This is a genomic window from Rhodanobacter sp. OR87, assembly GCF_000473345.1.
Lineage (GTDB): Bacteria > Pseudomonadota > Gammaproteobacteria > Xanthomonadales > Rhodanobacteraceae > Rhodanobacter > Rhodanobacter denitrificans.
In genome coordinates this window covers 57672-112128 of sequence record NZ_AXBJ01000010.1, presented here as the reverse complement: position 1 = coordinate 112128, position 54457 = coordinate 57672, and the positions used below count along the sequence as shown (strand labels likewise).

General features: G+C 69.4%; 59 protein-coding genes (2 of these 59 only partly in view). 32 read left to right on the top strand and 27 right to left on the bottom strand.

Annotated elements, in window-relative coordinates:
- From RHOOR87_RS0110930 to RHOOR87_RS0110915, 4 genes are all read left to right on the top strand, one after another.
- On the top strand, positions 1–984 hold the 3' portion of the coding sequence (locus tag RHOOR87_RS0110930) for a hypothetical protein (protein ID WP_027485021.1). Its footprint begins 705 nt before the window's first position; the window shows 984 of its 1689 coding nt (coding positions 706–1689); the start codon falls outside the window, past its left edge; its stop codon occupies positions 982–984.
- Between the two features lie 7 nt (positions 985–991).
- Entirely contained in the window at positions 992–1831 is an 840-nt protein-coding gene (locus RHOOR87_RS0110925; RefSeq protein ID WP_027485020.1) for an NAD-dependent epimerase/dehydratase family protein, read from the top strand.
- 211 nt (positions 1832–2042) lie between these two features.
- Positions 2043–4376 (top strand): penicillin-binding protein 1B, encoded by a 2334-nt coding sequence (mrcB, locus tag RHOOR87_RS0110920; RefSeq protein ID WP_007511637.1) that lies wholly within the window; start codon positions 2043–2045, stop codon positions 4374–4376.
- Positions 4377–4378: 2 nt separating this feature from the next.
- Positions 4379–4912, top strand: coding sequence for a tetratricopeptide repeat protein (locus RHOOR87_RS0110915; protein WP_015448633.1), 534 nt, complete (start codon positions 4379–4381; stop codon positions 4910–4912).
- A gap of 37 nt (positions 4913–4949) precedes the next feature.
- Here RHOOR87_RS0110915 and RHOOR87_RS0110910 read toward each other — a convergent pair whose 3' ends face one another.
- Positions 4950–5339, bottom strand: a complete 390-nt coding sequence (locus RHOOR87_RS0110910; RefSeq protein WP_015448632.1) for an MAPEG family protein — start codon at positions 5337–5339, stop codon at positions 4950–4952.
- Positions 5340–5411: 72 nt separating this feature from the next.
- Entirely contained in the window at positions 5412–5960 is a 549-nt protein-coding gene (locus RHOOR87_RS0110905; RefSeq protein ID WP_015448631.1) for a redoxin domain-containing protein, read from the bottom strand.
- 112 nt (positions 5961–6072) lie between these two features.
- On the opposite strand from RHOOR87_RS0110905, the gene RHOOR87_RS0110900 reads away from it, so the two are divergent.
- On the top strand, positions 6073–8007 hold the full coding sequence (locus RHOOR87_RS0110900; RefSeq protein ID WP_015448630.1) for an ATP-dependent DNA helicase: 1935 nt from the start codon (positions 6073–6075) through the stop codon (positions 8005–8007).
- Between the two features lie 105 nt (positions 8008–8112).
- Positions 8113–8481 carry a VOC family protein gene (locus RHOOR87_RS0110895; protein ID WP_015448629.1) on the top strand — a complete coding sequence of 123 codons (369 nt, stop codon included), beginning with the start codon at positions 8113–8115 and terminating at the stop codon, positions 8479–8481.
- Positions 8482–8511: 30 nt separating this feature from the next.
- Here the strand turns inward: RHOOR87_RS0110895 and dmeF are convergent, their stop codons facing one another.
- A complete protein-coding gene (dmeF, locus tag RHOOR87_RS0110890; RefSeq protein WP_015448628.1) occupies positions 8512–9465 on the bottom strand; it encodes a CDF family Co(II)/Ni(II) efflux transporter DmeF in 954 nt (317 codons plus the stop codon).
- Between the two features lie 55 nt (positions 9466–9520).
- On the opposite strand from dmeF, the gene RHOOR87_RS0110885 reads away from it, so the two are divergent.
- Positions 9521–9790: a metal/formaldehyde-sensitive transcriptional repressor gene (locus RHOOR87_RS0110885; protein ID WP_007511623.1), complete on the top strand. Its 270-nt coding sequence runs from the start codon at positions 9521–9523 to the stop codon at positions 9788–9790.
- A gap of 8 nt (positions 9791–9798) precedes the next feature.
- On the opposite strand, the gene RHOOR87_RS0110880 is transcribed toward RHOOR87_RS0110885, so the two are convergent.
- The gene (locus tag RHOOR87_RS0110880) at positions 9799–10149 is read right to left on the bottom strand and encodes a hypothetical protein (RefSeq protein WP_015448627.1); all 351 of its coding nucleotides are present in this window, start codon (positions 10147–10149) and stop codon (positions 9799–9801) included.
- Here RHOOR87_RS0110880 and RHOOR87_RS0110875 point away from each other — a divergent pair.
- Positions 10148–10933, top strand: coding sequence for a hypothetical protein (locus RHOOR87_RS0110875; RefSeq protein WP_155950943.1), 786 nt, complete (start codon positions 10148–10150; stop codon positions 10931–10933). The two genes, RHOOR87_RS0110880 and RHOOR87_RS0110875, sit on opposite strands and share 2 nt — an antisense overlap.
- A 147-nt stretch (positions 10934–11080) precedes the next feature.
- Positions 11081–11842 carry a class I SAM-dependent methyltransferase gene (locus RHOOR87_RS0110870; RefSeq protein ID WP_015448625.1) on the top strand — a complete coding sequence of 254 codons (762 nt, stop codon included), beginning with the start codon at positions 11081–11083 and terminating at the stop codon, positions 11840–11842.
- A 26-nt stretch (positions 11843–11868) separates the two neighbouring features.
- Here RHOOR87_RS0110870 and RHOOR87_RS0110865 read toward each other — a convergent pair whose 3' ends face one another.
- Positions 11869–12786: a LysR family transcriptional regulator gene (locus RHOOR87_RS0110865; RefSeq protein ID WP_015448624.1), complete on the bottom strand. Its 918-nt coding sequence runs from the start codon at positions 12784–12786 to the stop codon at positions 11869–11871.
- 124 nt (positions 12787–12910) lie between these two features.
- Here RHOOR87_RS0110865 and RHOOR87_RS0110860 point away from each other — a divergent pair, with 124 nt between their 5' ends.
- From RHOOR87_RS0110860 to RHOOR87_RS20395, 7 genes are all read left to right on the top strand, one after another.
- Complete coding sequence (locus RHOOR87_RS0110860; protein WP_015448623.1) at positions 12911–13543, top strand: NAD(P)-binding domain-containing protein; 633 nt, start codon at positions 12911–12913, stop codon at positions 13541–13543.
- Positions 13544–13588: 45 nt separating this feature from the next.
- The gene (locus RHOOR87_RS0110855; RefSeq protein ID WP_015448622.1) at positions 13589–13978 is read left to right on the top strand and encodes a DoxX family protein; all 390 of its coding nucleotides are present in this window, start codon (positions 13589–13591) and stop codon (positions 13976–13978) included.
- Positions 13979–14041: 63 nt separating this feature from the next.
- A complete protein-coding gene (locus RHOOR87_RS0110850; RefSeq protein WP_015448621.1) occupies positions 14042–14851 on the top strand; it encodes a class III extradiol ring-cleavage dioxygenase in 810 nt (269 codons plus the stop codon).
- The gene (locus RHOOR87_RS0110845) at positions 14848–15552 is read left to right on the top strand and encodes an alpha/beta fold hydrolase (protein WP_015448620.1); all 705 of its coding nucleotides are present in this window, start codon (positions 14848–14850) and stop codon (positions 15550–15552) included. Before RHOOR87_RS0110850 ends, RHOOR87_RS0110845 begins: the two co-directional genes overlap by 4 nt.
- 160 nt (positions 15553–15712) lie before the next feature.
- Positions 15713–17068, top strand: a complete 1356-nt coding sequence (creD, locus tag RHOOR87_RS0110840; RefSeq protein WP_027485019.1) for a cell envelope integrity protein CreD — start codon at positions 15713–15715, stop codon at positions 17066–17068.
- Positions 17065–17757 (top strand): tRNA (adenosine(37)-N6)-threonylcarbamoyltransferase complex dimerization subunit type 1 TsaB, encoded by a 693-nt coding sequence (tsaB, locus tag RHOOR87_RS0110835; protein WP_007511608.1) that lies wholly within the window; start codon positions 17065–17067, stop codon positions 17755–17757. Before creD ends, tsaB begins: the two co-directional genes overlap by 4 nt.
- 271 nt (positions 17758–18028) lie before the next feature.
- Positions 18029–18346, top strand: a complete 318-nt coding sequence (locus RHOOR87_RS20395; protein WP_155950942.1) for a hypothetical protein — start codon at positions 18029–18031, stop codon at positions 18344–18346.
- A gap of 100 nt (positions 18347–18446) precedes the next feature.
- Here RHOOR87_RS20395 and RHOOR87_RS0110825 read toward each other — a convergent pair whose 3' ends face one another.
- Positions 18447–19469 carry a putative sulfate exporter family transporter gene (locus RHOOR87_RS0110825; RefSeq protein ID WP_027485018.1) on the bottom strand — a complete coding sequence of 341 codons (1023 nt, stop codon included), beginning with the start codon at positions 19467–19469 and terminating at the stop codon, positions 18447–18449.
- A gap of 100 nt (positions 19470–19569) precedes the next feature.
- Here RHOOR87_RS0110825 and RHOOR87_RS0110820 point away from each other — a divergent pair, with 100 nt between their 5' ends.
- Positions 19570–20463, top strand: a complete 894-nt coding sequence (locus RHOOR87_RS0110820) for a LysR family transcriptional regulator (protein ID WP_015448616.1) — start codon at positions 19570–19572, stop codon at positions 20461–20463.
- Between the two features lie 39 nt (positions 20464–20502).
- Here the strand turns inward: RHOOR87_RS0110820 and RHOOR87_RS0110815 are convergent, their stop codons facing one another.
- From RHOOR87_RS0110815 to RHOOR87_RS0110755, 13 genes are all read right to left on the bottom strand, one after another.
- Positions 20503–21306 carry a hypothetical protein gene (locus RHOOR87_RS0110815; RefSeq protein WP_231378417.1) on the bottom strand — a complete coding sequence of 268 codons (804 nt, stop codon included), beginning with the start codon at positions 21304–21306 and terminating at the stop codon, positions 20503–20505.
- A 170-nt stretch (positions 21307–21476) separates the two neighbouring features.
- Complete coding sequence (gene ptsP, locus RHOOR87_RS0110810; RefSeq protein ID WP_027485016.1) at positions 21477–23222, bottom strand: phosphoenolpyruvate--protein phosphotransferase; 1746 nt, start codon at positions 23220–23222, stop codon at positions 21477–21479.
- A gap of 150 nt (positions 23223–23372) precedes the next feature.
- The gene (locus RHOOR87_RS0110805) at positions 23373–23642 is read right to left on the bottom strand and encodes an HPr family phosphocarrier protein (protein ID WP_007511597.1); all 270 of its coding nucleotides are present in this window, start codon (positions 23640–23642) and stop codon (positions 23373–23375) included.
- Positions 23643–23650: 8 nt separating this feature from the next.
- On the bottom strand, positions 23651–24043 hold the full coding sequence (locus RHOOR87_RS0110800; protein ID WP_007511595.1) for a PTS fructose transporter subunit IIA: 393 nt from the start codon (positions 24041–24043) through the stop codon (positions 23651–23653).
- Between the two features lie 37 nt (positions 24044–24080).
- Positions 24081–24986, bottom strand: a complete 906-nt coding sequence (gene rapZ, locus RHOOR87_RS0110795; RefSeq protein WP_007511593.1) for an RNase adapter RapZ — start codon at positions 24984–24986, stop codon at positions 24081–24083.
- 4 nt (positions 24987–24990) lie between these two features.
- Complete coding sequence (gene hprK / locus RHOOR87_RS0110790) at positions 24991–25956, bottom strand: HPr(Ser) kinase/phosphatase (RefSeq protein WP_027485015.1); 966 nt, start codon at positions 25954–25956, stop codon at positions 24991–24993.
- Positions 25957–26105: 149 nt separating this feature from the next.
- Entirely contained in the window at positions 26106–26429 is a 324-nt protein-coding gene (gene raiA, locus RHOOR87_RS0110785) for a ribosome-associated translation inhibitor RaiA (RefSeq protein WP_027485014.1), read from the bottom strand.
- 150 nt (positions 26430–26579) lie between these two features.
- Positions 26580–28043: an RNA polymerase factor sigma-54 gene (locus RHOOR87_RS0110780; protein ID WP_007511587.1), complete on the bottom strand. Its 1464-nt coding sequence runs from the start codon at positions 28041–28043 to the stop codon at positions 26580–26582.
- Positions 28044–28139: 96 nt separating this feature from the next.
- Entirely contained in the window at positions 28140–28859 is a 720-nt protein-coding gene (gene lptB, locus RHOOR87_RS0110775) for an LPS export ABC transporter ATP-binding protein (RefSeq protein WP_007511585.1), read from the bottom strand.
- Positions 28860–28862: 3 nt separating this feature from the next.
- Complete coding sequence (lptA, locus tag RHOOR87_RS0110770) at positions 28863–29441, bottom strand: lipopolysaccharide transport periplasmic protein LptA (RefSeq protein ID WP_015448611.1); 579 nt, start codon at positions 29439–29441, stop codon at positions 28863–28865.
- Positions 29404–30000 carry an LPS export ABC transporter periplasmic protein LptC gene (gene lptC / locus RHOOR87_RS0110765; RefSeq protein ID WP_027485013.1) on the bottom strand — a complete coding sequence of 199 codons (597 nt, stop codon included), beginning with the start codon at positions 29998–30000 and terminating at the stop codon, positions 29404–29406. The genes lptA and lptC overlap by 38 nt, the downstream gene beginning before the upstream one ends.
- Positions 29997–30545: an HAD hydrolase family protein gene (locus RHOOR87_RS0110760; RefSeq protein WP_007511579.1), complete on the bottom strand. Its 549-nt coding sequence runs from the start codon at positions 30543–30545 to the stop codon at positions 29997–29999. The genes lptC and RHOOR87_RS0110760 overlap by 4 nt, the downstream gene beginning before the upstream one ends.
- Positions 30546–30611: 66 nt before the next feature.
- Positions 30612–31622 (bottom strand): KpsF/GutQ family sugar-phosphate isomerase, encoded by a 1011-nt coding sequence (locus RHOOR87_RS0110755; protein WP_015448609.1) that lies wholly within the window; start codon positions 31620–31622, stop codon positions 30612–30614.
- Between the two features lie 204 nt (positions 31623–31826).
- Here RHOOR87_RS0110755 and RHOOR87_RS0110750 point away from each other — a divergent pair, with 204 nt between their 5' ends.
- Both RHOOR87_RS0110750 and murA read left to right on the top strand, forming a co-directional pair.
- The gene (locus RHOOR87_RS0110750; RefSeq protein ID WP_027485011.1) at positions 31827–32066 is read left to right on the top strand and encodes a BolA/IbaG family iron-sulfur metabolism protein; all 240 of its coding nucleotides are present in this window, start codon (positions 31827–31829) and stop codon (positions 32064–32066) included.
- An 84-nt stretch (positions 32067–32150) separates the two neighbouring features.
- Positions 32151–33410, top strand: coding sequence for a UDP-N-acetylglucosamine 1-carboxyvinyltransferase (gene murA / locus RHOOR87_RS0110745; protein ID WP_027485010.1), 1260 nt, complete (start codon positions 32151–32153; stop codon positions 33408–33410).
- A gap of 117 nt (positions 33411–33527) precedes the next feature.
- Here murA and RHOOR87_RS0110740 read toward each other — a convergent pair whose 3' ends face one another.
- Together RHOOR87_RS0110740 and RHOOR87_RS0110735 are read right to left on the bottom strand one after the other, a co-directional pair.
- On the bottom strand, positions 33528–34211 hold the full coding sequence (locus RHOOR87_RS0110740) for a hypothetical protein (RefSeq protein WP_007511571.1): 684 nt from the start codon (positions 34209–34211) through the stop codon (positions 33528–33530).
- Between the two features lie 31 nt (positions 34212–34242).
- A complete protein-coding gene (locus RHOOR87_RS0110735; protein WP_015448607.1) occupies positions 34243–35463 on the bottom strand; it encodes a hypothetical protein in 1221 nt (406 codons plus the stop codon).
- Positions 35464–35565: 102 nt separating this feature from the next.
- Between RHOOR87_RS0110735 and RHOOR87_RS0110730 the strand changes: the two genes are divergently transcribed.
- Together RHOOR87_RS0110730 and RHOOR87_RS0110725 are read left to right on the top strand one after the other, a co-directional pair.
- On the top strand, positions 35566–36474 hold the full coding sequence (locus RHOOR87_RS0110730) for a thioredoxin family protein (protein ID WP_231381767.1): 909 nt from the start codon (positions 35566–35568) through the stop codon (positions 36472–36474).
- An 80-nt stretch (positions 36475–36554) separates the two neighbouring features.
- Positions 36555–37307, top strand: a complete 753-nt coding sequence (locus tag RHOOR87_RS0110725; protein ID WP_231381766.1) for a DUF2182 domain-containing protein — start codon at positions 36555–36557, stop codon at positions 37305–37307.
- Between the two features lie 46 nt (positions 37308–37353).
- Here the strand turns inward: RHOOR87_RS0110725 and RHOOR87_RS0110720 are convergent, their stop codons facing one another.
- The 3 genes from RHOOR87_RS0110720 to purM are packed head-to-tail and all read right to left on the bottom strand — an operon-like array spanning position 37354 to position 39798.
- The gene (locus tag RHOOR87_RS0110720; protein WP_007511563.1) at positions 37354–38061 is read right to left on the bottom strand and encodes a DUF3108 domain-containing protein; all 708 of its coding nucleotides are present in this window, start codon (positions 38059–38061) and stop codon (positions 37354–37356) included.
- Between the two features lie 34 nt (positions 38062–38095).
- Positions 38096–38761: a phosphoribosylglycinamide formyltransferase gene (gene purN, locus RHOOR87_RS0110715; protein ID WP_015448604.1), complete on the bottom strand. Its 666-nt coding sequence runs from the start codon at positions 38759–38761 to the stop codon at positions 38096–38098.
- 8 nt (positions 38762–38769) lie between these two features.
- The gene (gene purM, locus RHOOR87_RS0110710) at positions 38770–39798 is read right to left on the bottom strand and encodes a phosphoribosylformylglycinamidine cyclo-ligase (RefSeq protein ID WP_015448603.1); all 1029 of its coding nucleotides are present in this window, start codon (positions 39796–39798) and stop codon (positions 38770–38772) included.
- Positions 39799–39965: 167 nt separating this feature from the next.
- Between purM and RHOOR87_RS0110705 the strand changes: the two genes are divergently transcribed.
- From RHOOR87_RS0110705 to hda, 3 genes are all read left to right on the top strand, one after another.
- Positions 39966–40946: a DUF2066 domain-containing protein gene (locus RHOOR87_RS0110705; RefSeq protein WP_007511557.1), complete on the top strand. Its 981-nt coding sequence runs from the start codon at positions 39966–39968 to the stop codon at positions 40944–40946.
- Between the two features lie 138 nt (positions 40947–41084).
- Complete coding sequence (locus RHOOR87_RS0110700) at positions 41085–42254, top strand: AI-2E family transporter (protein WP_027485007.1); 1170 nt, start codon at positions 41085–41087, stop codon at positions 42252–42254.
- Positions 42251–42949 carry a DnaA regulatory inactivator Hda gene (gene hda / locus RHOOR87_RS0110695; RefSeq protein WP_027485006.1) on the top strand — a complete coding sequence of 233 codons (699 nt, stop codon included), beginning with the start codon at positions 42251–42253 and terminating at the stop codon, positions 42947–42949. Before RHOOR87_RS0110700 ends, hda begins: the two co-directional genes overlap by 4 nt.
- A 52-nt stretch (positions 42950–43001) precedes the next feature.
- Here hda and RHOOR87_RS0110690 read toward each other — a convergent pair whose 3' ends face one another.
- The gene (locus RHOOR87_RS0110690) at positions 43002–43805 is read right to left on the bottom strand and encodes an inositol monophosphatase family protein (RefSeq protein ID WP_007511552.1); all 804 of its coding nucleotides are present in this window, start codon (positions 43803–43805) and stop codon (positions 43002–43004) included.
- Positions 43806–43918: 113 nt separating this feature from the next.
- Here RHOOR87_RS0110690 and RHOOR87_RS0110685 point away from each other — a divergent pair, with 113 nt between their 5' ends.
- A complete protein-coding gene (locus RHOOR87_RS0110685) occupies positions 43919–44677 on the top strand; it encodes an RNA methyltransferase (RefSeq protein ID WP_027485005.1) in 759 nt (252 codons plus the stop codon).
- 179 nt (positions 44678–44856) lie between these two features.
- Here the strand turns inward: RHOOR87_RS0110685 and RHOOR87_RS0110680 are convergent, their stop codons facing one another.
- The gene (locus tag RHOOR87_RS0110680; protein WP_015448599.1) at positions 44857–46179 is read right to left on the bottom strand and encodes a hemolysin family protein; all 1323 of its coding nucleotides are present in this window, start codon (positions 46177–46179) and stop codon (positions 44857–44859) included.
- Between the two features lie 145 nt (positions 46180–46324).
- On the opposite strand from RHOOR87_RS0110680, the gene RHOOR87_RS0110675 reads away from it, so the two are divergent.
- Together RHOOR87_RS0110675 and RHOOR87_RS0110670 are read left to right on the top strand one after the other, a co-directional pair.
- Complete coding sequence (locus RHOOR87_RS0110675) at positions 46325–46954, top strand: hypothetical protein (RefSeq protein ID WP_007511546.1); 630 nt, start codon at positions 46325–46327, stop codon at positions 46952–46954.
- 84 nt (positions 46955–47038) lie between these two features.
- Positions 47039–48151 carry an inorganic phosphate transporter gene (locus RHOOR87_RS0110670; RefSeq protein WP_007511544.1) on the top strand — a complete coding sequence of 371 codons (1113 nt, stop codon included), beginning with the start codon at positions 47039–47041 and terminating at the stop codon, positions 48149–48151.
- Between the two features lie 8 nt (positions 48152–48159).
- On the opposite strand, the gene RHOOR87_RS0110665 is transcribed toward RHOOR87_RS0110670, so the two are convergent.
- On the bottom strand, positions 48160–48564 hold the full coding sequence (locus tag RHOOR87_RS0110665) for a hypothetical protein (RefSeq protein ID WP_007511542.1): 405 nt from the start codon (positions 48562–48564) through the stop codon (positions 48160–48162).
- A gap of 68 nt (positions 48565–48632) precedes the next feature.
- On the opposite strand from RHOOR87_RS0110665, the gene RHOOR87_RS0110660 reads away from it, so the two are divergent.
- The 5 genes from RHOOR87_RS0110660 to RHOOR87_RS0110640 all read left to right on the top strand — a co-directional run.
- On the top strand, positions 48633–48974 hold the full coding sequence (locus RHOOR87_RS0110660) for an MGMT family protein (RefSeq protein WP_015448598.1): 342 nt from the start codon (positions 48633–48635) through the stop codon (positions 48972–48974).
- A gap of 74 nt (positions 48975–49048) precedes the next feature.
- Positions 49049–50878 carry a DNA helicase RecQ gene (gene recQ / locus RHOOR87_RS0110655; protein ID WP_027485004.1) on the top strand — a complete coding sequence of 610 codons (1830 nt, stop codon included), beginning with the start codon at positions 49049–49051 and terminating at the stop codon, positions 50876–50878.
- Between the two features lie 114 nt (positions 50879–50992).
- Entirely contained in the window at positions 50993–52417 is a 1425-nt protein-coding gene (locus RHOOR87_RS0110650; RefSeq protein WP_015448596.1) for a sugar porter family MFS transporter, read from the top strand.
- Between the two features lie 144 nt (positions 52418–52561).
- Positions 52562–53584, top strand: a complete 1023-nt coding sequence (locus RHOOR87_RS0110645) for a LacI family DNA-binding transcriptional regulator (RefSeq protein WP_015448595.1) — start codon at positions 52562–52564, stop codon at positions 53582–53584.
- A gap of 95 nt (positions 53585–53679) precedes the next feature.
- Positions 53680–54457: the 5' portion of an EAL domain-containing protein gene (locus RHOOR87_RS0110640; protein ID WP_027485002.1), read on the top strand. Its footprint extends 1721 nt past the window's final position; 778 of the gene's 2499 nt are visible here — the first part of the coding sequence; the start codon lies at positions 53680–53682; its stop codon lies beyond the right edge, outside the window.

The window sequence follows — 54457 nt, the reverse complement described above, 5'->3', positions numbered from 1 at the left end:
GCGCACGGACTGGACCAGGTCGGCTACGCGCTGGCGGTACAGGCGCGCGCGGCGCTGGACGCGAAGGACGCCGCCACGGCCGATGCGCGCATCGAGCAGCTGGCCGCGCTGCAGCCGAACAACGGCGCGCTGCCGGCGCTGCGCGCGCTGCAGGCGCAGGCGCGCCGGCAGGACAGCAGCGCACTGGAGGCGGCGCTGAAAGCCGGCCAGGACGCGCTGCGCGCCGGCCGCATCGCCGGCGATGGCGACGACACCGCGCTGGTCCACTTCCAGGCCGCGCTCAAGCTCGACCCGGACAACGCGCAGGCGCACGCCGGCCTCGGCAAGGTGGCGCAGGCGCTGACCGTGCAGGCGAGCGCCGCGCTCGATGACGGCGACGCCGCACAGGCGGCGAAGCTGCTCGACCAGGCAGCCGAGCTGGCGCCGAAATCGGCCGATCTTGCCGCCGCACGCGCGCGGCTGGAGCGGACGCCGGCGGCGCCGGCTGCACCCGCCGGCGCGGACAACGCACCGATGCCGGTCGCCCCGCCCAGTGTGACGCCGCAGCAGAGTGCGGCGGTGGCGCAGCTGGTGCTGCGCGCGCAGACGGCCACCAACAACGGCGACATCATGATGCCGCCCGGCGACAGTGCCTACGACCTCTACCGCAGCGCGCTGGCGATCGACGGCAACAGCGCGACGGCGCTGCAGGGCCTGCAGGCCTTGCCCCACCAGGTCGAGCAGCAGTTCGACCGGGCGCTCGCCGCCGGCAACCTGGGCAAGGCCGGCGACATGCTGGCCAACCTGGCCGAGCTGGCGCCGGGCGACGCCGCGCAGGGCGCGCGGGGCAACCGGCTGGCCGGCGCGTGGCTCGACCAGGCCGAGCAGCAGCTGGCACGCGGCGACCGCATCGGCGCCAGCCAGTCGCTGGAACGCGCGCGCAAGCTGTCCCCTTCCAACCCGCGCGTGCTCGACCTGGCCGCCCGCCTGCAAGGTGGCGGGTGAGCGCGGCATGACGGTACTGGTGTTCGGCGGCAGCAGCCAGATCGGCCACTTCCTGTTGCCGCGCCTGCTCGCCAGCGGCGAGGCGGTGCTCGCGCTGAGCCGGCAGCCACGGCCCGCGCAGGCCGGGGTGACCTGGCTGCAGGGCACGCTGCCCGACCGCATGCCGAGGTTGCCGGCGCTGTCGGCGATCATCAGCTTCGGCCCGCTGCAGGGGCTGGCCGACTGGCTGGCACAGGCCACTCTGGCCGACGCGCCGCGGGTGGTCGCGACCAGCTCGATGAGCGCCGAGAGCAAGCGCGATTCCGGCGTACCGGCCGAGCGCGCCCTGGCGCGCCGGCTGCGCGACGGCGAGGCGGCGCTGGCGGCCGCCTGCGAGCGCCACGGCTGCGCCTGGACCGTGCTGCGGCCCACCCTGGTCTACGGTGCCGGGCTGGACAAGAGCCTCACCCCGATCGCCCGCCGCGCGATGCGGCTGCGGCTGTTTCCGTTGCCGTCCGGGCGCGGCCTGCGCCAGCCGGTGCACGCGGACGACATCGCGCAGGCGGTGCTGGCCGCGCTGGAGTGCCCGGCGGCGGCCGGGCGCATCCTGCCGATCGGCGGCGGCGAGCGGCTGCGTTCCGGCGAGATGTTCGCGCGGGTGCGCCGCAGCCTGCCGCGGGCCACCGTGCCGTTGCCGCTGCCGGCCTGGCTGCTGCGGCTGGGCCAGCGCGCGCTGCCGCCGCTGCGCGGTCCGCTGAGCCGGCTGGACAGCGACCTGGTCGCCGACAACGGCGAGCTGCAGCGCCTGCTCGGCATGCGTCCGCGCCCGTTCCGCCCCGACGCCGCGATGTGGCAGCCGCCTGCGTAGGAGCGCACCCTGTCCACCAGGGCCTTCCTTCGGTCGCGCGCGATGTTCCGGTGTCGAACGGGGCCAAGAGCCTCGCGCACAGGGTGCGCTGCTGCGGGTTCTCCAATACCTTGATTGCCCGCGTTCGGCCACGAAACCGCCCGCTGCGTTCATATGCCCGCGGGGTAGCAGGCCCTATGATCGAACCACTCGATAGCCGGATTCCCCCGCGTTGGCCTTCTTGACCCGTACTCGCGCCTTGGCGCGCCGCAGCTGGCCGTGGTTGCGCATCCCGTTCTGGATCGGCATGGGCCTGCTGTTCGGCTTCGTGCTGCCGTACACGCTGGTGCTGAACAAGCGGGTGCAGGACCGCTTCAACGAGCTGGTGTTCGCCATCCCCACCCGGGTCTACGCGCGGCCGCTGCCGCTGGCGGCCGGCACGCCGATGACGAACGCGGCGCTGGAACTGGAACTGACCTTCGCCGGCTACAGCAACGACGGCAAGGGCCAGGTCGCCGGCAGCTGGGTGAAGCAGGGCGCGCGCTACACCATCGCCTCGCGCGGCTACGCCGGTCCGGACGGCGGCGAGCTGCCCAAGCGCATCCGCGTCACGCTGGGCCAGGGCACGGTGCGGTCGGTGCAGGACGCGACCAGCGGCAAGCCGATCGAGCTGGCCCACCTGGACCCGGCACGCATCGCCACGCTGTACGGCGCCAGCCAGGAGGAACGCCGCTTCGTGCGCCTGGCCGACGTGCCGCCGCTGCTGGTCAGCGGCCTGCAGGCGGTCGAGGATCGCGACTTCAACCACCACATCGGCATCGACCTGAGCGCGATCGCGCGCGCTGCGTTCGCCAACCTGCGTGCCGGGCACACCGTGCAGGGCGGCTCCACGCTGACCCAGCAGCTGGTGCGCAACCTGTTCCTCAGCCGCGACCAGAACCTCACGCGCAAGATCAACGAGGCGCTGATGTCGTTGCTGCTGGAGGCGCATTACAGCAAGGGGCGCATCCTCGAGGCCTACGTCAACGACGTGTTCCTCGGCCAGCAGGGCGGCCAGGCGGTGCACGGTTTCGCGGCGGCGTCGGAGTTCTACTTCGGGCGCCGGCTGGAAGACCTGCGGCCGCAGGAGATCGCGCTGCTGGTGGGCATGGTGAAGGGGCCGAGCTACTACGACCCGCGCCGCTCGCCGCAGCGCGCGCTGACCCGGCGCAACCTGGTGCTGCAGGAATTCTTCGAGACCCAGCTGATCAGCGCCACGCAGCTCAATGCCGCGCAGGCCGCGCCGCTGGACATCGTCAAGAACGGCCAGCTGCCGCACAACCGCTTCCCCGCCTTCATGGACCTGGTGCGCAAGCAGATCACCGCCGACTTCGACGAGCAGGCGCTGCGCGAGGGCAACCTGTCGATCTTCACCACGCTCGACCCGGCCGCCCAGCTGTACACCGAGCAGGCGATCACCAGCTCGCTGAAGGGTCTCGGCAAGCGCGGCGAAGGCGTGCAGGCGGCCGCGGTGGTGACCGATGCACACAGCGGCAGCGTGCTGGCCGTGGTCGGCAGCAAGACGCCGGGTGAGCAGGGCTTCAATCGCGCCCTGGACGCGCGCCGGCCGATCGGCTCGACGATCAAGCCGTTTGTCTACCTGGTGGCGCTGACCCAGCCCGGGCGCTGGAACCTGGCCAGCCTGATGGACGACAGCCCGGTCAGCCTGCGCCAGCCGGACGGCAGCTACTGGACGCCGCAGAACGACGACCATCGCAGCCACGACCCGCTGATCATGGTCGACGCGCTGGCGCACTCGTGGAACCTGGCCACCATCCATCTCGGGCTGCAGGTGGGGCTGCCGCGGATCCAGGCGTTCCTGAAATCGTTCGGCATCGGCGACATCAACCCCAGCCCGTCGCTGCTGATCGGTGCGCTCGACCTGGCGCCGTTGCAGCTGACCCAGCTGTACCAGTACCTCGCCGCCGATGGCCATGCGCTGCCGCTGGTGGCGGTGCGCGGCGTGCTCGACGGCAACGGCCGCACGATCAAGCGCTACCAGGTGCAGGGCGGGCCCGGCGAATACCAGGAGGCGGTGCGGCTGACCACCTGGGCGATGCAGCAGGTGGCCGAGTACGGCACCGCCAGCGCGCTCGGCAATTCCGCGCTGGCCTCGCTGCACGCCGCCGGCAAGACCGGCACCAGCAACGACATGCGCGACAGCTGGTTCGCCGGCTTCACCGGCGAGCACCTGGCGGTGTTCTGGATGGGCCGCGACGACAACAAGCCGACCACCCTGTTCGGCGCCAGCGGCGGCCTGCGCGCGTGGCGCGACCTGTTCGCCAAGCTGCCGAGCCGGCCGTTGTCGGCCGCGCCGGGCGACGGACTGGAGATGGCCTGGATCAACCCGTCCAGCGGCAGGCGCACCGAGCCGCAATGCGAAGGCGCGCAGCAGGTGCCGGTGATTGCCGGCACCGTGTCGGCCGACACCGAGGGCTGCTTCTGGCAAAGCCTGTTCGGTGGCGGCGATAATCCACCTTCCACCGGCGCGGCCACCGCCGTGCCCGACGTACCGAGCGGAAACTGATCATGCCGTACCCGAGCCAACGTTCCTTCCTGGCACCGCTGCTGCTGGCGACGAGCCTGCTGGCCGGCTGCGGCATGCTCGCCACCACGCCGCCGCCGGACACGCGCCCGTCGCCGCCGAGCTACGACCCGGTGGCCGCGATCCGTGCCGCCGGCGAGCGCGAAAAATCCGTCATCGACGTGAACCCGCTGCGCGACCCCGGCATCAGCGCGCTGCAGGATGCCGCCCGCCGCGACGAGCAGGTCGGCAAGTACGCCGATGCCGCGGCCACGCTGGACCAGGCGCTGAGGCTCAACCCGGATTCGCCCGACCTGCTGCAGGAACGCGCCGAGGTGGCGGTGCACCTGAAGGATTTCTCCGTCGCCGAGAAGCTGGCGCACAAATCGTGGTCGCTCGGCCCCAGACTCGGCCCGCTGTGCGCGCGCAACTGGCAGACCGTGGTGGAGATGCGCCTGCAGGCGCGCGATGCGAACGGCGCCGCCACCGCGCGCAAGTGGGTGACGCAGTGCCACAAGGCGGGCGTGCCGCGCTACTGAGCGAGCGGCGGGCAGGCCGCAGCGCGGTCCGCGGGTGTCAGAAGGTCGCCGCCAGTACCAGCACGATACCCACGATGCTCGCCGCCCAGATCAGCGTGCGCAGGTACGGGATGCCGGCGGCATAGGCCGGCACGTAGGCCACGCGCGCCCAGAAGTAGAGCTGCGCGCCCAGCACGGTGAGGTGGTCGTGGCGCTGCAGCAGATGCGCGGCGAGCACCACGGCGACGAAGAACGGGAAGGTTTCCAGGAAATTCGCGCTGGCGCGCTGCAGGCGGCCGCCGATGCCGCTGAGCGGCGGCTTGGCTTCGTCGCGGGGACTGGCGGTCCAGCCCAGTCCGCGCTGGCCGACCGTGCAGGTGGCGGCAAGCGCGACCTGCACCAGTCCCAGCACCACGCTCCACATCAGCATGCACAGTTCAGTCGTCACGGCACTTCTCCCCTGGTGGTGCCGGCATGGTGGCGCATGCACGCGGCGGCCGCCAGTGGCCGCCGGAAGCGCTTACGCTGCGTGCCTGGTGCGGGGGCGGGCGAGGAACTGCTCGACCCGTTCCAGCGGGATGCGGTCGCCAGCATCGTGGCCGTAGTACGCCTGCACGATGCAGCCGCGCTCGTCGATCAGGAAGTCGGCCGGCATCAGGTTGCCGGTGTTGAGGCCGGCCAGGCCGACCAGGCGCATGCCCTTCCACAGGGTCGGCACGCGCGTCACGACTGCCTTCAGCTTGCGCCACAGCGAGCGCTCGATGCCGTAGAGCTCGTGCGCGCTCGAGGTGGGGTCGGCGGCAATCTGGAACGGGCGCGGCCGGTGCCCGGCAAAGCGCAGCACGTCCGCCTGCGCGGCGCTGAACACGGCGACGATGTCCAGTCCGCGCGCGGCCAGTTCCGCGTACCGATTGGTCAACTCGTAGATGCGGAAATTGCAGAACGGGCAGGCGGCGTCGCGGAAGAACGACAGCAGGGTGAGGCGGCCGCGGCTGCTGGTCATGATCGGCTGGCCGTGGATGTCGACCAGGTCGAGCGCGGGTGCCGGCTCGGGTGCGAACAGTCTCACGTCGGTTCTCCTTGGTGGGCGCGGGCGCGGTGTCGACGAATGGATGTGCCGACACCGGTCGGGGTTCCCGCCGCCGCTTTGTCGCACGTGGCCGCTCCGCCATACTTGGCCGATGCATGACCTCGACGAGACCGAGTCCGACGACGCCGGCGCCCTGCTCGGTGCCGACGGCCCGTTCGCGCGCGAACTGCCGGACTTCGCGCCGCGGCTTGCCCAGCAGGTAATGGCGCGGGCGGTGCAGCAGGCGATCGTCGGGCGCGACACGCTGGTCGCCGAGGCCGGCACCGGCACCGGCAAGACCTACGCCTACCTGGTGCCGGCGCTGCGGTCAGGGGAGCGGGTGATCATCTCCACCGGCACCAAGGCGCTGCAGGACCAGCTCTACTTCCGCGACCTGCCGAAGGTGCGCTCGGTGCTCGGCGCACGCCTGAAGACGGCGCTGCTGAAAGGCCGCGCGAATTACCTGTGCCTGTACCGGCTCGAGCAGACCGTGCGCGAGGGCGCCAGCCTCGATCGCGCGCAGGCGGCGCAGCTGGCGACGATCCGTGCGTGGTCCGCACGCACCCGCCGCGGCGATCGCATGGAGCTGGCCGAGGTACCGGAAGAATCGCCGCTGTGGCCGCGCGTCACCTCCACCGCGGAAAACTGCCTCGGCGTGGAGTGCCCGTTCTACGACGACTGCCACGTGTTCAAGGCGCGCCGCGAGGCGATGGAGGCGGACGTGGTGGTGGTCAACCATCACCTGCTGTTCGCCGACCTCGCGCTGAAGCAGGAGGGCTTTGGCGAGATTCTTCCGGGCGCGGCCGCCTTCATCCTCGACGAGGCGCACCAGATTCCCGAACTGGCCGGCCAGTTCTTCTCGCAGAGCGTCAGCGCGCGCCAACTCACCGACATGGCGCAGGACACGCTGACCGAATGCAGCGGCGTCACCGGCGCGATCGGGTTGCTGCTGGAACCGGTCGAAGCGCTGCAGAACGCGCTGCGCAAGCTGCGCCTGGCAATGGATCCGTTGCCCTCGCGTGGTGCGTTCGCGCTGCTGGAGGATCGCGCCGAGGTGCGTGCCGCGCTGCACGAGCTGGGCGAACTGCTGGCGACGCTGGCCGAACTGCTTGCCTCGCAGGCCGAGCGCTCGCGCGGCCTTGCCAACCTGCACGAGCGCGCCGAACTGTTCGCCGAGCGGCTGCAGCGCGTCGTCGAAACGCACGGCGACCAGGACGTGCGCTGGTACGAAACCTTCCCGCGCGGCTTCGCGCTGTACGCCACGCCGCTGGACCTGGCCGCGCCGATGCGCGGCCTGCGCGAGCGCACCCAGGCGGCGTGGATCCACACCTCGGCCACGCTGTCGGTGGCCGGCAACTTCGATCATTTCGCGCGCCAGCTCGGCCTCGACGAGCCGCGGACGCTCTGCCTGGACAGTCCGTTCGACTACGCCCGCCAGGCGCTGTGCTACCTGCCGTCGGGATTGCCCGATCCGAACGCGCGCGACTACACCGAGCGGGTGATCGAGGCGGTGCTGCCGGTGCTGCACGCCTCCCGCGGCCGCGCCTTCCTGTTGTTCACCTCGCACCGCGCGCTGCGCCGCGCCGCCGAGTTGCTGCAGGACAAGGCGCCGTGGCCGCTGTTCGTGCAGGGCAGCGCGCCGCGGCCGCGGCTGCTGGAGGAGTTCCGCGCCAGCGGCCACGGCGTGCTGCTCGGTGCGGCCAGTTTCTGGGAAGGTGTCGATGTGGTCGGCGAGGCGCTCAGCGTGGTGGTGATCGACAAGCTGCCGTTCGCCGCGCCCGACGATCCGGTGCTGATGGCGCGCCTCGCCGCGCTGGAACAATCCGGCATCAACCCGTTCATGGGCTGGCAGGTGCCCAGCGCGGTGATCGCGCTGAAGCAGGGCGCCGGCCGCCTGATCCGCAGCGTGCACGACCGCGGCGTGCTGGTGCTGTGCGACCCGCGCCTCACCGGCAAGGGTTACGGCAAGCTGTTCCTCGCCAGCGTGCCGCCGATGCCGCGCACCCGCGAGCTGGCGGACGTGCAAGCCTTCTTCGATGATGCGTAGGAGCCCGCTCGCGGGCGATGCTGCTGATCTTGCGAATCCCGAATCCCAGCTTTCAAAGCATCGCCCGCGAGCGGGCTCCTGCCATCCAACAAGCGCGAGGCAACCATGGCCAAGGTCACCGGACTGGGCGGCATCTTCTTCAAGTCACGCGACCCCGCTGCACTGTCGGCGTGGTACGCGAAACACCTCGGCCTCGCCGCCGAGGAATGGGGCGGCGCCCGTTTCGACGAAAACGAACAACGCCCCGGCTACATGCTGTGGTCGCCGTTCGCCGCCGACACCGGCTACTTCGGCCCCAGCGCGCAGCCGTACATGATCAACTTCCGCGTCGACGATCTCGACGCGCTGCTGGCGCAGTTGCGCACCGCTGGCGCCAAAGTGGACGAACGCGTCGAGCAAAGCGAGTTCGGCTGCTTCGGCTGGGTCACCGACCCGGAAGGCACGCGCATCGAGCTGTGGCAGCCGCCGGCGTAGCGACGCGATTTCGCCGGTCGTGAGGCTGGCTCAAGCCACCGCGACCTCGACCGTCACGTGCACCAGCTCTTCGTGGATGGCCAACTCCCGGCGGACATCCTCCGCGCGGATGGCCGAGCTGGCGACCAGTCCGAGGATGCAGGCGTAGCTGTCGCGGCCGACGCGCCAGACGTGCAGGTCGCTGACCGCCGCCGTGGTGAAGCGCTGCCGCACCACGTCGCGGATTTCCTCCACCACCGGCTGGTCCATCTCGGCGTCCAGCAGGATCCGGCCGGATTCGCGCAGCAGCCCCCAGGCCCAGCGCGCCACCAGCACCGAACCCACGATGCCCATCGCCGGATCGAGCCACGCCGCGCCGTAAAGCTTGCCGCCGACCAGCGCGACGATGGCGAGCACCGAGGTGGCCGCGTCCGCGATGACGTGCAGGTAGGCCGCGCGCAGGTTCACGTCGTGGTGACGGTGGCCGGCATGCCCGTGCCCATGGGCATGCCCGTGATCGGGTCCATGCGCGTGCCCGTGCTCGTGGGGGTGTTCCCCCTTCAGCAGCCATGCGCACAGCAGGTTGACGCCCAGGCCGAGCACCGCGATCAGGATGGCGTCGTCGTACTGGATCGCCGCGGGCACGAACAGCCGTTCCAGCGACTGCACCATCATCAGTGCGGCGACCACGGCCAGCAGCAGGGCGCTGCTGTAGCCGCCGAGGATTTCGATCTTCCAGGTGCCGAAGGCGAAGCGGCCGTCCTTCGCGTAGCGCCGGGCCAGCACGTAGGCCATGACGGACAGCCCCATTGCCAGCGCATGCGAGCTCATGTGCCAGCCGTCGGCCAGCAGGGCCATCGAGTTCAGCCAGTAGCCGCCCACGATCTCCACCACCATCATCGCCGCCGTGATGAACACCACGTGCCGGGTGTTGCGCTCCGCCTTCGCGTCGGCGTGGTTGAACTGGTGGCTGTGGATGAACGGGGCGATGTCGGGAGCGGGCATGGTGCGTTCTCGGGTCGTATACTACCCCGTAGTATACGACCGACGGGCCGCCGCCATGTCCCACGTGCAGGAAAACCGCCGGAAACTGGTTGCCCGCGTGCGCCGCATCGGCGGCCAGCTGGCCTCGCTCGAACGTGCCATCGAGGGCGACGAGGAGTGCGGCGCGGTGCTGCAGCAGCTCGCCGCCGTGCGCGGCGCAGTCAACGGCCTGATCCTGCAGGTGATGGAAGGCCACCTGCGCGCCCACGTGGCCGGGAACGGCAACGCGAAACAGCAGGACGAGCTGCTGCCGGTGCTCGCCGTGCTGAGGAGCTACCTCAAGTAGCGGGTGCTCTACACTGCCGTCGGTATGCGGTGTGGCTGGAACATCATGGGGGTCTGATCAAACGCCACCCAACCGAACCGGTCGCATAGGCTCTGCACGAGCGACGAGTAGTCCGAGCGGAGAGAGCAGCGCAGGGCAAGCGAGCGCGTGGATCCCTCGCCAGGCTGGGAAAATTCAACCCAGCCGTTCTCCGTTTCGCCGGATGCCTCGGTGGGAGAAGACCAAGCCAACGAAGGCAGGGCTTGCTTCAGGCAGGTTGCAACTTCCTCGGCGCCGATAGGCGAAACCGACTCTGCGCTCAGATCGCTCGCGGAGAGCGGCAGCTCACTGGGCTTCAAGAACAGGTACGTCTTTGCCATGAAGCCTCCGCCGACGCCTGACGGGGTTGTAGAGGAACCTTCGTCGATCTTGCTTCAATGGCTGAAGGCGCACAAGGAGGTGGCACGATGCATTGCCGGCACGGCGGTCAACTCCCTCCGCCCCGGTTTTCGACAGGACACCTTGCCGGCGCACGTCGACTGCGTTCTAGTTGTTGCCCCTGTCATGCAACAGGAAGCCGACACCGTGTCCACCTACCATGGCACCAACGTTCCGCGGTATCTCTACCATGGCGTCCCGCTCGGTTGGCGCGCCGAGCAGATCGTGGCCGAGCATGCGCGGCTCGGTGGTGGCTTCGCGCTGGACATCCCGGTGCCGGTCGAGATCGAAGGCCCTTACTCGATTCCCGAACGGAAGGGTTGGCTGCACTACCGCGGGACCGTGCGTCGACTGGCCGAAGGCGTCCGGGCCGGTGATGCGGCTTGTGCGGAACTGGCCATCCGCTATATCGAGGTTCACTACATCGGTTCGTATGCCGGCTACCTGCACGCGCGGCTGGCCAGCGCTTTGAAGCACGCGACGCTTGATGCGGGGCAGCGCAGACGCCTCCACGACCACTTCGCCGCTTTGTGCCTGCGCGGCGAGCAGACCCACGAGTTCAAGGAATACTTCCGGTTGTGGCGCCGCATCGCGCACTTGTCCGAACTGGAAGGCGTCCTGGTCGCCATCCGCGCGTTGCCGGAAGGCGAGCGGCAGGCCGCATGGCTGGCCTCCAGGCTGGGCATGGAGCGGGGTAACGCGGCCACGAAGGCGGCAATGCCCTGAGCCAAACCCGAGGAACGGCAGCAAGATCCGGGTCAGGAACGGAGTCAAGTTCACTCTAGCCAGGCGAGAAGTCAGCCTGACTCCGCTATCGACCCTGTTATCGCAGATGCTCGCTGGAAACCCAGGCACGAACCCGGAAGACCAGGCATGTCCGTTGAACGAGGCGATCACGTCATCAACTGGTTCCAGGCCGGCGGGCAGCACTACGCGAGGTTCCGCCCGGAACACCCACCCGCCCTGGCCGCCTTCCTGGCGGCGGCCTCGCCCGACACCTGTTTCGCCGTCGATGTCGGCGGCGGCTCCGGCCAACTGGCGGCGCAGCTGGGCGCGCATTTCGACAGTGTGCTCGGCCTCGATCCCAGTGCCGACCAGATCGCGCATGCGCCCGTCAGCGAACCCGTGCGGTATGCCCAGGCATCCGCCGAACACCTGCCGGTGTCCGACCGCAGCACGAGCCTGGTGGCGGCCGCGCAGGCCGCGCACTGGTTCGACCTTCCCGCGTTTTACGCCGAGGTCAGGCGCATCGCGCGGGCAGGCGCCGTGCTGGCCCTCGTCAGTTACGGCGTGCCGAAGCTGGACGAGGAACTGGACGAGCGCTTCGCGCATTTTTACCGGAACGAGATCGGTCCATTCTGGCCACCGGAGCGACGGCGGGTCGACCGTGGCTACGCGGACCTCGATTTTCCCTTCGCGGAGTTCGCGCCGCCCGCGATGGCGATGCGCAAGGCGTGGTCGCTCGCCGAGCTCGTCGGCTACGTCTCGACCTGGTCGGCCGTGAAGCATGCCGTGAAGCAAGGCCACGGCCAAGTGATCGAGTGTTTCGTGATGGATCTGGCCACCCGCTGGGGCGACCCGGAAACGAGGCGGTCGGTGACCTGGCCGATCAACATGCGCACGGGCATCGTCTGAGTCCGGACGGGCCATGGGCGCCGCGCTCAACCGGGCGCGCGGCGGACAGTCCACCCCGGCTCCGCCAGCGCCTCCACCAGAAAATCCACCAGCCGCCGTGTCTTGATCGGCAGATGCTTGCGCGAGGGATACACCGCATGGATGCCGAGCGTCATCGCGCGCCAGGTCGGCATCAGTTCGACCAGGTCGCCGCGGCGCAGGTCGTCGGCGACGATGAAGTCCGGCTGCAGGATGATGCCCTGGTGCTCCAGTGCGGCGGCGCGGCAGGTGTCGCCGTTGTTGGCGTGGATGCGCGCGTGGGTGCGCACCACGGCGGGACCGCCGTCGGGTGCGATGAAGGTCCATTCGTCCCCGGCGGCGAAGTAGCTGTAGGAGATGACCTCGTGCTGCGCCAGCTCCTGCGGGTGCTGCGGCGTGCCGTGCCTGGCCAGGTAGGGCGGTGACGCGCAGGCGATCATGCGCGTCGAGGCGAGTTGCCGGCTGACCAGCTGCGAGCTGGGCAGGTTGGTGATGCGCACGGCCAGGTCGTAACCCTCCTCGACCAGGTCGACGACGCGATCGCTGAGTTCGATGTCCAGCGACACCTTCGGGTACAGCCGCGCGAAGCGCGGCCACAGCGGAGCCAGCTGCAGGATGCCGAAGCTGAGCGGTGCATTGATCCGCAGCCGCCCGCTGGGCTCGCCGCTGCGCGAGCTGATTTCCGATTCCGCCTCGTCGATCGCGGCCAGCATCTCCTTCGCGCGGGCGAAGAACAGCTGGCCGTCGTCGGTCAGCGACAGCCGCCGCGTAGTCCGCTGCAGCAGGCGCGCACCCAGGCGCTGTTCGAGCTCGGCGACGTGGCGCGACACCGCCGCCTTGGACAGGCCGCTCGCCTCCGCGGCGCCGACGAAGCTGCCGGCCTCGACCACGGCGACGAAGCTGGCCATTTCCTGGAATTTGTCCACGGCGCCTTCCTTTTGTATCGAATTACGAGACAGTCAGTCAATTAAGCGACAGTTTATCCACATCCAGTAGGTCAATAGAGTACTCCCCATGCCCGGATGCCCCGGGCACCCCACGGAGACCTCCATGAACATCACCCTGATCGGCACCGGCAACATGGGCTCGGCCCTTGCCAAGCAACTCACCCGCGCCGGCCACGCCGTGCGCATCACCGCACGCGACCCGGCCAAGGCGCAGGCGCTGGCCGCCGCCAACCCCGGCGCGGTGGCGGCGGCACCGGCCGACGCGCTGGCCGGTTCGGATGTCGTCATCGTGGCCACCGGTTACGCCGATGCGGTGCCGGCGCTGCGCTCGCTGGGTTCGCTGGCGGGCAAGGTGGTCATCGACATCACCAATCCGCTGACTGCCGACTACATGGGCCTCACCCTCGGCCACGACACCTCGGCCGCCGAGGAGATCGCCAAGGCCTTGCCCGAAGCCGAGGTGGTCAAGGCGTTGAACACGCTGTTCGCGCAGGTACTGGCCGACGGCCCGCAGTTTGCCGACGGCCAGGTGGCCCCCGCGTTCTTCGCCGGCGACAGCGAACGGGCGAAGCAGACTGCGAAGGCGCTGATCGAAAGCCTCGGCTTCGCGGCGATCGACGCCGGCCCGCTGAAGAACGCGCGCTATCTCGAACCGCTGGCCGCGCTGAACATCTACCTCGGCTACGGCGCCGGCCTGGGCACCTCGATGGCGCCGACCTGGATCCACAAGGCCTGACGCACCGCGCGTCGACCACTCATCGCCACTTTCCAAGGAATCCGCATGAACACCTCACTGACATTGTTCGGCCGCGTCGGCCTCTCGCTGATCTTCATCATCTCCGGCTGGGGCAAGATCGCCGCTTACGCTGGCACCCAGCAGTACATGGCATCCGCCGGCGTGCCGGGCAGCCTGCTGCCGCTGGTGATCGCACTGGAACTCGGCGGCGGCCTGGCCGTCCTCACCGGGGCGTTCACGCGCTGGATCGCGCTGGCGCTCGCCGCGTTCTCGCTGGCCAGTGCCGCCCTGTTCCACGCCCACCTCGGCGACGCCGCGCAGGCCATCAACTTCTGGAAGAACGTGGCGATGGCCGGCGGCTTCCTGATGCTCGCCGCCCAGGGTGCCGGTACGCTCAGCCTCGATCATCTGCGGAGCAAGCGCCGCAACGCCTGACTTTCACCGTGCCGTTCGATGCAGCGGGCGCAGCCGCGCCCGCTGCCCTTTTCAGGAATCGCCATGACCGCTCCCTCGATCTTCATCTCCCACGGCTCGCCGATGTTCGCGCTGGAACCGGGCCGGCTCGGCCCGAACCTGCGTGCCATCGGCCAGTCGCTGCATGGCATTACGGCCGTGCTGGTCGTGTCGCCGCACTGGCAGACCCGCGGCGTGCGCGTCGGCGCCAGCGCCGCACCGGAGACGATCCACGACTTCGGCGGCTTCCCGCCGCCGCTGTATCAACTGCAGTACCCCGTGCCGGGCACGCCGGCGCTGGCGCGGGACGCCGCGAACCTGCTCGCGCAGGCCGGTTTCGAGGTCGCGCTCGACGAACGCCGCGGCCTCGACCACGGTGCGTGGGTGCCGCTGCGCTACCTGTTTCCGCAGGCCGACGTGCCGGTGTTCCAGGTCTCGCTGCCGCAGCACATCGATGCGGCCGGCGCGTTGCGGCTGGGCCAGGCGCTGGCGCCGCTGCGCGAGCGCGGCGTGCTGGTGGTCGGTTCGGGCAGCCTCACCCACAACCTGTACGAGTTCCGCCAGGCCATCCGCGACCTGCAGTACGCGCAGCAATTCGTCGACTGGGTTCGCGCTGCGGTCGCCGCGCGTGATGTGGCCGCGCTGGTCGACTACCGCCGCCGCGCGCCGCATGCCGAACGCGCGCATCCGACCGAGGAACATTACCTGCCGCTGCTGGTGGCCGTGGGCGCCAGTGCCGGCACCGACACGGCGCGGCTGGTCGAAGGCGGCATGAGCTACGGCGTGCTGTCGATGGATTCGTTCGCGTTCGGCCTGCCGGACGCGGCCCATACCCCGCAGGAGCCTGCCGCATGAAGACCTTGTCACCATTGTCGGTCGATCCCGCCTTTGCGCTGGCGTTCCGCACGCTGCAACCGCTGCCGGCCAGGCCGACGTCGCTGCTGGTGCTGCTGCACGGCGTGGGCGGCAACGAGGGCAACCTCGCCGCGCTCGGCGCCGAGGCCGGCGGCGACACCCTGGTGGTGCTGCCGCGCGGCCCGATCGCGCTGGGGCCGCAGGCGTTCGGCTGGTTCCGCGTCGCCTTCAGCAGCAGCGGCCCGCAGATTGTGGCGAGTGAGGCCGACGCCAGCCGTCGCACATTGATCGACTTCATCGGGCAACTGCAGCAGGCGCACGGCATCGACGCGGCGCACACCGTCGTCGCCGGTTTCAGCCAGGGCGGCATCCTCAGCGCCAGCGTGGCATTGACCGCGCCCGAACGTGTCGCCGCATTCGCCGTGCTGGCTGGCCGGATCCTGCCGGAACTCGAAGCGCAGCTCGCCGACGCGCCACGCCTGTCCACGCTGCGCGGCTACATCGCGCATGGCACGCACGACGACAAGCTGCCGGTGGGCTGGGCGCAGCGGGCCAGCGACTGGCTCGACCGCCTCGGCGTCGAGCACCTGACGAAGCGCTATCCGGCCGGGCACGAACTTGGCGCGGCGATGCGCGCCGATTTCCTCGCCTGGCTGGCCCGCGACGACCAGCGCTGGAACCGGCCCGCCGCGGGGCAATAAGCCGGGCCGGGCAAGAACCTCCACCGTCCCGCGTGGCGGCATGCGTGGCGTGCAGACAGGCCATGGTCGCCCGGCTGCCCGCGTTTCGCCCGCACCTGCCCGCTGCCGCGCCGCGGGCGCTGCTGTGATCGGCACTCCGGATCAAGGGAGGGCTGCGAACATGGGCAAGTGGACACAGAGCGTGACCGCCAAGGTGCTGGGCATCGGCGTGCTGGCGTTGCTGATGACGATCCCGCTGCTGCAGGTGCGCGAGCTGGTGGGCGAGCGGCAGCAGTTGCGCGAGGGGGCGATCGCGCAGATCGCGCAGGGCTGGGGCGGCCAGCAGGTGCTGGGCGGCCCGGTGCTGGTGGTGCCGACGCTGCGCCAGGTGGCGCCGGATGGGCAGGCGGCGCCGCGCTGGCAGGCGGGCAGCGAGAGCGTGCTGGCCGACGCGCTGAAGCTGGACGTGGCGATGGCAGTGGAGACGCGCAGCTACAGCATCTACGCGGCGCCGGTGTTCGTCGCCACGGTGAAGCTCGGTGCGCAATTCCGCGCGCAGGACATCGCCCAGTATCGCCGCGCCAGCAATGCGACGTGGCAGGGCGGCAAGGCCGAGCTGCGGCTGCCGGTCGGCGACCTGCGCGGCCTGCAGGAGGTCACTGAGCTGCGCATCAACGGCCAGCCGGCACGCTTCGAATCGTCGGCCGACCGGCTCGGCAGCTGGCCGAACGTGGTGGTGCCGATCGACCTGGATGCGCTGGGCGAGCAGCCGATCGACGTGCAGATCGGCCTGAAGCTGGCCGGCACCGAGGCGCTGCAACTGCTGCCGCTGGCGCGCAGCACCGACGTGACGATACGCGCGCCGTGGCGTGATCCCAGCTTCGTCGGCGCGGCGCTGCCGCTGGCGCGCAGCATCGACGGCCATGGCTTCAGCGCGCACTGGCATCTGCTCGACCTCAACCGCAGCTACGGTCAGCATTGGAGCGATGATGACAACATGCAGCCGGCGCTGCAGGCGTCGACCTTCGGCGTGCAGCTGTACCAGCCGGTCGACGTGTATCAGCGCAACGTGCGCGCGGGGAAATACGGGCTGCTGTTCATCGCGATGACCTTCGTGGCGTTCTTCCTGTTCGAGGTGCTCAAGCGGCTGCGCGTGCACCCGGTGCAGTACCTGCTGGTGGGCGCGGCGTTGGCCACGTTCTACGTGGTGCTGCTGGCGCTGTCCGAGCAGATCGGTTTCGGTCCGGCCTACGCGCTGGCCGCCGCTGCGGTGGCCGTGCTGGTGGGCGGTTACGCGATGGCGGTGTTGCGTGCGCGGCGCGCCGGACTGCTTCTGGGCGGTGTGCTGGGGCTGATCTACGCGATGCTGTACGGGCTGATCGCGGCCGAGCAGTACGCGCTGCTGATCGGCGCGCTGGTGCTGCTGGCGATGGTTGCGCTGATGATGTACCTGACCCGCCGCATCGACTGGTACGCGTACGTAACGACGTCATCCGAACCGACCGAGCCGCCAGCCGCTATCATGGAGCGATCATGAACCTGCTCGCGATCGAAACCGCCACCGAAGCCTGCTCCGTCGCCCTGATCCACGGCGACGAACTGATCGCCCGCAGCGAGATCGCGCCGCGCCGGCACACCGAGCTGGTGTTGCCGATGGCCGACGCATTGCTGGCCGAAGCCGGCATCGGCCGCCATGCGCTGGACGCGATCGCAGTGGGCCGCGGCCCCGGCGCGTTCACTGGCGTGCGCCTGGCCGTCTCGCTGGCGCAGGGCATGGCGCTGGCGCTGGACCTGCCGGTGATCACTGTCTCCTCGCTGGCCGCACTGGCGCTGGAAGCGCCGGAGGAAGCGGGCACCGCCATCCTCGCCGTGATCGACGCGCGCATGGGAGAGATCTACGCCGCCTGCTACCGCCGCGACGACGGCGGCGGTCTGCTCGCGCTGGACGAGGAACGCATCGGCACCGCCGAGACGCTGGTGTTGCCCGAAGCCGGCGCCTGGCAGGTCGTCGGCAGCGGCTGGGCCAGCTACGCCACCGCGCTGTCGCAGCGCCTCACCGGCACCTTGCATTCCGCCGACGGCCTGCGCTACCCGCAGGCCGCGCACGTTGCCGAATTGGCGCTGCGCGAGTTCGAGGCGGGTCATACGCAGGCACCGGAACTGGCCTTGCCGGTCTATCTGCGCGACAAGGTGGCGTTGACACTGGTGGAGCAGGGCAAGGCTTGAGCCATCTGTCGGTTTCGATTCCGAGCTGGTAGCGAAGCCGAATACGTGTCGGGGCAGATGATCCTGGGCTGTCGGAACGGGGCGTATGCAAGTCAGGTATCAGTATCGATGTGATGTCGAATACTTCAGGGCCGTGATTGATCGGCAGTATCGGCAAGGCCCTTGGCTATTCAGGCTGCCCGTTCAGTTCGGCGTGATCGGCTTGGCATGCGCAACGGCTTTTGCCGCAAGAGCCGACACTTCCATGGCATCGCGGGCCGGGTTGTTCGTCATGATCCTCGGCCTGGTCGCCGCGGTTGGGGTCTGGGCGACCAAACAGAGCCTCATGATGAAATTTCGACGCAAGCCCGGTTTTGGGGCCGCGGTGGCAGTGTCGATTTCGGATGCCGGTGTCGAAGTGGATGGCAACCAGTCCCGGTCGAAGCTGGAATGGTCAACCTATCCTGCCGCCGTCCGCTTCAACGACGGAATCCTGCTGAAAAGACCGCACTCCATAAGGTGGTTGCCGGATTCGGCAATTGTCGATGGCAGTGCGGCAGAGGCCACGGAACTGGTTGCTTCGAAGACCTGTCTTCGCCAGGTTCGATAGTCGCGGTTGTTGTCGGGCACATCCAGCTTGGCGGCTGCCTACGGCCTGGCAGCACGTATTCCGGGGATGCTGCGCCGCGTGCAGCATCCCCGGCGAAGCATCAAAGCCTACCGATCACCAACTGCACTGCCAGGCTGCTGACCGACACCGCCGCCCACACGCCCAGCCCCAGCAGGATCGGCCGAGCGCCGCTGGACACCATTCGGCGCAGGTTCGCCGACAGGCCGATCGCGGTGAGCGCCACGATGATCAGGAATTCGGCCAGCATGTGCAGCGCGGGCTGGATCGCGACAGGGATCAGGCCGGCGGTGCGCACGGCCGAGGCGACCAGGAACCACAGGATGAACCACGGGAAGATGCGGCGAAGGCTGAAGTCGGCGGCGCCGTGCTTCTTTTCGCGCGCGGCCACCGCGAAGGCCAGCACCAGGCAGACCGGGATGATCAGCGTGGCACGGGTCAGCTTGACGATGGTGGCGTAGTCGCCGGCGGCGTGGCTGTAGCTGTAGCCGGCGGCGACCACCGACGAGGTGTCGTTGATCGCGGTACCGGCCCACAGGCCGAAACCCAGGTCGGACAGGTGCAGCAGGTGGCCGAGCAGCGGGAACAGCAGCACGGCGACCAGGTTGAACAGGAAGATGGTGGAGATCGCGAATGCGGTGTCGTGCTCGTCGGGCTTGATGATCGGCGTCACCGCGGCGATCGCCGAGCCGCCGCAGATCGCGGTGCCGACGCCGATCAGCACCATCAGCTTGTCGTGCACGCCGAGCCAGCGGCCGAGCCCCCACGCGGCGAGAAAGGCCACGCTCATCGTCACCAGGGTCACCGACAAGGATTCGAGGCCGGTCTTCGCCACCTGGTCCAGGCTGAGCCCGAAGCCCAGCGCGATGATCGACCACTGCAGCACCTTCTTGCCGGCGAACGCGATGCCGGCGCTGTAGCGCTCGCCCGGCGACAGCAGGTTGCGCACCAGGATGCCGAGCACGATGCCGATCACCGGCCCGCCGATCAGCGGCGCCAGGCGCCCCAGCCACAGCGCGAGCAGGCCGATCGCCAGCGCCAGCAGCAGGCCGGGCGTGCGTTGCCTGAGCAGCAAAGAAGGAGTGGGCAGGGTCGAGGTGTTCATGCGTGGGCTCCGGCAATCGCGCCATTGTCCGCCCGCATGGCGATCAGGAAAATTTTGAATATATGATCGAATGTATAAGGCAAGCTGATAAGATCGGTCAATGGTCAACATCAGCCCGCGCCAGCTGGACGTGTTCGTGCAGATCGCGCTGCACGGCAGCGTGCGCGCCGCCGCCGAGCGCCTGCACCTGACTCAGCCGGCGGCCAGCATGGCGCTGGCGGAGATGGAGCGGCAGCTGGATGCGCCGCTGTTCGACCGCGAACGTGGCCGCCTGCGCCTCAATGCGCGAGGCCGCGAACTGCTGCCGCTGGCGCAGGAGCTGCTGGAGCGGCACGCGGAATTCGGCCGCCGCGGGCGTGAGGAAGGCGCGGCGCTCTCCGGCGAGCTGCGCATCGGTGCCAGCAACACGGTGGGCAATTACCTGGTCGGCGAGCTGCTCGGCGGTTTCGTGCGTGCGCATCCGCAGGTGGCGATCCGCCTGCGCGTGGCGAACACCGAGACGATCGCCGCCGCCATGCTCGAGCACAGCCTGGACATCGGCTGCGTCGAAGGTCCGGTGGCGCATCCGTTGCTGGAGGTGCGCCCGTGGCGCGACGACCGACTGGTGGTGTGCGCCCCGCCGGAACACCCGTTGGCGCGCCGGCGCGGCCTGAAGCCCGCGGATTTCGCCGGCGCACGCTGGGTGCTGCGCGAGCCTGGCTCGGCCACGCGCGCCACCAGCGAACGCGTGCTGGCGCAATTGCCGCCGGGCGAAACCGTGCTGGAACTCGATCAGATCGAGGCGATCAAGCAGGCCGTGGTAGCCGGCCTCGGCATCGCCTGCCTGCCGGCGGTGGCGGTGACCGATGCATTGGCGACCGGACGGCTGAAGGCGCTGAAGACGCCGTTCCTCGACCTGCGCCGCAAGCTCTCGCTGCTGTTGCACCGGCGCCAGTACCGCGGCGCGTTGCTGGACGCGTTCCTCGAGGGGATCGACCCGAGCCGTGGCCGCTGAGCCGGCGGCAGGCCATCCCTGGCCTGCGCGCGCCGGGACTCATTGCTTCATCGCCACGAACGACATATGGCTGTCGTGGAGTTTGTCGTCGACCGCGATGGTCATGCTCTTGCCGTCGGCGGCGACGGTCATCTTCGCCACACTGATGACCTTGCCGTCGCGCTTGGCGGTCTCCTGCACGGTGCGCCGGCCGAGCTTCCTCACCGCGACGCTGGTGGTGCCGGGATCGCCCTGGTAGGGCGTGTCGCTGCCGTCCATCTTCGCGCTGTACGACTCGCCGGTGGGCGTATGCATGTGGAGTGTGTCGCCATCGACCTTGTAGCTGCGGGTGAGCGCGTTGTCCGAGACGCTGCCGTAGCTTTTGGTGCGCCACGAGCCGGAAATCGCGTGCGCACCGGCCGGCCCCTTCGCCACGCGCAGCATGGTGCCGTTGCCGGTGACCGGGGCGGTGCTGTCGCCGCGGTTTTCGGTGAACTCGAAGTTTGCCGTCTTGCCGTCGGCGGCCACGGTCATGGTCGAGTCCGCGATGACCTTGCCGGCCTTCTTGTCGATCTCGTGGATCGCATGATCGTCGACGATGCTGACCGCCATCGTGTCGTAGTACGGATGGCCGCTGACCGGCTGGTCGCTGCCGTCGGCCTTCACGCTGACCGGCGGAACGCAGCTCTTGCAGTGGTACATGCCGTCCTGCAGCAGCAGGACGTCCGGCTTCTTCGGCATCTCGACCTTGTTCAGATCGATTTTCCAGGTGCCGTCGAAGGCGCTCTGCGCCAGCGCCGGTGCGGGCATCAGGCTTGCTCCCAGCAATACGCCCAGAACTGCAGCGGCAAGTGACTTGTTCATGATGACACTCCCCATGGCCATGGATCGGTTCGATGAGATGCGGAGTTGTCGTGCCGATTCCGGGCGGCGACGCATGGCACACAACGACTGCCCCTGAACCAGCGAGCCTGCGCCGGCGGATGTAAAACGCGGGACAACGATGCGTGACGAAGCGGCGGCGCGGCCGGGTTTCAGTGCGCGGTGGCCGCGTCCACGATCTGGTTCAGCATCGCCTCGGCCTGCTCGTGGGTAGGCGCCTGCAGCAACCGGGGCAGGTGGCGGCGCAGGTGGGCGTAGTCGAGCGTGGCGAGGCGGTCGCGCACCTGCAGGATCTGCGCCGGGTGCATGCTGAATTCGTCGAGCCCGAGCAGCAGCAGCAGCGCGGTGAAGTTCACGTCGCCGGCGATCTCGCCGCACAGGCTGACCGGCTTCTTCGCGCGACGGCCGGAAGTGAGCACGTGCGAGATCAGCCGCAGCAGCGCCGGCTGCAGCGGGTTGTAGATGTTCTCCAGCGCGTCGTTGCCGCGGTCGGCGGCGAGCACGTACTGTGCCAGGTCGTTGGTGCCGATTGCCAGGAAGTCGGCATGCTCCAGCAGGGCGCGCACGTTGATCGCCGCCGCCGGCACCTCGATCATCGCGCCCAGCGGCAATTTCTCCGGCAGGTCGATGGCCTCGCGCTTGAGGTCCTGGCGCGCCAGCTTGAACAGCGTGCGCACCGCGATCAGTTCGTCCGGCTGGGTCACCATCGGCACCAGCACGCGCACCGGACCGTAGCAGGCGGCGCGCAGGATCGCGCGGATCTGCGTGGTGAACACCGCCGGGTAGCGCAGCGACAGGCGCACGCCGCGCACGCCGAGCGCCGGGTTGTCCTCGCCGCGCAGGGTGAGGCCGGCGGCGTCGGCCTTGTCGGCGCCGAGGTCCAGCGTGCGGATGGTCACCGGCAGGCCGCCCATGCCCATCACCAGATCGCGGTAGGCGATGAACTGCTCGTCTTCCGACGGCAGGCCCTTGTGCTTGAGGAACAGGAACTCGGTGCGGTACAGGCCCACGCCGTCGGCGCCGCGGGCGCGCGCCAGCGCCACGTCGGCCGGCGTCTCGGCGTTCGCCAGCAGGGCGATCTCGACGCCGTCGCGGGTGCGCGTGGGCGCATTCGCCAGCTTCGCCAGCCGCCGGCCTTCGGCCGCCGCCTCGCGCTGCCAGGCGCGGTAGCGCGACAGGTCCTGCGCGGCCGGATGCACGACTGCCTCGCCGCGCTCGGCGTCGAGCAGGATCAGGTCGTCGTCGTGGATGTTGGACAGCGCGTCGCGGGTGCCGACCAGCATCGGCAGGCCCAGGCTGCGCGCCAGGATCGCGCTGTGCGAGTACGCGCTGCCGGAACTGGCGACCACGCCGAGCAGGCCGTTGCCGGCCAGCTGCGCCATGTCGCCCGGCGCAATGCTGTCGGCGATCAGGATCTCGCCCACGCGCGCGGCCAGCTTGCGCTCCTCCGGGCTGGTCTGCCGCTGCAGCGCGGAAATCACCCGGTTGATCACCTGCTCGACGTCTTCCTTGCGGCTGCGCAGGTAGGGGTCGTCCATCGCCTCGAACACTGCGGACAGCCGGTCGCGCTGCTTCTTCAGCGCGGCGCCGGGGCGGTAGCGGCCGATCCGCACCAGATCGTCCAGTCCGCGCAACAGCTCGGCGTCGTCCAGCAGCAGGCTGTGCGCGTCGATGAATTCGTTGACCTCGCGCGCCAGCGCGCCGTGCAGCTTGCCGCGCAGTTCGCGCAGTTCCTGTCGCGCGGTGTCCAGCGCCTGGCGCAGCTTGGCCAGCTCGCCCTCGATCTCTTCCTCGGCCAGCGGCCGGGTGTCGACGATGTAGCGGCTGGGCTGCACCAGCCGTGCCCGGCCAAGCGCCATGCCGTGCGCGGCGATGGTGCCGGTGAGGAGGTGTCTCACGCTTGGCCTCCGTGGGGACCAGGCGCGGGAGTAGGGAGCAGGGAACGGTGAATAGGCAAAGCGGACAGCACGGTGCCTGCAGGAAGCGGGGTGCTCGCGCGCCCCCTGCTTTTCCCGATTCCCGATTCCCTGTTTCCGATTCCCTGCATCTCATGCTCCCTCGTCGAACTTGCGCTCGAACAGCGCGACCACCGCATCCAGCGCGGCCTCCTCGTCGGAGCCCTCGACGCGCACGGTCAGCGGGCTGCCGAGGCCGGCGGCCAGCATCATCACGCCCATGATGCTCTGTGCGTTGACCTCGCGGCCCTTGCTGAGCAGCCACACGGTGGATTTGAAACCCTGCACCAGTTGTACCAGCTTGGCCGAGGCGCGGGCGTGCAGACCCAGCCGGTTGGTGATGACGATCTCCTTTTCAAGCATGATGGCAGTCAGGCATGGTCGATGAAGATTCCTCCGCGGCCACCGCTGGCCGCGATCTCGGCCAGTTCGTCCAGTGGTTTTTCCGCATAGTTGAGTACGCGCAGCAGCATCGGCAGGTTGAGGCCCGAGACGCAGCGCAGGTGTACGCCGAGCGCGCCCAGCGACAGGCCGATGTTGCACGGCGTGGCGCCGTACAAGTCGGCCAGCACCAGTACGCCGGCACCGGTGTCGAGCTCGCGCGCGTGGCGCGCGGTGAGCTGGCGCATCACGTCCGGGTCCGACTCGGGCGGGATTTCCACCGCCGCCACCTGCAGCGGCAGCCGCGGCATCACGTGGTGCGCGGCGGAAATCAGCGCCTGGCCGACCGCCTCGTGGGTCATCAGCAGTACGCCGACGCTCATGGCCGGCGGCCCGAAGTGTTTGCAGGAGTCGTCATCGTCACTCCAGCTCGCGATGGAAGGTGAGCACGCCTTCGCGATGGCTGCGGTAGTGCGCGGCGAGCTTCTCGACCAGGTAGACCGAGCGATGGCGGCCGCCGGTGCAACCGATCGAGATGGTCACGTAGCTGCGGTCGTCCTGTTCGAAGCGCGGCAGCCAGGCGTCCAGCCAGCGCGCGGTGTCGGCGAAGTATTCGCCGACCAGCGGCGCGGCGTCGAGGAACTCGCGCACCGGTGCGTCCTTGCCCGACAGCGGGCGCAGGCGCGGCTCCCAGTGCGGGTTCGGCAGGCAGCGTGCGTCGAACACGAAGTCCGCGTCCAGCGGCAGCCCGCGCCTGAACGCGAACGACTGGAACATCAGCGTGAGCCCTTCGGTGGCCTGCGCGTAGCCGGTGGCGACCAGCCGGCGCAGCTGGTGCACGTTGAGCTCGCTGGAGTCGATCACCTTCTCGGCGATCGCGATCAGCGGGCGCAGCAGCCGGCGCTCCTCGACGATCGCGTCGGCCAGCGACACGCCGCGGGTGGCCAGCGGATGGCGGCGGCGGGTTTCCGAATAGCGCTTGATCAGCACGTCGTCGCGGCAGTCCAGGAAGATCAGGTGCACCTGCACGCCGGCGCCGGCCAGCTCCGACAGCACAGTCGGCATGTGCGCGAAATCGGTGCCGCGGTTGCGCACGTCCACGCCCACCGCGATGCGCCGCGGCCGACCGCGGCGGTCGCCGCTGGTGGCGGCGTTGACCAATTGCGGCAGCAGTACCGACGGCAGGTTGTCGACGCAGTAGAACTCCAGGTCCTCCAGCGCGCGCAGCGCCACCGTCTTGCCGCCGCCGGACATGCCGGTCAGCACGATCAGGTGGATCTCGTGCGGGTCGGCCAGCGTGCCGGGCGGGCGGGTGTCGTCGCTCATGCTTTCACCATGGGGGCAGGCGGCGCAGCTGGTGCGCCTGGCGGTCGATGAAGGTTTGCGCCGGGTCGATGCCCTTGCTCTTCAAGGCGTGGCTGCGCACCGCGGCCTCGACCAGCACCGCCAGGTTGCGGCCGGAGGCCACCGGGATGGTGATCATCGGCACCTTCACGTCGAACACCTCGCGATGGCCGATGTCGCCGGTGAGGCGGGTCAGCGCGTCGCCGCCGTCGTCGGGGTTGAGCTCGCCGTCGCGCAGCGGTTTCAGGTGCACCACCAGGCGCAGGTACTTGGAGGCCTTGACCGACATGTGGCCGAACATCTCGCGCACGTTGAGCACGCCCAGCCCGCGCACTTCAAGCAGGTCCTGCAGCAGTTCCGGGCAGCTGCCGTCGATCACGTCCGGCGCGATCAGGGTGAACTCGGTGGCGTCGTCGGCGACCAGCCGGTGGCCGCGGCTGATCAGTTCCAGCGCCAGCTCGCTCTTGCCGGAGCCGGCCTCGCCGGTGATCAGCACGCCGATCGAGAACACCTCCAGGAACACGCCGTGCAGGGTGATCTTCGCCGCCAGCGTGCGCGCCAGGTGGTACTGCAGGTAGGTCAGCAGCTCGTGGCCGCGCTTGGGGCTGATCCACAGCGGCGTATTGGTTTCCTCGGCGACCTCGCGCAGGTCGGCCGGCACCGCCTGGTCCTTGGTCACGATCAGCGCCACCGGCTGGTAGGCGGCGATCTTGTGCATCACTTCCCAGCGCTGGCGCGAATCCAGCCCGTCGAGGTAGTTCAGTTCCTCCGAGCCGATGATCTGGATCTTGTTCGGGTAGATGATGTTGAGGTAGCCGATCAGCGAGGGCCGGCGCGCCTGTGCCGCGCCCGGTTCGAGCGCGCGCGATTCCCCGCGCATGCCCGATACCCAGCGCAGGGCCATGCGTTCGTGGACGCCGTCGTAGAGTTGTCGCGCGCTGATCCGGTCCAAACCTTGGGTCCCTTGCGCCGCATGTCGGTGCCCGACGGGCGTTGGCGGCGGCACGGCCATTGTGCCAGCTTGGACGGATACGCGTGTTCAGAGGGAAAAACGGCCCGCCCTGGAACGGGCGGGCCGCGGTCGGCCGAAGGTGGTTTCGATCAGCCGTACTGGCGCTCGTCGCGCGCCTCGCGCTGGTGCTTGTCGGCGACCTTCTCGCGGTACTTGCGCAACTGGGCGACCAGCTTGTCGAACAGCATGTCGATGGAGGCATACATGTCGGCCTCGGTGGCTTCCGCGTGCAAGGTGGCGCCTACCACGCCCAAGGTGCCGTCGGCGCGGTGCTGCAGCTTGTCGACCGACAGCACGATGGCGAGGCTCTTCAATTTGTCGTCGAGGCGGGTGAGGCGGTCGAGCTTGGCGGTGGCGTGGTCGCGCAGGGCCGGGGTGACTTCGATCTGCTGGCCGCTGAGTTGGAATTGCATGGGGCGCCTCCTCTGGTGGTGCAGTGCCGCGTTTCGCGGCGGGGTGGACGTACCGCGCCTGGGGTGGCGACGGTGCATCGTCAATCATCCTGCTGCTGTTATGGGAACACTTTGGCGATAGGCAAGTTCCCGCGGGCGGCCCTGCGACAATCAGCCCGCGCGTTGGCGTTCGCTGGACGTAGGTATGCGCAGCCCCTCCCGGTATTTGGCGACGGTGCGGCGGGCGACCTGGATGCCCTTGCGCTGCAGTTCTTCGGCGATCGCCAGGTCGGACAAGGGCTTGCGCACGTCCTCGGCCTCGATCAGCTTGCGCAGCATGGCCTGGATCGCGGTGGCCGAGGCGCTGCCACCGTCCTCGGTGGAAACGCCGCTGGAAAAAAAATACTTCAGCTCGAAGGTGCCGCGCGGGGTGTGCAGGTATTTGCGGGTGGTGACACGCGAGATGGTCGATTCGTGCATGCCCACTTCCTCGGCCACCTCGCGCAGCACCAGCGGGTGCATCGCTTCGGGGCCGTAGTCGAGGAAGGCGCTCTGCCGCCGCACGATCGCCTCGGCGACCTTGAGCAGGGTCTCGGCGCGCGATTCCAGGCTCTTGATCAGCCAGCGCGCTTCCTGCAGCTGGCCACGCATCCAACTGGCATCCTCGCCGCGGGCCTGGGCGATCAGGCCGCAGTAGTGCTGGTTCAGGCCCAGCCGCGGCTGCGCGTCCGGATTCAGGCTGACCCGCCAGCGGCTGCCGTCGCGCAGCGCGTAGACGTCCGGCGCCACGTATTCCACCGGGGTGGCGTCGAGCGCCGCGCCGGGGCGCGGGTCGAGGCTGCGGATCAGCACGGCGGCCGCGGCCACGTCGTCCTCGCCGGCGCGCAGGCGCCGCGCCAGCCGGGCGATGTCGTTGCGCGCGAGCAGGTCCAGTTCGTCGTCGACGATGCGCAGCGCCAGCTCGCGCTGCGGCGTGTCCGGGTCGAACTGTTCCAGTTGCACGCGCAGGCAGTCGCGCAGGTCGATGCTGCCCACGCCGGCAGGGTCGAAGCCCTGCAGGCGGCGGCGCACTTCCTCGATCTCCGCGATGCTGGCGTCGAGGTCGGCGGGCAGCGCGGCGAGGATGGCTTCCAGCCCTTCGGCCAGGTAGCCGGCGGGGTTCAGCGCGTCGATCAGCACGGTGGCGATCAGGTGCTGACGCGGGTTGAACGAGGCCAGGTTGAGCTGCCACAGCAGGTGCTGCTGCAGGGTTTCCGGCGCGGCGTTCTGCGGCTCGAAATCCTCGTCGCCGCGCGTACCGCTGCCGCTGCTGCCGCTGCTGCCGACGCTGCTGCTGGAGAAGTCGATCGGCGTTTCGGCCACGCCGCCGTCCGACCAGTCGCTGGCCTCGCCGTCGTCGCTGCTGCTGGCGGCGACCGCTTCGACGCTGGGGTAGTCGCTCTCGGGCTCGCTGCTCTCGAGCGTCTCGTCGTCCTCGACTTCCTCGGCGAACTCCAGCAACGGATTGCTCTCGGCGATCTGCCGCAATTCGGCTTCCAGCTCCAGCTGCGACAGCTGCAACAGGCGGATCGCCTGCTGCAGTTGCGGCGTCAGGGTCAGCTGCTGGTGGAGGCGAAACTGCAGTGCGGGTTTCATGCCAGCCGGGTCGAGGGGGATCGTCTCAATCCTAACCCGTGCCCGCGGGCGCGGCCATAGCCGCGGCCCGGGTCGAAAACGGCCGCGGCAGGTAATTCAGAGGCGGAATTCGCGGCCCAGGTAGACCTCGCGCACCTTTTCGTCGGCGAGGATGTGCGCCGGGGTGCCGCGCGACAGCACCTCGCCCTCGTTCAGGATGTACGCGCGGTCGCAGATGCCCAGCGTCTCGCGCACGTTGTGGTCGGTGATCAGCACGCCGATGCCGCGTTCCTTGAGGTGGCGCACGATGCGCTGGATCTCGCCGACCGAGATCGGGTCGACCCCGGCGAACGGCTCGTCCAGCAGCATGTAGCGCGGGTTGGCGGCCAGCGCGCGGGCGATTTCCACCCGGCGCCGCTCGCCGCCGGACAGGCTGATGCCCTTCTGCCCGGCGATGTGGGCGATCTTCAGTTCGTCCAGCAGGTTTTCCAGTTCGGCGTCGCGCTGCGATGCGGTCAGACCGTCGCGCAGTTCCAGCACCGCCATGATGTTGTCGGCCACGCTGAGCCGGCGGAACACCGACGCCTCCTGCGGCAGGTAGCCGATGCCCAGTTTTGCGCGCGCATGCATCGGCGCGCCGGTGATGTCCAGCTTGTCCAGCTTGATCGTGCCGCCGTCGGCCTCGATCAGGCCCACCACCATGTAGAAGCAGGTGGTCTTGCCGGCGCCATTGGGGCCGAGCAGGCCGACCACTTCGCCTTCACGGATCGAGAAGCCGAAATCCTTGACGACCTGGCGCGACTTGAAACTCTTCTGCAGACCTTCGGCGGAGAGCATCGGTTACGGCTGCCCCTGCGGGGTCGGGCTGCTGGTGGCCGGGACCGGCGCGGCGGCCGGCTGCGGCTTGGGCTTGAAGGTCATGTGGACCAGGCCGTCGCCGGCACTCTCGCCGGTCATCTGGCTGGTCTCGGTGTTGTAGGTGAGCCGGTCGCCGCGCGCGTCGCCGCGGCCCTTCTGGGTGACCGAGGCGTTGCCGCTGAGCACCGCGATGCCCTTGAGGTTGTCATAGTCGAGCGTGGCGGCGTCGCCCAGGATCAGGTTGCCGCTGTCGTCCAGTTGCTCGAGATGGGCCGGGCTGCCGGTGATGACGACCCGGCTGATCTGGGTGTCGGCGTCGAAGTACACCTTGGCCTGCGCGCCGGTGGCCTTCAGCGTGCCCTGGGTGATCACCACGTTGCCGGTCAGCGTGCTGACGCTGTTCGGTTTCTGGAAGCCATCGAAATGCTTCGCGGCGACCTGCATTTCCTGCTGGCGGTCGCTTTTCCTGGCCAGCGCCGGCTGGGCCGCGAACAGGCCCAGGACCGCGATGGCAAGCGCGAACCTAGCGCTGGCGCGGCGGGAAGGTGGCATGGACGTCATCGAGTAACTCCAGGTGTTTGTCGTTGAGGTCGGCACGCATGCCGATACCGCTGATTCTAGTGCCGCCTTGCACCATCTGCGCCGGGGCGGCGGTTTCCAGCCGGTTCTGCTTCGGCCAAGCGGTGACGTCGGCGGTCTGGATGCGGGTCGCCGGCGTGTCGTCGAACGCTTCGCGGTGCATCTCCACCGGGCCTTGCAGCTTGAGCTGGCTGCCATCCTTGTTGACCCAGCCGTACAGCGACTGGCCCTGCCAGTCCGGTACACCGGCCTGGTGGGCCGGCAGCTGGAAGGTGGGCGAGTTAAGGTAAAGCGAATCGTCGCCCTCGCGTCGCTCCAGGTGTGGCGACTGCAGGTGGAAGCCGGGTTGGCCTGCGGCGTTGAACTCGGTCATCCGCGCGTCGGTCAGGGTGTAGCTGGAACGCGGTGGGCCGACGAAATCGCTGGCCTTTGGCGCCGGCCCGAACCACCACAGCAGCAGCTGGGCCACGCCCGCGGCGAGCGCGATGGCGATGGTCGCGGCCGGCAGGCGCCGGTCGCGCAGCCATAGGCGCAGGTTCACTGCCAATGCTCCCGCTCGACGGCGCTCTTGCCTTGCGCGTGCAGGATCAGGTCGCACACCTCGCGCGCCGCGCCCATGCCGCCGCTCTTGGCGGTCTGCCAGTGCGCCGCCGCGGCCACCCACGGGTGCGCGTTCGCCACCGCCACGGCGAGGCCGGCGAGGCGCATCGGCGGCAGGTCGGGCAGGTCGTCGCCGGTGAAGGCGGCCTGCTCGGGCGCCAGTTGCAGCGCGTCGAGCAATTCCCGCAGGCAGGCGCGCTTGTCGCCCTGGCCCTGGTAGACGTGGGCGATGTCCAGTTCCTCGGCGCGCAGCGCGACCGGGTGACTGATCCGCGCGGTGATAAGCGCCACCTGTATGCCGTTCGCCTGCAAGCGCTTCAGGCCGAGCCCGTCGTGCACGTGGAACACCTTGGTCTCGCGGCCATCCTCGCCGTACCACAGGCGACCGTCGGTCAGCGTGCCATCCACGTCGAACACCGCCAGGCGGACCTTCGCGGCGCGGGTCAGGAGCTCGGTGGGGAGATGGGTCAGGTAATCAGTAGGCACGGGCGGGATTCTGGGAGAGCAGGATCAAGAGCGGCGTGTTTGATTGGTCTGATGCGGCAAGCCGTATCAGACAACACGCGCACGGAGCAGATCGTGAATGTTCAGCGCGCCGACCACGCGCTGCTCGTCGTCGACCACCAACAGCGCGTGGATCTGGTACTTCTCCATCAGCTGCGCCGCTTCCGCCGCCAGCTTGTCGGCGCCGATCGTCTTCGGGCCGCGCGTCATCAGTTCGGCCACGGTGGCACCGCGCAGGTCCACGCCGTCGTCGTCCAGCGCGCGGCGCAGGTCGCCATCGGTAAAGACCCCCAGCAAGCGTTGTTCGGCGTCGACCACGGCGGTCATGCCCAGGTGCTTGCGGGTCATCTCGACCAGGGCGGCGGTGAGGCTGGCGTCGGGCGCGACCCGCGGTACCTCGTCGCCGCTGTGCATCACGTCGCTGATGTGCAGCAGCAGGCGCCGGCCCAGTGCGCCGGCCGGGTGCGAGCGGGCGAAGTCGTCGGAAGTGAAGCCGCGCGCCTCCAGCAGCGCGATCGCCAGCGCGTCGCCCAGCACCAGCGCCACGGTGGTGCTGGTGGTCGGTGCCAGGCCCAGCGGGCAGGCTTCGCTGGAGATGCTGCCGTCCAGGTGCACGTCGGCCTGGGTCGCCAGCGACGAGGTCGGGCGGCCGGTGATCGCGATCAGCGGAATGCCCTGGCGCTTGATCACCGGCAGGATGAACAGCAGCTCGTCGGTCTCGCCGGAGTAGGAGATCGCCAGCACCACGTCCTGCGGCAGGATCATGCCGAGGTCGCCGTGGCTGGCCTCGCCCGGGTGCACGAAGAACGCCGGCGTGCCGGTGGAGGCCAGCGTGGCGGCGATCTTGCGCCCGATGTGGCCGGACTTGCCCATGCCGCTGACCACCACGCGGCCCCGGCAGCCCAGGATCAGCCGGCAGGCCTCGACGAACGCCGGCCCGATCCGCGGCTCCAGCGCCAGCGCGGCGGCCGCTTCGGTGGCGATCACCGTGCGTGCGCTGCGGATGATCACATCCGGGTGCAGGTTGATCGGAGTGGTGGGGGCGATGCGTGCGTTCATGGAGGCTCGATGAAGGGGCGGAAGGTGCCCGGGTGGCCACGGCGTGCCGCGTGTCCGGGCCGGCCTGGGACCGCTGTCATTTCTGCGCCAGCGGATTTCCATTACCATGGCATGTTCGCATTTTAACGTCATAAGCCCGCGCAATGGGTTCCGCTCGCCGCGGAAGCCGCCGCCTGCCCAGACTCCCGCATGGAACCTTTCCCGATGGACCCAGCCCGCATCCAGGCGATGATCGAAAACGGCCTGCCCGGCGCCCGGGTGGAGGTGGGCGGTGCCGACGGCGTGCATTTCGAGGCCACCGTGGTCGCCAGCCAGTTCGCCGGCAAGCTGCCGCTGGCGCGGCACCGGCTGGTGTACGCCACGCTGGGCGAGCAGATGGGCGGCGCGATCCACGCGCTGGCGCTGAAGACACTGACACCCGAGGAGGCAGGGAATAGGGAGTAGAGAATGGCGAAAGCCTTCCACCCGCGCCCTCACCGCTTCTCCCGATTCCCGACTCCCTATTCCCGGCTCCCGATTCCCTGACTTATGGCCAAAATTCTGATCAGCGGCGGCACGCCGCTCCATGGCGAGGTTGCCATTTCCGGCGCCAAGAACGCCGTGCTGCCGATTCTTGCCGGCTGCCTGCTGGCCGACGAGCCGGTCAGCATCGGCAACGTGCCGCACCTGCATGACGTCACCACCTTCATCGAACTGCTTGGCCAGATGGGCGTGCAGCTGGTGCTGGACGACCGCATGAAGATGCACGTCGACCCGCGCACCACCAGCACCTGCGTGGCGCCGTACGACCTGGTGCGCACGATGCGCGCCTCGATCCTGGTGCTCGGCCCGCTGGTGGCGCGCTTCGGCCAGGCCGAGGTGTCGCTGCCGGGCGGCTGCGCGATCGGCTCGCGTCCGGTCGACCAGCACATCCGCGGCCTGCAGGCGCTGGGCGCCGAGATCACGGTCGAGAACGGCTATATCAAGGCGAAGGCATCGCGGCTGAAGGGCACGCGCATCGTGATGGACATGGTCACCGTCACCGGTACCGAGAACATCATGATGGCGGCCACCCTGGCCCGGGGCACCACGGTGATCGAAAACGCCGCGCAGGAACCGGAGGTGGTCGACCTCGCCCGCTGCCTGATCGCGATGGGTGCGCAGATCGAAGGCGCCGGCACCTCGACCATGGTGATCCATGGCGTCGAGCGGTTGCACGGGGCCGAGCATGACGTACTGCCCGATCGCATCGAGACCGGCACCTATCTGGTCGGCGCGGCAATGACCGGCGGCAAGGTGCGCGCGCGGCACGCGCGGGCCAATACGCTCGATGCGGTGCTGGCCAAGCTGGAAGATGCCGGCGCGCACATCTCCACCGGCGACGACTGGATCGAGCTGGACATGGGCGGGCGCCGGCCGAAGGCGGTCAACGTCAGCACCGCACCGTATCCGGCGTTCCCCACCGACATGCAGGCGCAGTTCACCGCGCTCAACTGCGTCGCCGAAGGCACCGGCGTGGTCACCGAAACGGTGTTCGAGAACCGCTTCATGCACGCGCACGAGCTGCAGCGGCTCGGTGCCGACATCCGCCTCGAAGGCAACACCGCGGTGGTGCATGGCGTGGCGCAGATGAGCGGCGCACCGATCATGGCCACCGACCTGCGCGCCTCGGCCTGCCTGGTGCTGGCCGGGCTGGTGGCCAAGGGCGATACCGTGGTCGACCGCGTCTACCACATCGATCGCGGCTACGAGAACATCGAAGAGAAGCTCGGCGTGCTGGGCGCGAAGATCAGGCGCCTGCCGAACTGAGGCAACCACGGCGTTGCCGGGGCGCCGCAACGCCCTGCGGATCAACCCTGGTGCGTCGCCGGGCGAGCCGCAGGCCGGTCGATCGCGGTCGTCGGCCGTCGTTCGCCGTCGTCGCTACTACTCGCCCGCGACGGCGTGAACTTCCGCAGGGCCGGCCGTCGCGGAACCGCGTGCAGGCTTGCGGATGCAGCGCAGCTTGCCGCTGTCCCCGCCGCCGCAGAACAACTGGTCGCCCCCATCGGATGCCAGCCCGGACACGCCCATGCCGGTGGGCATGTCGAGCGTTTCCAGCACCTCGCCCGTTTGCGGATCGATATGCCGCAACTCGCTCTCGTCACCTTCCCAGGTGCCGTGCCAGAGCTCGCCGTCGGCCCAACTGACGCCCGTGACGAAACGGTTGGATTCGATGCTGCGCAGGACGGTTCCGGTGTCGGGGTCGACCTGGTGGATCTTGCGATCCCGGTACTGGCCCACCCACAGCGTGCCTTCGGCCCAGGCCAGCCCCGAATCGCCGCCGCCACCGGGCGCCGGGATGGTGGCGAGCACGCGGCCGGTCTGCGGGTCGATCTTCTGGATGCGGTCCTCGGCGATCTGGTACAGGTGCTCGCCGTCGAACGTGGTGCCGGCGTGCGCGGCGACCTCCAGCGTGCGCACCGTCTGGCCGCTCGCCGGATCGATGGCCTGCAGCGTCGATCCGGCGGCGATCCACACCCGGCTGCCGTCATGGCTGACCCCGCCCACGCTGCGGACACCCGTGAAGGGGCCGTATTCGCGGACAACGTGTGCTGCTGAACGCTTCATGCCCGTACTCCCGTCAGTCGATGCCGACATCCTAATCGCCCGGCAGCGGGGCGAGGAGTAACAAGCTCGTCGCGGAACCCGGGGCGGGTGGCGCGACCCAGCGGCGCGAGCGCCCGCGACCCAGTGCGTGCGCCTTGCCGGCGGCGGCCAGCGCGTCGAGCGCCCGCTGCACGGTGCGCTGGCTGCTGCCCAGGGCCAGCGCCAGGGCCGAGCTGGACCATGATTCGCCATCGGCGAGCAGGGCGAGCACCGCGGCATGCGGTTCCTCGACGGCGCGCAGCAGCACCGCGACCTTGTCGACGCGCCGCGGCGCCAGCACGAAACCGTGCTTCGTCGCGCGCACGTCGGCCAGCTGGCGCACTGCGCCGCGAAGCCGCCCGATCTCGACCCGCAGCCGGGTCCGGTGCGTCTCATCCGCAAACCGCGTGCGGAACGCGCGTGCGATCAGCACGTCCCGCGGCACCTCGGCCGGCCACGCTTCGCCCAGTGCGCGCGCGAGCGCGAACAGCACCGGACGACTCGCCAGCGCCACGGTCGCATCGGGCCCGTGCAGCCCATGCCGGCAGGCATCCACCACGAGGGTCTTCGAGGCCAGCAGTGCCTCGATCTCGTGCAGCCGGACCGGTCGCTCGCGGCCCTCGGCGAGCAGGCGTGCCGCGGGCGCGTCCAGCATGAGGCGGGTGCTTTCCACTTCCGCCAGCAGCGCGGGAATGCGTGCGCGGCGCGCCGCACGGTCGGCGTGCGCCAGTGCCATGCGCGCCGGTGTGGTGCGCAGGCGGCGCAGGGCGATCCCCGCGCTGGCCAAGGCGTGGACAGCCTGCAACGCGGGCGGCAAGGTGGCGTCATCGAGTTCGGTGAGGTGGCGTTCGGCGTCGTCGAGATGGCCGAGCAGCAGCTGGCGACGTACCTCGAGGTATCGCGCATGTGCCGCGTTCACGCGGTCGCCGTGTGCTTCCAGCGTCGCGCGCGCAGCGTCCAGTGCCTTGGCCGGCCAGCCCAGCTCGCGCGAGGCCAGTGCGACTTCGGCCTCGGCGACCACGCACCTGGCGCGCGCCACCGCCTCCCGCGCGCCGAAGGCGCGTGCCGCGCGCTTCAGCAACAGCTTCGCCCGCTCGAAATCGCCGAGCTGCGCCATGGCGATGCCGCGCAGCGCCAGCGCCGGCGCATCGTCGCGCAGGGCGACGCGCTTCAACGCGCCCAGCGGATCGCCCGTCGCCAGTGCCTGCGCCGCGGCCGTGATCAGCGAGTCCATCGCCGCTCCCTCATCTCAATCGCGCCACGCTTGTCACTCCCGCCGTTCGAGGGTTGCTGCGTAGTCTATCGCCCGGCCCTCTCGTCAACGCGGGACGAGCCGGTGGCCGACTTCGAGCGAAGCGTGCCGACACCCACCCGACACCGCGACGCGCCAGGCGACGCGGACAGAACCCATGACCCATCGCGCAGCCCGATCCGGCGCGACCAGGCACAGGAGAACGACATGACGACACATGCCATCGGAACCCGCGAGCAGTGGCTCGAACAACGGCTTGAACTGCTGAAGGCGGAGAAGGAGCTGACCCGGCGCAGCGACGAGCTGGCGCGGCGGCGGCGGGAACTGCCATGGGTTCGCATCGACAAGGCCTACCGATTTGCCACCGACGAGGGCGAGGCCTCGCTGGCGGAGCTCTTCCGGGGGCGCTCGCAGCTGCTCGTCTACCACTTCATGTTCGGACCGGACTACACGGCGGGCTGCCCGACCTGTTCCTCGATCGCGGACGGCTTCAACGGGTTTGCGATTCATCTGGCGAACCATGACGTGATGCTGTGCGCGGTCTCGCGCGCGCCGCTCGCCAAGCTGCAGGCGTACAAGCGGCGGATGGGATGGACGTTCCCGTGGGCGTCCTCGTCCGGCGGCGATTTCAACGCGGATTTCAACGTCTCGTTCACCGAACAGCAGCAGCGTGAAGGAGGCATCGATTACAACTACCTGCGCGAACCGCCGGCGTCGCAGATAGCTTTCCAGATGGGCAGGGACGCCGGCGACGCGGCACCGCCGGTGCACAACGCCATGATGACCGGGACCGACGTGAACACCTACCTGCGCGAGCGGCCGGGCCTGAGCGCGTTCTCGCTGGAAGACGGCGTCGTCCATCACACCTATTCCACCTACGCGCGCGGACTGGACGGCCTCTGGGGCATGTATCAGTGGCTGGACCGCGCGCCGGCGGGGCGCAACGAGACAGGCATGTGGTGGCGCCGGCACGACGAGTACGACCCGCGATGAGGCCGCTCGCGAGCGGTCCGGCGGACGTCGCGGCGAGGGCAGTTCCGCGGCGCATCCGCCGCGGGCAGGGCTTTCTCGCCGTGGTTACGCTGCTGTTCCTCGCCAGCGCGGCCGCGACGATCGCTGGTGGGGCGACGATGTCGACGATGGACGGGATGCCGATGCCCGGCGGCTGGACGATGTCGATGGTATGGCTGCAACTGGACGGCCACAGCTGGCCGGCTGCGGCCGTTTCGTTCCTCGGCATGTGGATGGCGATGATGGTGGCCATGATGTTGCCCTCGCTGATGCCGGTGCTGTGGCGCTGCCATCAGGCATTCGGCGACAGCGGGGTGGCGAGGCCGGGGCGACTGACGGCAGCGGTGGCCACCGGCTACTTCATGGCGTGGCTGGTGTGCGGCGTCGCCGTGTTTCCGCTGGGCGGCATGCTGGCCACGCTGGCCATGCGCCTGCCGTTGCTGGCTCGCGCCGTCCCCGTTCTCGCCGGCATGGTCGTCCTGGCCGCCGGCGCTCTGCAGTTCAGCCGGTGGAAGGCGCGCCATCTCGCCTGCTGTCGCGGGGCGCCGGGGTTCGCGCAGGCGGTGCCGCGATCGGCGGGCCGGGCCTGGCGCCGCGGTCTTCGGTTCGGTCTGCATTGCAACCTTTGCGGCGTCGGCCTGACCGCGAGTCTGCTGGTCATCGGCGTGATGGATCTGCGTGCGATGGGTGCCGTGTTTGCGGGGATCACCCTCGAGCGCCTGGCCCCGGCCGGCGAGCGGATGGCGCGAGTCGTCGGGGTGGTTCTCGTCGGCGCCGGGGCGGTCCTGCTCGCGCAGGCGATCGGGCGCGTGTGACAGCGTGCCGCGGTCGGCGGCAAGGCGGGTGGCCCGCCGCCGTCGCTCAGGGCTGCCGGTAACTCACCAGCTCCATCACCATGTCGCCGCCATCATGCTGCGACAGCTTCACCGGCAGCGGATAGCGATCGGGTGCGTACCATGCGCTGAAGCCGCGGTCGGCGTCGGTGCGGTCGACCCGCCTGGCGTCGAAGCGGCCGGCGGGCACCTTGACGGTTTCCCTGCCGGTCACCCTGAAGTTCTGTACCTGCACCTGCTGGCGCACCGCGACCGGCAGCGCGAGCTGCTGCTTGCCGTCGCGCAAGGCCAGGCCCAGCGCCAGCGCCAGGGTGTTGCGCTCGACCATGCCCGGGCTGCCCGGATAGGTCTGCGCACCCTTGCCCTCATCGACGGTGACTTGCTGTTTCGCCCAGTCGACCACCAGGTGGCGCTGCTTCTGCTTGACCGCCGTCTGCAGCTGGTAGTCGTAGCTGATCGCCTCGGGCACGTCGCCCTTCCAGCGGAAGCGCGAGCTTTCCGTGACGCTGGCGCCGAGCAGCGCGGCCAGCCCGCCGGTGCTTTTGACGTCCTTGCGGTAGATCCACTCGCCGTGGCCGGCGGCGCGCAGGCTGATCGTGGCCTGGCCCATCGGCTGGCCGCCTTGCGAGACGTCGTAGGTGGCGGTGAACGCGGCAGGCACGGCGGCGGTGGCGGCGCGGGCGCCGAGCAGCAGGCCGAGGCCGAGCAGGGGAGCGAGCAGGGGTCGGATGGTCATGCGCCGAGTCTGCCCAGAGCGGGCTGAACCGGCTCTAAGGCCGCAGTCCGTCGTCGCCCAGGCGCAGCGGTGCGGCCAGTGGCCGGCCGTCGAAGCGCGCCGCCCGACCGTCCCATTGCAGGCGCCCGCTGGCCAGCAGGCCGAGCACGGCCGGCAGCAGCCGGTGTTCCAGCGGCAGCAGGCGCTGCGCCAGTCGGTCTTCGTCATCGCCGGCTTCGATCGGCAGGTACGCCTGCGCGATGACCGGACCACCATCCAGCTCGGCGGTGACGAAATGCACGCTGGCGCCGTGCTCGGCGTCGCCCGCCTCCAGCGCGCGCCGATGGGTGTGCAGGCCGCGGTATTTCGGCAGCAGCGAGGGATGGATGTTGATGATGCGCCCGATCCACGGCTTCAGCGCCGCGCCGTCGAGGACGCGCATGAAGCCGGCCAGCACCAGCCAGTCGGCGCCGCTGGCGGCGACGCGCCGGAGCAGTTCCTGGTCGAACGCGCGACGGTCCGCGTGGCTGCGCGGGTCCAGTGCCAGGGTCGGGATGTTCGCTGCCTCGGCCAGCCGCAGCGCGCCGGCGCCGGCCTTGTCGCTGCCGACCAGCACGAACTCGACCGGCAGTTCGCCGCGCGCCTGCGCCTCCAGCAGCGCGGCGAGGTTGCTGCCGCGGCCGGAGGCGAGCACGGCGACTTTGGCTGGCGTGGTCGACACGGAACGGATCAGCCGATATGCACGCGTTGGTCGCCCGATGCGGACACGATGTCGCCGATCACCGAGCTGGCCAGGCCGTGCTTGGCCAGCAGCGCGGAGGCACCGGCCACCGCGTCGCGCGGCAGGATCACGGTGAAGCCGACGCCGCAGTTGAACGTGCGCCACATTTCCTCGCGCGCCACGTTGCCCTCGCGCATCAGCCAGTCGAACACCGGCGGCAGCACGATGCTGCCGGCATCCAGTGCGATGCCGAGGCCGTCCGGCACCACGCGGATGATGTTCTCCTTCAGGCCGCCGCCGGTGATATGGGCCATGCCGTGCACCGGGGCCGACTTCAGGAGTTCAAGCATCGACTTCACGTAGATCGTGGTCGGTGCCATCAGCGCGTCGGCCAGCTTGATGCCACCGAGATCGAGATCCAACGGGTTGCCGGCGCGTTCGAGAATCTTGCGGACCAGCGAATAACCGTTCGAGTGCGGGCCGGATGAGGCCACGCCGAGGATCACGTCACCGGCGACGATCCCTTCACCGCTGAGCATCTGCGACTTCTCCACCGCCCCGACGGTGAAGCCGGCCAGGTCGTATTCGCCCGGAGGATACATGTCGGGCATCTCGGCAGTCTCGCCGCCGATCAGTGCACAGCCCGCCAGTTCGCAACCTTTCGCGATGCCGCCGACCACGGCGACTGCGGTATCCACGTCCAGCTTGCCGGTGGCGAAGTAGTCGAGGAAGAACAGCGGCTCGGCGCCTTGCACCAGCACGTCGTTGACGCACATGCCGACCAGGTCGATGCCGATCGTGTCGTGGCGGTTCAGCGTCTGCGCCAGCTTGAGCTTGGTACCCACGCCGTCGGTGCCGGAGACCAGCACCGGTTCCTGGTAGCGGCCGCTCAGGTCGAAGAGGCCGCCGAAACCGCCCAGCCCGCCCATCACCTCCGGGCGGAAAGTGCGCTTGACCAGCGGCTTGATGCGTTCGACCAGCGCATTGCCGGCGTCGATATCGACGCCGGCGGCGCGGTAGGTGAGGGCGTCAGACATGGCGAGGACCTTGATCAGGATCTGCGGCGTGGGTGAAACGCGCAAGTTTACCAGCTTGTGGCGCCGCTGCCGGCCGGGCACGGTGGCCCCGGCGGCGACCGCGATGGACGGGAGGGGGCGCGATTGGGCAGACTGCCGGCGAGCTTTCCCCAGAAGATACCCACGCCATGCGCCTGTTCCGTCTGTTGATCGTCACCCTGCTGCTGGTCTTTGCCACGTTGCCCGCCGCGCACGCGCAGGTTGCCAGCTCGCCGTATGCGGTGGTCGTGCCGGTCGCCGACACCAGCGACGCGCAGCGCGACCAGGCGTTCGCCACCGCGCTGGGCCAGGTGCTGACGCGGGTCGCCGGCGGCCAGGACCTGCGCGGCAACGCCGGCTACGGCGACGCGCTGGGCAAGGCGGCCTCGATGGTGCAGAAATTCCAGTACCAGCGTGCCGCGACCGGGCTGGTGCTGGAGGTGGAGTTCGAGCCGGGCTCGGTGCGCCGGTTGGTGTCGAAGCTGGGCGTGCAGAGCGCCGGCATCAAGCCGCCGGTGCTGCTGCTGGTGCGGGGCAGCGACGGCCGCCTGCTCGACCAGTCGGCGCTGGCCAGCCTGGCCGCGACCGCCGGCGCGCGCGGCACCAACGTGGTCTACCCTGACGGCAACGTGCCCGATCCGGCCAAGGTGGCCGCCGCCGACCCGGCTGCGCTGATGGCGGTCAACCGGCAATACCACACCGGCCTGGTGCTGCTCGGCAAGCTGCGCGAGGGCGGCGCCGACTGGACGCTGATTTCGGGCGGCCAGGCGCAACGCTGGAGCGGCCAGGGCGCGAGCGACGCGGCGCTGCTCGGCGACGCCGGCAACGGCCTGGTCGATCGCCTCGGCAGGCAACTCAACGTGATCGGCGCGGGCCCCAGCGAGGGCAAGCTGTGGGTCAGCGGGCTGGACTCGGCGATGGATTACGCGAACCTGGTGGCGACCCTTGAGGACGATCCGTCGGTGAAGCTGGTGCAGACCCTGGGCGCGCAGAACGACGGCGTGCTGCTGTACGTCAAGGCGTCCGCGCCGATCAGCGCGCTGGCCGCGAACCTTGCCGCCAGCGGCCACCTGCTGCTGCAGGGCGAGCCGCATCCGGGCGCGGATGCGAACCTGCGCTGGCTGAGGTGACTGGATGCGAGTCCCTCGCAAAACCCCGCACATCCCTGTGCGGACTATTCCAACGGTGCGAGTCCCTCGCAAAACCCCGCACATCCCTGTGCGGACTATTCAAGTAACGCATAACCAATCCTGGCTGGGGCGTGCCGCGTGAATCACGACAAGGACATCTCGCGTCGCTGGCAGCTGTTCGCCATCACCGCGGTCATCGTTTACCTGGTCTGGCTGCTGGCGCCGGTGCTGATGCCGTTCGCGGTGGCCGCCATGCTGGCCTACCTGGGCGATCCGCTGGCCGACCGGCTGGAGCGGCTCGGGCTGAACCGGATGTGGGCGGCCACCATCGTGTTCGTGGTGATCATGGTCGCGGTGGTCGGCGTGCTGCTGCTGCTGATCCCGCTGATCGCGCGCCAGGTCGAGAATCTGGTCAGCAACCTGCCGCGCTACGGCGACTGGGCGCAGAACACCGTGTGGCCATGGCTGCAGGCGCGCCTGCACCTGGACCCGCACACCTTCGACAGCGACCGCCTGCTGACCGCGATCAAGGCGCACATCGGCTCGATCGGCGGCGTCGCCACCGCGGTGCTGGGCAAGGTATCGCGCGGCGGCCTGGGCATCGCGATGTGGCTGACCAACCTGGTGCTGATCCCGGTGGTGGCGTTCTACCTGCTGCGCGACTGGGACCGGCTGGTGGCGAAGGTCGACGGCATGCTGCCGCGCTCGATCCAGCCCACCATCGCGCATCTGGCCAGCGAATCGGACAAGATCCTGGGCGCGTTCGTGCGCGGCCAGCTGCTGGTGATGCTGGCACTGGGCGTGTTCTATGGCGCCGGGCTGGGCCTGGTCGGCCTGTCGGTGGGGCTGCTGATCGGCATGGTCGCCGGCCTGCTCAGCTTCGTGCCGTACCTGGGCTTCATCATCGGCTTCGTCGCGGCGATCATCGCCGCGCTGGTGCAGTACGGCGACTGGACCCACGTGCTGCTGGTGTGCGGCGTGTTCGCGGTCGGCCAGCTGCTGGAAGGCTACGTGCTGGTACCCAAGCTGGTCGGCGACAAGATCGGCCTGCACCCGGTCGCGGTGATCTTCGCGGTGCTGGCCGGGGGTTACCTGTTCGGCTTCCTCGGCGTGCTGCTGGCGCTGCCGGCCGCGTCGGTGATCATGGTGCTGCTGCGCTACCTGATCGAACGCTACCGCATGAGCGAGCTGTACAACGAGGCAGGGCCGGAAGACCCGGTGGTTGCCGAGGTGGAGGTTGTCGCGCGTCGCGATGGCGGGGTCGAGGCCACGGTCGAGCCGCCGCAGGACGACCGGGCCGAACCATGATTCCGCAGCTGCCGCTGGCCTTGCGCTGGCCGCGCCGCCAGCGTTTCGAATATTTCCACGCCGGCGCCAATGCCGCCGCACTGGTCGCGGTGCAGGCACTGGCACTCGAGCCCGGTGCACCATGGATCTACCTGCACGGTGCCGGCGGCAGTGGCCGCAGCCACCTGCTGATGGCCGCCTGCCAGGCGGCCAGCGCGGCGGGACGGTGCGTGCAGTATCTGCCGCTGGCTACCCTGTCCGATCATGCCGCTGCCCTGCGCGGCGTCGCCGGCAGCGAACTGCTGGCGTTGGACGACCTCGGCGCGATCGCCGGCAAGCGCGAAGCCGAGCACGCGCTGTTCGACCTCTACAACCGCGCGAAAGCCGAAGGCAGCGCGCTGCTGTTCGCCGCCGATACCGCACCGGCCCAGCTCGGCATCGAATTGCCTGACCTGCGCTCGCGACTCGGCGCCTGCACCCAGTTCGCGCTGAAACCGCTGGACGACGCCGAGCGCCGCGCCGTGCTGAAGGCGCAGGCCGTCGCGCGCGGCATCGAACTGGACGACGGCGTGCTGGACTGGCTGTTCGCCCGCTACGCGCGCGATCTCGGCGCGCTGCTCGACCTGCTCGACAAGCTGGACGTGGCCTCGCTGGCGGCGCAACGGCGGATCACCATTCCGTTCCTGCGCGAGTTCCTGCGCGAGGCGACATCCTGAAAGGACGAAGGCGCCCGCAGGCGCCTTCTTGCGTTTCGAGCGGGCGCACCGTTCAGGCCTTGAGCAGCCCCGGCGTCGCCTGCTGCCCGATCGCGTCGACCATCGCCTTCGCCACGTTGAGATTGCCGGCGACGAGGTTGCCGCTTTCGGGGATGCCGTCGCGGCCGGCGAAGTCGCAGTAGCGGCCGCCGGCTTCATGCACCAGCAGCACGCCGGCGGCCATGTCCCACGGCTTCAGCCCGATCTCGAAGTAGCCGTCGTAGCGGCCGGCGGCGACGTAGGCCAGGTCCAGCGCGGCGGAGCCGGAGCGGCGGATGTCCTCGGCCTGGCCGAGGATGGCGCGGGTCATGTCCAGCTGCGCGGCAAGGTGCCCTCGCTGGCGGAACGGGAAGCCGGTGGCGATCATTGCGCCGCCCAGGTTCTCGCGCTTGGACACGCGCATGCGACGGTCGTTGAGGTAGGCGCCATCGCCCTTGCTGGCGGTGTACAGCTCGTCGCGCAGCGGGTCGAACACCACCGCGTGGATCGGCACTCCCTTTTCCAGCAGCGCGATCGACACGCTGAAGTGCGGGATGCCGCGCAGGTAGTTGTGGGTGCCATCCAGCGGGTCGATCACCCAGGTCAGCGGTCCCTTGCCGGTCGCGCCGCTTTCCTCGGCGAGGATCGCGTGGTCGGGGTAGGCGCGGCGCAGTTCCTTGATGATTTCCGCCTCGGCCAGCTTGTCGACTTCGGAGACGAAGTCCATCTGCTGCTTCTCGACGATGTTGAGGCCGTCGATGCGGTTCATGTAGCGCAGGATCACATTGCCTGCAGAACGCGCGGCGCGCGCCGCGATCGTGACGTGTGGTCTGGCCATGGTTTCGACTTTGGAAGAGAGCGGGGTTGCGGCCGGCGATTCTAGCAGAGGCGGGTGCGGACCGCCCCGCGTCCACTATCCTTGTCGATCCCTGTCGCCAGGCCGTCCTTCGCATGACCGATCTTCCGCAGCTCGCCGACCGCATCCGTTACGTGCTGGTGCGCACCTCGCATCCGGGCAATATCGGCAGCGCGGCGCGGGCGATCCGCACGATGGGTTTCACCCGGCTGGAGCTGGTCAGCCCGTATCGTTTTCCCGATCCGGAGGCGAATGCGCTGGCCGCCGGCGCGGACGACGTGCTGGCCAACGCCGGCATCCACGCCGACCTGGTGGACGGCCTGGCTGGCAGCAGCCTGGCGCTGGGCCTGTCGGCGCGCCGGCGCGGCGTGAACCTGCCGGAGATCTCCCCGCGCGAGGCGGTGCAGCAGGTGCTGGCTGCGGCGGCCCGCGGCGAGCAGGTGGCGCTGGTGTTCGGCAACGAGCGCACCGGGCTGGAGAACGAGGAGCTGGCGCGCTGCCACGCGATGGTGCGGATTCCCAGCGTGGACGACTTCAGCTCGCTCAACCTGTCGCAGGCGGTGCAGGTGATGGCCTATGAGCTGCGCGTGGCGATGCTCGGCGACGAATCGCCGGCGCCACCGCCGGAGCATGACGAGCCGCCTGCCGACGCGGTGCAGATGGAACAGTTCTACCGCCACCTGGCGCAGACGCTGGACGACATCGACTTCCACAAGGGGCGCGAGCCGACCACGATCATGTTGCGCCTGCGCAAGCTGTTCCAGCGCGCGCAGCCGGACGCGCGCGAGCTGCGCGTGCTGCACGGCATCCTCGCCGATGCGCAGCGGATGGCGGGGCTGGCGAAGCACAAGTAGCCGGCTTTTGCTCCCTCCCCCTGCGTAGCAGGGGAGGGTTGGGGTGGGGTGCTCTTCGCCAAGGCAGAGCGAGGAGCTTGACCCCCTCCTGACCTCCCCCTGCAAGCAGGGGGAGGGACCGAACCCGCAGGGCACGCGCTACCTTGCCCCTTCCCTGCGCAGCAGCGGGCAATGTCCAGCTACTGCTCGTCGTCGGACGGTTCCAGCGACGGCGCCGGGGTGACCAGCAGCTTGTCGATGCGGGCGCCGTCGAGGTCGACCACCTCGAAGCGGATGCCGTGCCAGGCGAACATCTCGCCGGTCTGCGGCACGTGGCCGAGGGCGGTCATCACCATGCCGGCGGCGGTGCGGTAGCCGTGTTCCTCCTCGCCCGGAAGCTCGCCGATCTGCAGCAATTCGCGCAGGTCGTCGGTGGACAGGCTGCCGTCGATCAGCCAGCTGCCGTCGGCGCGCCGCATGATCGGGCTGGCCTCGTTGCTGCCGGCATGGCCGATCTGGCTGGCACCGACCACGGCCGCCAGCAGGTCGTTGACGGTGACCACGCCCTCGATGTCGCCGTACTCGTCGACCACCAGCGCCAGCGGCGTCTCGGCATCGCGGAACTCCTCCAGCAGATCCAGCGCGCGCGCAGTGGCCGGCACGAACAGCGGCTTGGCCAGGTGGCCGAACAGTTCCGGCGTGCCTTCGGCGAAGCTGTGCAGCAGGCGCTTCACCTCGACCACACCGACCACCTCGCTCTCGTCGCCGCGATACACCGGGTAGCACGAGTACGGGGTTGCGCGCAGCACCTCGATGTTCTCCTCGCGGGTCGCGGCGATGTCCAGCCAGGCGATGCGCATGCGCGGGGTCATCACGCTGTCGACCGTGCGGTCGCCCAGGCGCAGCACGCGGTTGACCATGTTGTGTTCGTCCGGGTCGAGCACGCCCTGTTCGGCGCTCTCGGCGACCAGCAGCCGGATCTCCTCCTCGGTGACCACGGCGCTGCCTTGCCGGGTGACCCGCAGCAGGCGCAGCAGCAGGTTGCTCGACGCGTTCAACAGCCACACGAACGGCGCGGTCAGCCGCGACAGCAGCAGCATCGGGATCGCCACGTACGACGACACCTTTTCCGGTGCCGCCAGCGCCAGCCGCTTGGGCACCAGTTCACCGATCACGATCTGGATGAAGGAGATCAGCACGAAGCCCAGCACGATGCCAATGATCCGCGAGTACGGCAACAGCCACGCCAGCTGTTCGCCCCGCAAGGTGGCAGCGATGTGCTCGCCCAGCGCGTCGCCGGCGACCGCACCGGTGATCAGCGTCACCAGGGTGATGCCGACCTGCACGGTGGACAGGAAGTGCTCCGGCGCCTCGGCGTGCCGCAAGGCCGAGGCGGCCTTGCGGCTGTTCCGGGCCATCTGCTTGAGGCGGCTCTTGCGCGAGGCCACCAGCGCCATCTCCGACAGGGCGAAGAAGCCGTTGAACAGAGTCAGCACGAGGACGAGCGCGATTTCGGTCAGCATCGCGGTGATGATGGAGGAGGGTGCATGGGCGCAGTGTAAGGGTTGCGGGGCTTTCGCATCACCCCGGCAGGGCCGGGCATTGATGCAGGGCAGCACGACGGTCCTGTAACATTCCCGTCATCCCGTTCCCTCAGGCATGGCCCGCATGTTTTCATTGCAGACGATTTTCGGCAAAGGCGACAAGTTCTATGGCCTGCTCGAACAGAGCGCCGCCACCGTCAGCGAAAGCGCCAAGGCCCTGCACGAACTGCTGACCCAGCCCGACCGCGGCCCCGTGATGGCGGCCTTCACCGCCACCCGCGCGCGCGAGAAGACGCTGGCCGCGCAGATCAGCGAGGAGCTGGTGAACACCTTCGTCACCGCGCTGGACCGCGAGGACATCGAGGCGCTGAATTCGGCGCTGTACAAGATTCCCAAGACCATCGAGAAGTTCGCCGAGCGCTACGAGATCGTGGCCGACCGCCTGGCCGGAGTGGATTTCACCCAGCGCACGCTGGTGCTGCAGCGTTCCAGCGAGGTGGTGGTCGAGATGATCGGCGAGCTGCGCCGCGGCCTGCGCATCGACCCGGTGAAGAAGCTGCAAGACCGCCTGCAGGCACTGGAATCGGAAGGCGACCGCATGCTGTTGGCGCCGTACCGCACGCTGTACGTCGAGGGCGGCGACGTGATGCGGGCAATGCTGGCCAAGGACCTGTTCGAGCTGATCGAGAAGGCCATCGACAAGTGCCGCGACGTCGGCAACATCGTCTATTCGATCGTGCTGAAGAACTCCTGAGGCCGGGCCCGTGACCCTGCGCATTCCGCACTGCCCGGCCCCGGCGCCGCGCGTCCGCCGCCCGTCCATGGCCGGGGGCCGCGCATGAGCATCGTCATCGCGGTAGTGGTGATCGCGCTGGTCTTCACCTACATCAACGGTTTCCACGACACCGCCAATTCGATCGCCACGGTGGTGGCGACCAAGGTGCTCACCCCGGGCCAGGCGGTGCTGATGGCGGCGGGCACCAACCTGGTCGGCGCGTTCCTGGGCACCGCGGTGGCGGCCACGATCGCCTCCGGGCTGATCAACGCCGGGGTGGTCGAGATGAGCTCGCAGCTGCTGATCTGCGCGCTGCTGGGGGCGATCGTGTGGAACCTGATCACCTGGTGGCTGGGCCTGCCGTCCAGTTCCAGCCACGCACTGGTCGGTTCGCTGGTGGGCGCGGCGCTGGCCGCCTCGGACAACAACTTCGCCTCGGTGATCTGGGTGGAGGGCAGCTGGCTGAAAGGCCACGGCGTGATCCCGAAAGTGGTCATCCCGATGGTGCTGTCGCCGCTGGCCGGCTTCATCATCAGTTTCATCCTGATGGGCTCGCTGTATGCACTGCTGGCCTGGTTCGCGAACCGGCATGGCTGGTCGCGCCGGTTCGGGCGCACCCCGTTCGTCAATTTCTTCTTCGGCAAGGCGCAGATCGTCTCGGCCAGCGCGATGGGCGTGGCGCACGGCATGAACGACGCGCAAAAGAGCATGGGCATCATCGCGCTGGCGCTGGCCGGCGCCACCACCGCGCACCAGTTCGATCACCTGCCGGCGTGGCTGGGTTTCCTGCGCATCGATGGCAACCCGGCCGGTGGCTTCGAGATCCCGGTATGGGTGAAGGTGGTTTCTGCGCTGACCATGGCCGCCGGCACCGCCGGCGGCGGCTGGCGCATCATCAAGACGCTCGGCCACAAGATGGTCAAGCTGCACCCGATCAACGGCTTCGCCGCCGAGACCAGCTCGGCGGCGGTCATCCTCGCCGCCTCGGCGTTCGGCATCCCGGTGTCGACCACCCACAACGTGTCCGCCTCGATCATGGGCGTGGGCGCGGCCAAACGCTTCAACTCGATCCGCTGGTCGGTGGTCGAGCGCATGGTGTGGGCGTGGATCCTGACCCTGCCGGTCACCGCGCTGCTGGCCTATGGGCTGGTGCTGGTGTTCCGCCTGGTGGCCTGATCGGGTTCTTACAGCGCGTCGTCGCCAACGCTGATGAGTCGCTCCAGCTGATCGCCGAGCACGCCCAGTTCGCGTACCACGCGCTGCAACTCGGCACGGTCGAGGAATTCGTAGGGACGGTTTTCGCACAGGTGCAGGTAGGGCGAGCCGTCCAGGTCGGCCACCGCGAGGAAGCCGGTGCGCTGCTGCCAGTTGAAGCGCAGGCAGCGGATGGGATCGGTGCCGGCGAGCGGGCCGATCGGGGTGGATACGCGCAGGTAACGCAGCCCCGCCTCGTCCTCCAGTTCGGCCAGGTAGATGCCCTGGTAGCGATCCGGCGCCAGTTTCAGGTCGAAGCTGATCAGGTAGGGATCGTTCTGGCGCAGCTCGTGCAGGCTGCCGAGATGGGAACGCACGGCTTCGAAATGGCGCATGCGGCGGCTTCCGTCGGCGAGGGTCGGAAGCTACTCTGCCACGGATCCCCGCTAGCGTCGCGTGAACCATGAATGAGGCCGCCGCCCGTATCTACGCCGCCATCGCCGCGATTCCGCGTGGCCGCGTCGCCAGTTACGGTGCGATCGCCGCCCGCGCGGGGCTGCCGGGGCGCGCGCGGCTGGTCGGTCGGCTGCTCGGCGAGGTACCCGACGGCATGGAACTGCCGTGGTATCGCGTGCTGCGTTCCAGCGGGCACATCGCGATGCCGCCGGGCAGCCGCGGTTTCCGCGAGCAGTCGCGCCGGCTGCGCGCCGAAGGCGTGGAGGTGAAGAACGGCCGCGTGCCGCTGTCGCGCTTCGGCCTGGACGGCAATCTCGATCACGCCTTGTGGGGCATGCCGGACGCCTGAGCGGTGGCGGCGCCGACGTGCCGCCGCCGCCATTTCCGGCGGCCGGGCCGGGCCGGTTTGTTACCATGCAGTCGATGAAAGCCTCCGCCCTCGACCTGCTGCAAAGCGTTTTCGGTTACCCCAGTTTCCGCGGCCAGCAACAGGCCGTGGTCGAGCACCTCGGCGAAGGCGGTGACGCGCTGGTGCTGATGCCGACCGGTGGCGGCAAGTCGCTGTGCTACCAGATCCCCGCGTTGCTGCGCCAGGGCACCGGCATCGTGGTGTCGCCGCTGATCGCGCTGATGCAGGACCAGGTCGACGCGCTGCGCGAGGCGGGCGTGGCCGCGGCCTATCTCAACTCCAGCCTGAGCGCGGAAGCGCAGCGCGAGGTCGAGCGCCAGCTGCTGGCCGGCGAACTGAACCTGCTCTATGTCGCGCCGGAGCGGCTGCTCACGCCGCGTTTCCTGGGCCTGCTGGAAAGCATCGAGGTGGCGCTGTTCGCGATCGACGAGGCGCACTGCGTATCGCAGTGGGGCCACGATTTCCGCCCGGAATACCGCGAGCTGGCGATCCTGCACCAGCGTTTCCCGCACGCGCCGCGCATCGCGCTCACCGCCACTGCCGACCCGCGCACGCGCGAGGAGATCGTCGAGCGGCTGTCGCTGCAGCACGCCCGGCAGTTCGTGTCCAGTTTCGACCGTCCGAACATCGGCTACCGGGTCGGCCTGCGCCACAACGCGAAGCGCCAGCTCACCGAATTCCTGCAGGGCCATCAGGGCGAATCCGGCATCGTCTACTGTCTCAGCCGGCGCAAGGTGGACGACACCGCCGCATGGCTGGCCGAATCGGGCGTCGAGGCGCTGCCGTACCACGCCGGGCTGGACGCGGCGACGCGCGCGAAGAACCAGCAGCGCTTCCTGCGCGAGGACGGCGTGGTGATGGTCGCCACCGTCGCCTTCGGCATGGGCATCGACAAGCCGGACGTGCGCTTCGTGGCGCACCTGGACCTGCCGCGCAGCATCGAGGGCTATTACCAGGAGACCGGTCGCGCCGGCCGCGACGGGCTGCCGGCCGAGGCGTGGATGATCTACGGCCTGTCCGACGTGGTGACGATGAGCCAGATGATCGCGCAGTCCGAATCGGCCGACGAGCGCAAGCGGGTGGAGCGGCAGAAGCTGGAGTCGCTGCTGGCCTACGCCGAGGCCACCGGTTGTCGCCGCCAGCTGCTGCTGGGCGCGTTCGGCGAGGTCTATCCCGGCCCCTGCGGTCATTGCGACAACTGCCTCGCGCCGCCGAAGACCTGGGACGCTACGGTGCCGGCACAGAAGGCGTTGTCGGCGGTGTACCGCACCGGCCAGCGCTACGGCTCCGGCCACGTGATCGACGTGCTGCGCGGCGAGGAAACCGAGCGCGTGCTCGCCCTCGACCACCACCGGCTCAGCACCTTCGGCGTCGGCGCCGATCTCGACGAGAAGCAGTGGCGCTCGGTGTTCCGCCAGCTGCTCGCCGCCGGCCTGCTGGAAGCGGACGCCGAAGGCTACGGCACCTTGCGCCTGACCGCCGCCAGCCGCAGCGTGCTCAGCGGCGGCCGCCAGCTGAAGCTGCGCGAGGATGCCCGCCCCGAACGCGCCAGCCGGCGCCGGCGCGACAGCAAGCTGGTCACGTCGGATAAAGGCAGCGGCGGCAGCCTTGGCATCGAGGCCTACGAGCAGGAGCTGTGGGATGCGCTGCGCGCGCTGCGCACGCAACTGGCGAAGCAGCAGGGCGTGCCGCCGTACGTGGTGTTCCACGACGCCACCTTGCTGGCGATGCTGCGCGCCATGCCGGCCAACGAAGACGAGCTGGCCACCATCAGCGGTGTCGGCGAGGCCAAGCTCAAGCGCTATGGCAGCGATTTCCTGGCCGTGATCAACGCGCCGGCATAGGCTCGGCGCCATCGGCTTGCCCGCGGGCGACTGCATACGTATTCAATCGGACACGGTCGGGATCCGCAGTGCAGACTCGGGCGCATCTTGATGCCATGACGTTGGGGAGACGCGATGAGCACGATGGACATGACGGGCGACGGGCTGGGCCAGCGAGCCACCGCGCGGGTGGTGCTGATCTCGGCGGCGGCGGCGCTGGGCGGATTCCTGTTCGGTTTCGATACGGCGGTGATCAACGGCGCGGTCGACGCGGTCCGCGGCGGCTTCGCGCTGGACGCGGCGCAGATCGGCTTCGCGGTGTCCTGCGCGCTGCTCGGCTCGGCGCTGGGCGCCTGGTACGCCGGCATGCTGGCGAACCGCTTCGGCCGCGTGCGCACGATGCAGGTGGCCGCGGTGCTGCTGGTCGCCAGTGCGCTGGGTTCGGGGCTGGTGACCGCGGTGTGGGACCTGATCCTGTGGCGGCTGGTCGGCGGCATCGGCGTGGGCGTGGCCTCGGTGATCGCGCCCACCTACATTGCCGAAGTCTCGCCCGCGCACATTCGCGGCCGGCTCGGCTCGATGCAGCAACTGGCGATCGTGCTGGGCATCTTCGCCGCGCTGCTCAGCGATGCGTGGCTGGCCGGCGTGGCCGGCGGCGCGGCGCAGCCGTTGTGGTTCGGGCTGGCGGCGTGGCGCTGGATGTTCCTGGTGGCGACGCTGCCGGCGCTGGTCTACGGCACCCTGGTGCTGGGCGTGCCGGAGTCGCCGCGGCACCTGGTCGCCAAGGGCCGCCTCGACGAGGCCCGCGTGGTGCTGCGCAAGGTGTTGAACATGCACAGCGAGACAGCGCTGGACAACAAGCTGCGCGACATCGAGGACAGCCTGCGCTCGGAACACCGGCCACGCCTGCGCGACCTGTGCGGCAAGACCGCCGGGCTGCTGCCGGTGGTGTGGATCGGCATCCTGCTGTCGGTGTTCCAGCAGTTCGTGGGCATCAACGTGATCTTCTACTACTCGTCCACGCTGTGGCATTCGGTGGGTTTCAGCGAGGCCGACTCGTTCACCATCACCGTGGTCACCTCGATCGTCAACGTGCTGGTGACCCTGGTGGCGATCGCGCTGGTCGACAAGATCGGGCGCAAGCCGCTGCTGGTGGTCGGCTCGGCCGGCATGGCGATCACCCTGGGGCTGATGGCGTGGTGCTTCTCGCAGGCTACCGGCAGCGGCGCCACGCTGAGCCTGCCCGGCGCCACCGGCATGGTGGCGCTGGTCGCGGCGAACGCCTACGTGGTGTTCTTCGGGGTGAGCTGGGGCCCGGTGGTATGGGTGCTGCTGGGCGAGATGTTTCCGAACCGGATCCGCGCCACCGCATTGGCGGTGGCCGCGGCCGCGCAGTGGCTGGCGAACTTCGCGATCACCAGCACGTTCCCCGCGCTGGCCGAGCTGGGCCTCAGCTTCGCCTACGGCCTGTACGCCGGCTTCGCGCTGCTGTCGCTGCTGTTCGTGCTGGCCGGCGTGCGCGAGACCAAGGGCATCGAGCTGGAGGACATGCGCGCATGAGGATCGTCTCTCGGCCAGCGTCGGTGGCGACATGCACCTGCCTCGATCAGCGGCAGGCGGTTTACGACAAGCGGCGTGCAAACCGGCTAGGATTTGGCACGGACGGCATGGCGTCGTCGCAAAAGCTTGCGGGTCGCGCTGCGGATGAAGGCAAAAGCCACATCGATCGACATTGCCCACCTGGCCGGGGTATCCCAGGCCACGGTGTCGCGCGCGCTGCGCGGCAGCCCGCTGGTCAATGAGGAAACCCGGCGGCGCATCCAGGCCGCCGCCGAACAGCTCAACTACAAGGTCGACAAGAACGCCTCCAACCTGCGCCGGATGCATTCCGGCACGCTGGCGCTGCTGTTCTTCGAGGACCCCACCGCCGACGAGTCGCACATCAACCCGTTCTTCCTGTCGATGCTGGGCTCGATCACCCGTGCCTGCGCGCTGCAGGGCTACGACCTGCTGATCTCGTTCCAGCAGTTCTCGCACGACTGGCACGCCGACTTCGCCGACAGCAAGAAGGCCGACGGCCTGATCCTGCTCGGCTACGGCGACTACCTGGCCTATACCGACAAGCTGGAAAAACTGGTCGCCCAAGGCACCCGCTTCGTGCGCTGGGGCGCGGTGCTGGCGGACCAGCCCGGCGTGTCGATCGGCTGCGACAACTTCCGCGGCGGCCAGGCGGTGGCCGGGCACCTGCTGGAACGCGGCTGCCGCCGCATCGCCTTCCTCGGCGACGCGTCCAGCCACTATCCGGAGTTCTTCGGCCGCTACCGCGGCTACGTCGACGCCTTGCAGCAGGCCGGCGTGGCGGTGGACCCGGCGCTGCAGGAAAACGCCGAGAGCACCGAGCGCTCCGGCTACGAGGCGATGCGCAGCCTGATCCTGCGCGAGGCCGGCTTCGACGCGGTATTCGCCGCCAGCGACCTGATCGCGATCGGCGCCATGCGCGCGCTCAGCGACCACGGCCTGCGCGTGCCGCAGGACGTGGCGCTGGCCGGCTTCGACGACATCCCCATGGCCAGCTTCGTCAACCCGCCGCTGACCACCGTGCTGCAGGACACCAAGCAGGCCGGCGAGGTGCTGGTGGACAGCCTGCTCGGGCTGATCCGCGGCGGACCGGTGGACAGCGAGGTGCTGCCGGTGAAGCTGGTGGTGCGGCGTTCCAGCCTGCGCTGAGGTCTTTAGCGCGGCGCCACTACCGCCTTCACGCACGATCGCCTAATCTGCTCGGAGCCTGTTCAGAGCCACTTGCGTGAAGGGGTGTTCGCACCATGGACCAACCACGGCTGGAGCTGGACTTTCATCAGGTATTCGAGCGGGTCACCGACGCCTGCGTGGCGCTGGATCGGGACTGGCGCTACACCTACCTGAATGCGACGGCCTGCGAGCTGTTCGGGCGCCGCGCGGAGGAGCTGATCGGCCGGCACATCTGGACCGAGTTTCCGGAGGGCGTCGGGCAGCCGTTCCACCGCGCCTACGAAAAGGCCATGGCGGAGCAATGCCCGCAGCAGATCGAGGCGTTCTATCCGCCGTACAACCGCTGGTTCGAGAACCGCATCTACCCGTCGGCGGACGGGCTGACGATCTATTTCCGTGACATCACCGAGCGCAAGCGTGCCGAACAGCTGGCGGCCGGCCAGCACGAAATCCTCGAAGGGATCGCGGCGCAGCGGCCGCTGGTGGAAAGCCTCGAACGGATCGCGCGCCTGCACGAAACGATGAACCCCGGCGCGCTGTGCTCGCTGCTGCTGCTCGACGAAGACGGCCGGCATGTGCTGCACGGCGCCGCGCCGAGTTTGCCGGAAGCGTACAGCCGGACCCTGCATGGGCTGGAGATCGGCGAGGCACACGGTTCGTGCGGTACCGCCGCGTGGCGCGGCGAGCGCGTGGTGGTGGCCGACATCGCCGGCCACCCGTACTGGGAGAACTACCGCGGGCCGGCGCTGGCGCATGGCCTCAAGGCGTGCTGGTCGACGCCGGTGTTCGGCAGCCATCACGAAGTGCTGGGCACCTTTGCGGTGTATTTCCGCGAGCCGCGCGAACCGCGAG

Coding starts and splice junctions, on each gene's coding strand:
- RHOOR87_RS0110800 (WP_007511595.1), bottom strand. CDS start 24,043: ATGAGCGTCGGCGTACTGCTGATGACCCACGAGGCGGTCGGCCAGGCG.
- dmeF (WP_015448628.1), bottom strand. CDS start 9,465: ATGCCCGCTCCCGACATCGCCCCGTTCATCCACAGCCACCAGTTCAAC.
- RHOOR87_RS0110755 (WP_015448609.1), bottom strand. CDS start 31,622: ATGAACGCACGCATCGCCCCCACCACTCCGATCAACCTGCACCCGGAT.
- RHOOR87_RS0110895 (WP_015448629.1), top strand. CDS start 8,113: ATGGCCAAGGTCACCGGACTGGGCGGCATCTTCTTCAAGTCACGCGAC.
- RHOOR87_RS0110825 (WP_027485018.1), bottom strand. CDS start 19,469: ATGAACACCTCGACCCTGCCCACTCCTTCTTTGCTGCTCAGGCAACGC.
- RHOOR87_RS0110665 (WP_007511542.1), bottom strand. CDS start 48,564: ATGCGCCATTTCGAAGCCGTGCGTTCCCATCTCGGCAGCCTGCACGAG.
- RHOOR87_RS0110915 (WP_015448633.1), top strand. CDS start 4,379: ATGCCGTACCCGAGCCAACGTTCCTTCCTGGCACCGCTGCTGCTGGCG.
- RHOOR87_RS0110780 (WP_007511587.1), bottom strand. CDS start 28,043: ATGAAACCCGCACTGCAGTTTCGCCTCCACCAGCAGCTGACCCTGACG.
- purM (WP_015448603.1), bottom strand. CDS start 39,798: ATGTCTGACGCCCTCACCTACCGCGCCGCCGGCGTCGATATCGACGCC.
- lptB (WP_007511585.1), bottom strand. CDS start 28,859: ATGCTCTCCGCCGAAGGTCTGCAGAAGAGTTTCAAGTCGCGCCAGGTC.
- RHOOR87_RS0110690 (WP_007511552.1), bottom strand. CDS start 43,805: ATGGCCAGACCACACGTCACGATCGCGGCGCGCGCCGCGCGTTCTGCA.
- lptA (WP_015448611.1), bottom strand. CDS start 29,441: ATGACGTCCATGCCACCTTCCCGCCGCGCCAGCGCTAGGTTCGCGCTT.
- RHOOR87_RS0110855 (WP_015448622.1), top strand. CDS start 13,589: ATGAACACCTCACTGACATTGTTCGGCCGCGTCGGCCTCTCGCTGATC.
- RHOOR87_RS0110875 (WP_155950943.1), top strand. CDS start 10,148: ATGAAGCCTCCGCCGACGCCTGACGGGGTTGTAGAGGAACCTTCGTCG.
- RHOOR87_RS0110685 (WP_027485005.1), top strand. CDS start 43,919: ATGACCGATCTTCCGCAGCTCGCCGACCGCATCCGTTACGTGCTGGTG.
- RHOOR87_RS0110740 (WP_007511571.1), bottom strand. CDS start 34,211: ATGAAGCGTTCAGCAGCACACGTTGTCCGCGAATACGGCCCCTTCACG.
- RHOOR87_RS0110650 (WP_015448596.1), top strand. CDS start 50,993: ATGAGCACGATGGACATGACGGGCGACGGGCTGGGCCAGCGAGCCACC.
- RHOOR87_RS0110805 (WP_007511597.1), bottom strand. CDS start 23,642: ATGCTTGAAAAGGAGATCGTCATCACCAACCGGCTGGGTCTGCACGCC.
- RHOOR87_RS0110850 (WP_015448621.1), top strand. CDS start 14,042: ATGACCGCTCCCTCGATCTTCATCTCCCACGGCTCGCCGATGTTCGCG.
- RHOOR87_RS0110820 (WP_015448616.1), top strand. CDS start 19,570: ATGGTCAACATCAGCCCGCGCCAGCTGGACGTGTTCGTGCAGATCGCG.
- RHOOR87_RS0110880 (WP_015448627.1), bottom strand. CDS start 10,149: ATGGCAAAGACGTACCTGTTCTTGAAGCCCAGTGAGCTGCCGCTCTCC.
- RHOOR87_RS0110900 (WP_015448630.1), top strand. CDS start 6,073: ATGCATGACCTCGACGAGACCGAGTCCGACGACGCCGGCGCCCTGCTC.
- RHOOR87_RS0110660 (WP_015448598.1), top strand. CDS start 48,633: ATGAATGAGGCCGCCGCCCGTATCTACGCCGCCATCGCCGCGATTCCG.
- RHOOR87_RS0110645 (WP_015448595.1), top strand. CDS start 52,562: ATGAAGGCAAAAGCCACATCGATCGACATTGCCCACCTGGCCGGGGTA.
- creD (WP_027485019.1), top strand. CDS start 15,713: ATGGGCAAGTGGACACAGAGCGTGACCGCCAAGGTGCTGGGCATCGGC.
- RHOOR87_RS0110870 (WP_015448625.1), top strand. CDS start 11,081: ATGTCCGTTGAACGAGGCGATCACGTCATCAACTGGTTCCAGGCCGGC.
- RHOOR87_RS0110750 (WP_027485011.1), top strand. CDS start 31,827: ATGGACCCAGCCCGCATCCAGGCGATGATCGAAAACGGCCTGCCCGGC.
- recQ (WP_027485004.1), top strand. CDS start 49,049: ATGAAAGCCTCCGCCCTCGACCTGCTGCAAAGCGTTTTCGGTTACCCC.
- RHOOR87_RS0110675 (WP_007511546.1), top strand. CDS start 46,325: ATGTTTTCATTGCAGACGATTTTCGGCAAAGGCGACAAGTTCTATGGC.
- RHOOR87_RS0110680 (WP_015448599.1), bottom strand. CDS start 46,179: ATGCTGACCGAAATCGCGCTCGTCCTCGTGCTGACTCTGTTCAACGGC.
- tsaB (WP_007511608.1), top strand. CDS start 17,065: ATGAACCTGCTCGCGATCGAAACCGCCACCGAAGCCTGCTCCGTCGCC.
- RHOOR87_RS0110860 (WP_015448623.1), top strand. CDS start 12,911: ATGAACATCACCCTGATCGGCACCGGCAACATGGGCTCGGCCCTTGCC.
- RHOOR87_RS0110705 (WP_007511557.1), top strand. CDS start 39,966: ATGCGCCTGTTCCGTCTGTTGATCGTCACCCTGCTGCTGGTCTTTGCC.
- RHOOR87_RS0110720 (WP_007511563.1), bottom strand. CDS start 38,061: ATGACCATCCGACCCCTGCTCGCTCCCCTGCTCGGCCTCGGCCTGCTG.
- RHOOR87_RS0110735 (WP_015448607.1), bottom strand. CDS start 35,463: ATGGACTCGCTGATCACGGCCGCGGCGCAGGCACTGGCGACGGGCGAT.
- raiA (WP_027485014.1), bottom strand. CDS start 26,429: ATGCAATTCCAACTCAGCGGCCAGCAGATCGAAGTCACCCCGGCCCTG.
- RHOOR87_RS0110885 (WP_007511623.1), top strand. CDS start 9,521: ATGTCCCACGTGCAGGAAAACCGCCGGAAACTGGTTGCCCGCGTGCGC.
- rapZ (WP_007511593.1), bottom strand. CDS start 24,986: ATGAGCGACGACACCCGCCCGCCCGGCACGCTGGCCGACCCGCACGAG.
- RHOOR87_RS0110815 (WP_231378417.1), bottom strand. CDS start 21,306: ATGAACAAGTCACTTGCCGCTGCAGTTCTGGGCGTATTGCTGGGAGCA.
- RHOOR87_RS0110925 (WP_027485020.1), top strand. CDS start 992: ATGACGGTACTGGTGTTCGGCGGCAGCAGCCAGATCGGCCACTTCCTG.
- RHOOR87_RS0110670 (WP_007511544.1), top strand. CDS start 47,039: ATGAGCATCGTCATCGCGGTAGTGGTGATCGCGCTGGTCTTCACCTAC.
- RHOOR87_RS0110845 (WP_015448620.1), top strand. CDS start 14,848: ATGAAGACCTTGTCACCATTGTCGGTCGATCCCGCCTTTGCGCTGGCG.
- RHOOR87_RS20395 (WP_155950942.1), top strand. CDS start 18,029: ATGATCCTCGGCCTGGTCGCCGCGGTTGGGGTCTGGGCGACCAAACAG.
- hda (WP_027485006.1), top strand. CDS start 42,251: ATGATTCCGCAGCTGCCGCTGGCCTTGCGCTGGCCGCGCCGCCAGCGT.
- murA (WP_027485010.1), top strand. CDS start 32,151: ATGGCCAAAATTCTGATCAGCGGCGGCACGCCGCTCCATGGCGAGGTT.